At 69.1% G+C, this 45,045-nt stretch carries 47 protein-coding genes and 1 tRNA gene (1 of these 48 only partly in view); 19 read left to right on the top strand and 29 right to left on the bottom strand.

All coding sequences use genetic code 11. The annotated features are described in order from the left end of the window. Positions 1-151 precede the first annotated feature (151 nt). The 3 genes from D3P35_RS18180 to D3P35_RS18170 all read right to left on the bottom strand — a co-directional run bounded on the left by D3P35_RS18180 (position 152) and on the right by D3P35_RS18170 (position 3,394). Positions 152-868, bottom strand: coding sequence for a hypothetical protein (locus D3P35_RS18180; RefSeq protein ID WP_118136419.1), 717 nt, complete (start codon positions 866-868; stop codon positions 152-154). Between the two features lie 137 nt (positions 869-1,005). Then, positions 1,006-1,281, bottom strand: coding sequence for a hypothetical protein (locus D3P35_RS18175; protein WP_118136417.1), 276 nt, complete (start codon positions 1,279-1,281; stop codon positions 1,006-1,008). A 493-nt stretch (positions 1,282-1,774) separates the two neighbouring features. Beyond that, the gene (locus D3P35_RS18170; RefSeq protein WP_198670683.1) at positions 1,775-3,394 is read right to left on the bottom strand and encodes a winged helix-turn-helix domain-containing protein; all 1,620 of its coding nucleotides are present in this window, start codon (positions 3,392-3,394) and stop codon (positions 1,775-1,777) included. Between the two features lie 204 nt (positions 3,395-3,598). Between D3P35_RS18170 and D3P35_RS18165 the strand changes: the two genes are divergently transcribed. Beyond that, positions 3,599-4,831 (top strand): NAD(P)/FAD-dependent oxidoreductase, encoded by a 1,233-nt coding sequence (locus tag D3P35_RS18165; protein ID WP_118136414.1) that lies wholly within the window; start codon positions 3,599-3,601, stop codon positions 4,829-4,831. A 62-nt stretch (positions 4,832-4,893) separates the two neighbouring features. Continuing rightward, on the top strand, positions 4,894-5,811 hold the full coding sequence (locus tag D3P35_RS18160; RefSeq protein ID WP_118136412.1) for an MBL fold metallo-hydrolase: 918 nt from the start codon (positions 4,894-4,896) through the stop codon (positions 5,809-5,811). A gap of 332 nt (positions 5,812-6,143) precedes the next feature. On the opposite strand, the gene D3P35_RS18155 is transcribed toward D3P35_RS18160, so the two are convergent. From D3P35_RS18155 to D3P35_RS18130, 6 genes are all read right to left on the bottom strand, one after another. After that, positions 6,144-6,776, bottom strand: a complete 633-nt coding sequence (locus tag D3P35_RS18155; protein WP_118136410.1) for a hypothetical protein — start codon at positions 6,774-6,776, stop codon at positions 6,144-6,146. Next, entirely contained in the window at positions 6,776-7,492 is a 717-nt protein-coding gene (locus tag D3P35_RS26240; RefSeq protein ID WP_157982195.1) for a hypothetical protein, read from the bottom strand. Before D3P35_RS26240 ends, D3P35_RS18155 begins: the two co-directional genes overlap by 1 nt. Further along, entirely contained in the window at positions 7,489-8,091 is a 603-nt protein-coding gene (locus tag D3P35_RS18145; protein ID WP_157982194.1) for a hypothetical protein, read from the bottom strand. The genes D3P35_RS26240 and D3P35_RS18145 overlap by 4 nt, the downstream gene beginning before the upstream one ends. Before the next feature lie 145 nt (positions 8,092-8,236). Further along, a complete protein-coding gene (locus tag D3P35_RS18140; protein WP_118136404.1) occupies positions 8,237-8,869 on the bottom strand; it encodes a DUF1376 domain-containing protein in 633 nt (210 codons plus the stop codon). After that, positions 8,862-9,287, bottom strand: a complete 426-nt coding sequence (locus D3P35_RS18135) for a hypothetical protein (RefSeq protein WP_118136402.1) — start codon at positions 9,285-9,287, stop codon at positions 8,862-8,864. Before D3P35_RS18135 ends, D3P35_RS18140 begins: the two co-directional genes overlap by 8 nt. Positions 9,288-9,429: 142 nt before the next feature. After that, entirely contained in the window at positions 9,430-9,921 is a 492-nt protein-coding gene (locus tag D3P35_RS18130; protein ID WP_118136400.1) for a hypothetical protein, read from the bottom strand. Between the two features lie 412 nt (positions 9,922-10,333). Between D3P35_RS18130 and D3P35_RS18125 the strand changes: the two genes are divergently transcribed. From D3P35_RS18125 to D3P35_RS18095, 7 genes are all read left to right on the top strand, one after another. After that, entirely contained in the window at positions 10,334-10,729 is a 396-nt protein-coding gene (locus D3P35_RS18125; RefSeq protein ID WP_118136398.1) for a helix-turn-helix domain-containing protein, read from the top strand. A gap of 423 nt (positions 10,730-11,152) precedes the next feature. Further along, the gene (locus D3P35_RS18120; protein WP_118136395.1) at positions 11,153-11,371 is read left to right on the top strand and encodes a hypothetical protein; all 219 of its coding nucleotides are present in this window, start codon (positions 11,153-11,155) and stop codon (positions 11,369-11,371) included. Then, entirely contained in the window at positions 11,371-11,556 is a 186-nt protein-coding gene (locus D3P35_RS18115) for a hypothetical protein (protein WP_118136393.1), read from the top strand. Before D3P35_RS18120 ends, D3P35_RS18115 begins: the two co-directional genes overlap by 1 nt. Further along, positions 11,553-12,179 (top strand): hypothetical protein, encoded by a 627-nt coding sequence (locus tag D3P35_RS18110; protein ID WP_198670682.1) that lies wholly within the window; start codon positions 11,553-11,555, stop codon positions 12,177-12,179. The genes D3P35_RS18115 and D3P35_RS18110 overlap by 4 nt, the downstream gene beginning before the upstream one ends. Further along, complete coding sequence (locus tag D3P35_RS18105; protein WP_118136389.1) at positions 12,176-12,415, top strand: hypothetical protein; 240 nt, start codon at positions 12,176-12,178, stop codon at positions 12,413-12,415. Before D3P35_RS18110 ends, D3P35_RS18105 begins: the two co-directional genes overlap by 4 nt. Further along, positions 12,412-12,615 carry a hypothetical protein gene (locus tag D3P35_RS18100; RefSeq protein ID WP_118136387.1) on the top strand — a complete coding sequence of 68 codons (204 nt, stop codon included), beginning with the start codon at positions 12,412-12,414 and terminating at the stop codon, positions 12,613-12,615. The genes D3P35_RS18105 and D3P35_RS18100 overlap by 4 nt, the downstream gene beginning before the upstream one ends. 1 nt (position 12,616) lies before the next feature. Then, on the top strand, positions 12,617-13,684 hold the full coding sequence (locus D3P35_RS18095; RefSeq protein ID WP_157982193.1) for a site-specific integrase: 1,068 nt from the start codon (positions 12,617-12,619) through the stop codon (positions 13,682-13,684). Positions 13,685-13,774: 90 nt separating this feature from the next. Here the strand turns inward: D3P35_RS18095 and D3P35_RS18090 are convergent. Next, a tRNA-Arg gene (locus D3P35_RS18090) sits at positions 13,775-13,851 on the bottom strand. Positions 13,852-13,993: 142 nt separating this feature from the next. Between D3P35_RS18090 and surE the strand changes: the two genes are divergently transcribed. Further along, positions 13,994-14,779, top strand: a complete 786-nt coding sequence (surE, locus tag D3P35_RS18085; protein ID WP_118136383.1) for a 5'/3'-nucleotidase SurE — start codon at positions 13,994-13,996, stop codon at positions 14,777-14,779. Between the two features lie 4 nt (positions 14,780-14,783). Beyond that, the gene (locus tag D3P35_RS18080) at positions 14,784-15,161 is read left to right on the top strand and encodes an ester cyclase (RefSeq protein WP_118136381.1); all 378 of its coding nucleotides are present in this window, start codon (positions 14,784-14,786) and stop codon (positions 15,159-15,161) included. Between the two features lie 143 nt (positions 15,162-15,304). On the opposite strand, the gene D3P35_RS18075 is transcribed toward D3P35_RS18080, so the two are convergent. Genes D3P35_RS18075 through D3P35_RS18040 form a run of 8 tightly spaced genes read right to left on the bottom strand, consistent with a single transcriptional unit; the run spans position 15,305 to position 23,667 of the window. Then, the gene (locus tag D3P35_RS18075) at positions 15,305-16,024 is read right to left on the bottom strand and encodes an SDR family NAD(P)-dependent oxidoreductase (RefSeq protein WP_118136379.1); all 720 of its coding nucleotides are present in this window, start codon (positions 16,022-16,024) and stop codon (positions 15,305-15,307) included. Then, a complete protein-coding gene (locus D3P35_RS18070) occupies positions 16,021-16,806 on the bottom strand; it encodes a cyclase family protein (RefSeq protein ID WP_118136377.1) in 786 nt (261 codons plus the stop codon). Before D3P35_RS18070 ends, D3P35_RS18075 begins: the two co-directional genes overlap by 4 nt. Further along, a complete protein-coding gene (locus D3P35_RS18065) occupies positions 16,803-18,047 on the bottom strand; it encodes an SDR family NAD(P)-dependent oxidoreductase (protein ID WP_118136375.1) in 1,245 nt (414 codons plus the stop codon). The genes D3P35_RS18070 and D3P35_RS18065 overlap by 4 nt, the downstream gene beginning before the upstream one ends. Beyond that, positions 18,044-19,216 (bottom strand): thiolase family protein, encoded by a 1,173-nt coding sequence (locus D3P35_RS18060; protein ID WP_118136373.1) that lies wholly within the window; start codon positions 19,214-19,216, stop codon positions 18,044-18,046. The genes D3P35_RS18065 and D3P35_RS18060 overlap by 4 nt, the downstream gene beginning before the upstream one ends. Further along, positions 19,213-20,847, bottom strand: a complete 1,635-nt coding sequence (locus D3P35_RS18055) for an AMP-binding protein (protein WP_118136371.1) — start codon at positions 20,845-20,847, stop codon at positions 19,213-19,215. The genes D3P35_RS18060 and D3P35_RS18055 overlap by 4 nt, the downstream gene beginning before the upstream one ends. 11 nt (positions 20,848-20,858) lie before the next feature. Further along, the gene (locus D3P35_RS18050) at positions 20,859-21,371 is read right to left on the bottom strand and encodes an aromatic-ring-hydroxylating dioxygenase subunit beta (protein ID WP_118136368.1); all 513 of its coding nucleotides are present in this window, start codon (positions 21,369-21,371) and stop codon (positions 20,859-20,861) included. Then, positions 21,368-22,714 carry an aromatic ring-hydroxylating dioxygenase subunit alpha gene (locus D3P35_RS18045; protein WP_118136366.1) on the bottom strand — a complete coding sequence of 449 codons (1,347 nt, stop codon included), beginning with the start codon at positions 22,712-22,714 and terminating at the stop codon, positions 21,368-21,370. The genes D3P35_RS18050 and D3P35_RS18045 overlap by 4 nt, the downstream gene beginning before the upstream one ends. A 14-nt stretch (positions 22,715-22,728) precedes the next feature. Continuing rightward, positions 22,729-23,667, bottom strand: a complete 939-nt coding sequence (locus tag D3P35_RS18040; RefSeq protein WP_118136364.1) for a PDR/VanB family oxidoreductase — start codon at positions 23,665-23,667, stop codon at positions 22,729-22,731. Positions 23,668-23,801: 134 nt separating this feature from the next. Here D3P35_RS18040 and D3P35_RS18035 point away from each other — a divergent pair, with 134 nt between their 5' ends. Next, complete coding sequence (locus D3P35_RS18035; RefSeq protein WP_232830545.1) at positions 23,802-24,311, top strand: MarR family winged helix-turn-helix transcriptional regulator; 510 nt, start codon at positions 23,802-23,804, stop codon at positions 24,309-24,311. A gap of 30 nt (positions 24,312-24,341) precedes the next feature. Here the strand turns inward: D3P35_RS18035 and D3P35_RS18030 are convergent, their stop codons facing one another. From D3P35_RS18030 to D3P35_RS18010, 5 genes are read right to left on the bottom strand one after another with little or no spacing between them, the layout of a single operon-like run. After that, positions 24,342-25,892 carry an indolepyruvate oxidoreductase subunit beta family protein gene (locus D3P35_RS18030; RefSeq protein WP_118136362.1) on the bottom strand — a complete coding sequence of 517 codons (1,551 nt, stop codon included), beginning with the start codon at positions 25,890-25,892 and terminating at the stop codon, positions 24,342-24,344. Positions 25,893-25,895: 3 nt separating this feature from the next. After that, positions 25,896-28,046, bottom strand: a complete 2,151-nt coding sequence (locus D3P35_RS18025; RefSeq protein ID WP_118136360.1) for an indolepyruvate ferredoxin oxidoreductase subunit alpha — start codon at positions 28,044-28,046, stop codon at positions 25,896-25,898. A gap of 48 nt (positions 28,047-28,094) precedes the next feature. Next, positions 28,095-28,568, bottom strand: coding sequence for a MarR family winged helix-turn-helix transcriptional regulator (locus tag D3P35_RS18020; RefSeq protein WP_118136358.1), 474 nt, complete (start codon positions 28,566-28,568; stop codon positions 28,095-28,097). After that, positions 28,565-30,163: an NAD(P)/FAD-dependent oxidoreductase gene (locus tag D3P35_RS18015; RefSeq protein WP_118136356.1), complete on the bottom strand. Its 1,599-nt coding sequence runs from the start codon at positions 30,161-30,163 to the stop codon at positions 28,565-28,567. Before D3P35_RS18015 ends, D3P35_RS18020 begins: the two co-directional genes overlap by 4 nt. Before the next feature lie 8 nt (positions 30,164-30,171). Beyond that, positions 30,172-30,957: a cyclase family protein gene (locus D3P35_RS18010; protein WP_118136354.1), complete on the bottom strand. Its 786-nt coding sequence runs from the start codon at positions 30,955-30,957 to the stop codon at positions 30,172-30,174. Positions 30,958-31,104: 147 nt separating this feature from the next. Between D3P35_RS18010 and D3P35_RS18005 the strand changes: the two genes are divergently transcribed. The 7 genes from D3P35_RS18005 (at position 31,105) to D3P35_RS17975 (ending at position 39,361) form a co-directional block, all read left to right on the top strand. Further along, complete coding sequence (locus D3P35_RS18005; RefSeq protein ID WP_118136352.1) at positions 31,105-32,664, top strand: NAD(P)/FAD-dependent oxidoreductase; 1,560 nt, start codon at positions 31,105-31,107, stop codon at positions 32,662-32,664. 107 nt (positions 32,665-32,771) lie between these two features. Further along, positions 32,772-34,313 (top strand): ABC transporter substrate-binding protein, encoded by a 1,542-nt coding sequence (locus D3P35_RS18000; RefSeq protein ID WP_118136350.1) that lies wholly within the window; start codon positions 32,772-32,774, stop codon positions 34,311-34,313. A gap of 89 nt (positions 34,314-34,402) precedes the next feature. Further along, entirely contained in the window at positions 34,403-35,410 is a 1,008-nt protein-coding gene (locus tag D3P35_RS17995) for an ABC transporter permease (RefSeq protein ID WP_118136438.1), read from the top strand. 783 nt (positions 35,411-36,193) lie between these two features. After that, on the top strand, positions 36,194-37,045 hold the full coding sequence (locus tag D3P35_RS17990) for an ABC transporter permease (protein WP_118136348.1): 852 nt from the start codon (positions 36,194-36,196) through the stop codon (positions 37,043-37,045). Further along, positions 37,042-37,920, top strand: coding sequence for an ABC transporter ATP-binding protein (locus tag D3P35_RS17985; RefSeq protein WP_118136346.1), 879 nt, complete (start codon positions 37,042-37,044; stop codon positions 37,918-37,920). Before D3P35_RS17990 ends, D3P35_RS17985 begins: the two co-directional genes overlap by 4 nt. Then, positions 37,913-38,734, top strand: a complete 822-nt coding sequence (locus D3P35_RS17980) for an ABC transporter ATP-binding protein (protein WP_118136344.1) — start codon at positions 37,913-37,915, stop codon at positions 38,732-38,734. Before D3P35_RS17985 ends, D3P35_RS17980 begins: the two co-directional genes overlap by 8 nt. A 141-nt stretch (positions 38,735-38,875) precedes the next feature. Next, positions 38,876-39,361: a MarR family winged helix-turn-helix transcriptional regulator gene (locus D3P35_RS17975; RefSeq protein WP_232830544.1), complete on the top strand. Its 486-nt coding sequence runs from the start codon at positions 38,876-38,878 to the stop codon at positions 39,359-39,361. Between the two features lie 51 nt (positions 39,362-39,412). Here D3P35_RS17975 and D3P35_RS26235 read toward each other — a convergent pair whose 3' ends face one another. The 6 genes from D3P35_RS26235 to ilvD all read right to left on the bottom strand — a co-directional run. Continuing rightward, a complete protein-coding gene (locus D3P35_RS26235) occupies positions 39,413-39,988 on the bottom strand; it encodes a hypothetical protein (protein ID WP_157982192.1) in 576 nt (191 codons plus the stop codon). 103 nt (positions 39,989-40,091) lie between these two features. Further along, positions 40,092-41,126 (bottom strand): TRAP transporter substrate-binding protein, encoded by a 1,035-nt coding sequence (locus D3P35_RS17970; protein ID WP_118136342.1) that lies wholly within the window; start codon positions 41,124-41,126, stop codon positions 40,092-40,094. 51 nt (positions 41,127-41,177) lie between these two features. Continuing rightward, positions 41,178-42,467 carry a TRAP transporter large permease gene (locus D3P35_RS17965; RefSeq protein ID WP_118136340.1) on the bottom strand — a complete coding sequence of 430 codons (1,290 nt, stop codon included), beginning with the start codon at positions 42,465-42,467 and terminating at the stop codon, positions 41,178-41,180. Then, positions 42,460-42,990, bottom strand: coding sequence for a TRAP transporter small permease (locus tag D3P35_RS17960; RefSeq protein ID WP_157982191.1), 531 nt, complete (start codon positions 42,988-42,990; stop codon positions 42,460-42,462). The genes D3P35_RS17965 and D3P35_RS17960 overlap by 8 nt, the downstream gene beginning before the upstream one ends. A 142-nt stretch (positions 42,991-43,132) precedes the next feature. After that, positions 43,133-44,008 carry an NAD(P)-dependent oxidoreductase gene (locus D3P35_RS17955; RefSeq protein WP_118136335.1) on the bottom strand — a complete coding sequence of 292 codons (876 nt, stop codon included), beginning with the start codon at positions 44,006-44,008 and terminating at the stop codon, positions 43,133-43,135. Beyond that, positions 44,005-45,045, bottom strand: partial view of a dihydroxy-acid dehydratase gene (ilvD, locus tag D3P35_RS17950; RefSeq protein ID WP_118136333.1) — the 3' portion only. Its footprint extends 681 nt past the window's final position; 1,041 of the gene's 1,722 nt are visible here — the last part of the coding sequence; its start codon lies beyond the right edge, outside the window; its stop codon occupies positions 44,005-44,007. Before ilvD ends, D3P35_RS17955 begins: the two co-directional genes overlap by 4 nt.

Raw genomic sequence — 45,045 nt, 5'->3', positions numbered from 1 at the left:
GCCTCGTCGAGATCGAAGGGCTCAGTCATGGGCGGGGCTCTGCAACAACAACAACAACCTCATCATCAACCCCGGGCCGACCCGGGACACCTCGAAGCACCGGGGCGCGAATAACCCCCGAGGCCGGGATCTGCGGGAAGGACCCGAGGGCTCAGCGGCTGCGCTTCAGGGTCCGGGCCAGTGCCCGCTCGAAGGCCTCGGGCGCGGCGGCCGCGGCGACGTCGCGGGCGCGCTCCTCCATCGGGAAGCGCGGGGTGTAGCCCGGCATGTGATCGGAGAACGCGAGCACCTTGCGGATGCGCTTGCCGCGGCGCTCGAAGACACCGGCCGAGAGACGGCTTTCCTCCGAGGGCACGAAGTAGCCGGCGCGCCGGGCCCCTACCCGCTTGGCCGAGGCGGCGGTGGTGTTGTTCGCGGCATCCCCCTGCGCCTGCACCGCCGAGAGGATCTGCTGCGCCACCCCGGGCGAGACATTGCCGTAGCGGTTGCGACGCAGGCGCTTCGTCGGCAGCACCGCCTGGATGATCCCGCTGTACTTCAGCCGCTGCGAGAGCAGCCGCTCGAAGCCGGTCTGCCCGCGCTTGCCGCCCGTCTCCTGCGTCTCCAGGTAATGCCGCCCCCGCTGCGCCGGCTTGCGCTCCACCACCGCCGAGAGCGAGGCGGCCGTCGCCTTGCGCACCACGAAGGCGTTCAGCGTGAACGGTGTCGGCTGCTCGAACGCCTCCGCAATGAGCTTCTTGTTCTCGGCGTGCACGGCGAAGGCCATGTCGTTCAGCGCCAGCCGCGACACCTCCGGCGCATCCCGCCCGAGGGCCGCAAGCCTGCGCTGCAGCGACGCGAGATCGCGCCGGTCAAAGCCGGTGGGCATCGGGGCAACCTGTCGGGAGGGGGAAACGAAAAACCCCGCGCCGGGTCTCCGGGCGGGGCTGCTCTACTGTGCATTTAACTGCCCGATTACGTGTTCAGGTGTCAAGGGGGGAGCTTTGCGAGGAAGACGAGGGCGGTTCAGGCGCGCCAGGGGCCGATGCCATCCCACAAGCGGTTGAAGTGATAACCCGTGGCGTGGCGATCGCCGGTCTCGCGGTGGACATGCACCGAGGCATCGGCCATCGCCGCCATGCCTCCGCGCATGCAGAGCCGCGTGCCCAGGTCCCGGATCTGGTCGACGAGATCGGGGCGCACCGCGAGCACGGTCGGGAAGCTGTACTCGGTGAGCTCGCGGTAGCACGCCACGAGCGGAGCGAGAAGATCGGGGTGGTCGGGCGTGGTCGGGTTGGTCATGGCGGGCCTCCGGTTGGCATGAGGCTCGCGCGACAGGGATAAGGAAAGGTGAAGCGGAAGGCCTGCCGACACTCTTCAGGGCGAAGCGCGGCGATACGTGACAGCCTCGATGACCGGCGGGAAAGCGCAAAAGCGAACATGTATCTAGGAACATCTGGCCCGGCGTGGGCCGACGCTCTCGGCCCAAAGCCGCCATTCGACATCTTAGTGCACGCCGTCCGGTTCGAATCCCCATTGCGGCCATTGACCACCAGACTTGAGCTTCCTGAAAGCTGCCATTCGTTCGCAGGATCAGGGAAGGAGTGCGGTCAGACTTCACCTCGACGGCCGCGAAATCGAACCTTGGGACATATTTCTCGAGGACACCGATAAGGCCGATCGTCTACTGTCCGAGACGCTCTTTGCCGATGGTGCGGCGGTCGGGGTTAAGGCGTACATCCTGCCGCATCAGTCGCGGATTCCCGCGCCCATCCACATGCATGATCCCACGGCGTTAGCTGCCACCAGGCAGTCCAGCCAATCGGTCGTAGGGAAGCCCAGCCTTGGATAAACCTTCCGCAAGCAGGCAAAGATCCTGTTGTCGACGGATTGGCAGCCATTCCGAAATTTCGCGAACACAAAGCCCGGGACATAGTGTCCGGAGCTCCTTCATCGCCTTTTCAGACTTCTCAATTCGGCCCGCGAGGGCATTGGCCGCAGACAGAATCCCGACTGTCATCACGAATGACGGCAGATTTGCGTAAGCCTTCTCGGCCCAACTGCAGGCGAGGTCGAACCTGCGGGCAAACAGATGCGCCATCGCAACCCCTGCCTGCATTCGATAAAGTTCTGGATCGATCGGGCTGAGCGTCATGGCGCGGTTGAAGTATGCGATGGCGGCTTCCGGATCGCCCTGCCACATTCGCAGATAGGCGCCGAGAAACCACGCCGACGCCAGGTTGGGGTTCAGCTCGAGGGCCCTGTCGATCAGCATGACCCCGACGTCGATGTCGCCGGCGAGATGGGCAAGCGCATGTCCGCTTCTGGTCAGCGCAACCGCGTCGTCCCTGCCGAGTTCCGCAGCCCGACGCGCCAGGGCGATGCCCTCGGCCGCCTCGGTCGATCGGTCGACCGCCCAGCCGTTGACCTTACGCCAGACGTAGCACCAGGCGGCCATGGCGTGTGCCGAGGCGAAATCCGGGTCAAGACGGATGCTCCTGCAGAAGAGCGCCAACGCCTCGTCGATTGACTCACGGCTTCCCCGATGAACAAGGGCGAGACCGCGCAGGTAGAAATCGTAGGCGTTCAGGCTGTTCGTCGGTTTCTGTCTCGCGCGCTCGATTTCGGCGCGCTCGAGGTGCGGCGCAACCGCGCCGACCACGCTCGCAGCAAACTGGTCCTGTAGCGCGAAGATGTCCTCCAGCACGCCATCGAACCGCTCGGCCCAAACATGCATTCCGGTGGTCGCGTCGATGAGCTGCCCCGTGATGCGCACCCTCTCGGCAGATTTGCGGACGCTGCCCTCGAGGACATAGCGCACGCCGAGGTCCCGGCTCACCTGCCGGGCGTCGACGGAGCGGCCCTTGTAGGTGAAGCTGGAATTTCTCGCGATCACGAACAACCAGCGGCAGCGCGACAACTCCGAAATGATGTCTTCGGCGATGCCGTCGATGAAGTAGTCCTGATCTGGTTGGCCGCTGAGATTCAAGAGCGGCAGAACGGCGACCGACGGCTTGTCCGAAATGGTCCACGATCCGTCTTCAGGTGTTTCCGCCGCCGAAGACGGCGAATCGAAGTTCGTTGTCGGGTCCGCAGGCTGATCTTCCATCACTTCGCCGATGAAGCGAAACCCGCGGCGGGCCGCTGTCCGGATCAGCCGTTGATCCTTGCCGCTGTCGCCGATCGCCGTTCGCGCCCAGTTGATATGGCTGCCCAATGTCGACTCGGAGATGATCCGCCCGTTCCAGACGGCGTCGATCAGCTCATCTCTGCTCACGACCTGCGTCCGGTTCTGGACGAGGTGCAGAAGGAGATCGAACACCTTGGGGCTGACTGCCACGGCTGTGCCCAACCTAGTCAGCTCGCGCCGATCGGTGTCGAGGACGAAGTCTGTGAATAGATAGCGAATGTGCACGCTCCGCCGCCTGAGGGGCATGTTGCCGTCTAGATGGCCGATTTATCGTTAGCACGTTTGTGGGCGCCTCGCACGTGCGGTTTGCGCAATATGGGACAAGAAAACAAGATCTTCTCAAGCATTCATGGATCTCTTTGCAAAGTATTTATCTCCGATCAATGTCAGACAGCATCGCATGGACACAACAAGAGGTAGACACCTGCGATGAAACGCATCCTTATCATCGGCGCCGGGTTCGCCGGGCTCTACGCGGCGATATCCGCCGCGCGCCTCCGCCACCTTCATCACGCTTCCGCAGACGACGTCGAAATCGCGCTGATTGCGCCCGAACCTTTCCTTGCGATCCGACCGAGACTGTACGAGCCACGACCCGAAACGATGAAGGCCCCCCTCGGCGAGTTGTTCCGCGAGCTTCGCATCCGGTACATCCAGGGCGCGGTCGAAACCATCGACACAAGCTCCAGTTCGGTCAGCTTCGTCGGACCGGACGGCGGGCATGAAACGCTCGCCTATGACCGACTGATCCTGGCAGCTGGAAGCACGGGGTTCCGCCCCGGCGTTCCCGGCCTCTCCGAGCACGGCTTCGGCGTCGATCTGATGGACGAGGCGGTCAAGCTCGACCGGCATCTTCACGCTCTGGCAAGGCGACCGGCCTCGCAGGCCCGCGACACCGTTGTGGTGGCCGGTGGCGGTTTCACCGGAATCGAAACCGCAACCGAGATACCCGAGCGCCTGCGTGCAATCTTAGGCGCTGATGCCAACGTGCGCGTCATTCTCGTGGACCGAGGCGCCGTGATCGCGCCGCAGACCGGCGACAATCCGCGGCCCGTGATCGCCAAGGCGATCGCCGACGCTGGCGTCGAGATCATGCTCGACGTGGGCGTGACCGCTCTTGACGATGGCGGCGTGACGCTCTCGAACGGGCAGCGGATCGACAGCGCCACGGTGATCTGGACCGCCGGGATGCGCGCCTCGGCGCTGACCGCCCAGATCCCCGCCCCGCGCGATACGCTCGGCCGGCTCATCGTGGAGCCCGACTTGCGTGTCCCGGGCGTCACGGGCGTCTTCGCGACCGGCGACACGGCCCGGGCGGTCGCCGACGATCTGGGCAACATCGCGCCGATGACCTGCCAGTTCGCCATCCGGCTCGGCGCCTTCGCCGGCCACAACGCCGCGGCTGACCTTCTCGGTCTCCCGACTGAGCCGTATCAGCAGCCGACTTATGTCGTCTGCCTCGATCTGGGCAGCTCCGGAGCGATCTTCGCCCGTGGCTGGGATCCGCAGCTTGAGCAGACGGGCGAGACCGCGAAGGCGACGAAGCGCGAGATCAACACCGTCTGGATCTATCCCCCCGCACCCGACCGCGAGACGCTCTTCGCCATTGCGCCGGAGCAGGTCCTCGACCTGTCCGTCAGCGGAGAAGCTGCCAGCGCGTAACGCGCTCCACCGTCCACACCGCAAGCCGCTCCATTTGCGGCACAGAAAAGGAAAACCCAATCATGCAGCCCGTAACCGCCTTTAAGGGCGTGCCCGCCGGTTCAACCGAGCTCGTGCCCTCGCGCTACGCCGTCAAGATCGGCGAGATCGACGTCGTGATCGTCAGCGATGGCGTCCTGCCCCTGCCGACCGAGATGCTGGGCCACAATGTCGACGTCGGCGCGCGCTCGGCCTGGTTCGACGAGATGTTCTTGCCGCGCGACCAGTTCGACTGGGCGCTGAACCAGGTCCTTGTTCGCAGCGGCGCTCAGACGATCCTGATCGACGCCGGGCTCGGCCTCGACCCCGACCTGAACCTGCCGAGGGCCGGGCAGATGGTGCGGCGACTGGCCGACGCAGGCATTGATCTGGCTGCGGTGACCGACGTGGTGCTGACCCACATGCACATGGATCATGTCGGCGGGCTGCTTGTCGATGGCGTCCGGGAGAAGTTGCGTCCCGACCTCAGGATCCATGTCGCCGCGGCCGAGGCGGCGTTCTGGGACGCGCCCGACTTCTCTCACGTCCACATGCCGCCGGGCTTTCCCGATGCGCTCTCGGCCGCCGCGAGGCGTTTCCTCGCCCAGTACCAGACCCGGCTGCAGCTCTTCGACCAACGGCGCGAGGTGGCTCCGGGGGTCGTCGTCGAGCGGACGGGCGGCCACACGCCGGGGCACAGTGTCGTTCGGGTGGCCTCTGGCGGCGACCGATTGACGTTCGCCGGCGATGCGATCTTCGCCGTAGGGTTCGAGCACCCGGATTGGCACAATGGCTTCGAACACGATCCCGGCGAGGCGGCGCGGGTCAGGCGTCGTCTGCTGCAAGAACTGGCCGCCAGCGGCGATTATCTGGTGGCCACCCATCTACCGTTCCCCTCTGTCGGCCGCGTGGCCGTCGACGGCGACCGCTTTCGTTGGGCACCGGTGTTCTGGGACTACTGATCGCCAGTCTGTCTGGTCCGCCCTCGACGGCGCTCGGCCGAGGTTGCTTGAATGATCGTCCGGCGCAAGGCGCACCAGCCGCGCGCCGGTCTCGACCAGGGCCGATCGCGGCGGTGGGTGAGGGCGAGGCCAAGCTGATCCGTGTGGCCGCTTTCTGCGCATCGCGGTTTTTCATGCGAAGCATAGCAAACGACGGCTATCCGCCCGCTAGCCCTAATCGTGCACTGCGCAGCATGAAGCTTGGCTTCGACAAGAAGGGCTGCTTCGAGACCATGGCCGCGCTTTGGCAAGGACCTCTTCTTCATGGCGCGGAGACGGGCTCTGTCAGCCCGTCACCACATCCTCTCCCCCACGACCGACAGAGCCATCTTCAGCTCCTCCACCGCCTTGGCCACGTCGCGGTGCTGCCGCAGGAATCCATCCCGCAGGTACCGCCCCTCGCAGCACACGTGCTCGACCACCGCCCGGGCACCCTCCGGGATCTGGCGGGCGAGCCGCGCGTAACGGTCCTGCGCTTCCAGCAGGATCATCATCCTATCGTCGGGCCGGGGCGAGCTGTCCACCCGGGGCTGCGAGAGGTCGACCGTGGGCGTGCGCTGGCAGCCCTCCCAGGCATCGGCCAGGGCGAGGCCGGCCGCCCGCTGCTGCTTGTCGAGGATGCCGCGCACGAACATGTCCTCCACCGGGTGGAGAACGCGACGGCGGCGGCGGCCGTTCGCATCCTCCGGCACCGGCTCGGTGACCATGCGCAGCCGGGCCCGCGCGCCCACCTCGCGCTGTTCGGTGTCCCGGGGCTCGATGCGGGTGGCGCCGGTCACCGGGTCCCGCGTGACCTTCACCCGGCAGACGCTGCCCCGCGCCACCGGCACCGGCCGGGTCACCCCGGCGCCGAGGTCCTGGTCGGGCCCGCCGAGTTCCACCTTCGACAGCGTCGTCGCCACCTTGCGCTTGCGACCAGCCGCCATCAGACGCGCGCCCCTTTCGGGCCCATCGCATCCCGCAGCCGCGCGAACCGCTTGCCCCAGGCCACCGCCTCCTTCGACGCCTCCTCCGCCAGTGCCGCCGCGGCCAGCGCGTCCTCTTCCGCCTTACGCGCCTTCGTGCTGATCGCTGCCAGGTCGGCCTCGAGCTTCCGCGCGTCCTCGTTGACCGCCGGCCCGAACTCCTCCTCGCGGATGCGCTCCACCCAGACCACCGGCACGCCGGCGGCCGACGCCACGGTGTGATCCGTCTCCCCGCCGACATAACCGCCGCCGTCCTCCGAGTATGCCTCATCGATCGCCCGGAACACCTTCCGGCGGTCGGCCCGGCCCATCTGCGCCACGAGCGGCGTCTGGCACCCTGCCTCTGTCCGGATCTGCACCTCCTTGTCGACCACCGGCCCCGCCGTCTTGCCTACCTCTTTCATTGCCGTCTTCTCCTCGCGCTCCCGCGCCTTGATCGCCCTGAACTTCGACACGCACGCCGGACATGCCGGCTTCTTACCGGTGAGGCCGGTCCAGCCTCGGTGGATGAAGAACTTGTGCGCCTCCTCTGGCGGCGCCCGATGCCTGCCGCCGCTGGATTGCATGGTGTCGTTCTTCCGACAGTAGTGGCAGCGCGCGCGCACCACTGTTCCGCTCTGCTCGAACTCCAGCGCCGAGGGCAGCCTTCTGGACACTTTGCCGAACCTTCCGCTCACGCCCTGCCCTCCGCCGCCTCGCCGCGCACCAACTGCGTGGCCACCTTTTCGCGCCGGTCCCAGAAGCTGCGGAACCTGGCGTCGTCCTCGGCCAGAACCTGTCCCGCCGCGAGACGCTCCTCGATGATCTGCAGCCGGCGGCGCTCCTCGGCAGCCTGCGCGCGCAGCTGCTCCAGCGCGTAGTCCGAGGTCGGCGGTGGGCCCGGCTTCCTCAGCGCCGAGAGCAACGGCCCGGCCCAGCCTTCCGCCTGGGCACGACGGCCCACGGCGCAGGCCATGAAGCTGGTCACCTTGCGGTCGAAGCCCGGAGGCGGCGCGCTGATCGTGTGGGCGAGCTTCAGCACCCGCACCTCACGCGGCCAGCGGTCACCCGCCTTACCCTCGCCCATGCTCATCAGGCCCTCGGCCAGCGTGGAGAGATCGGCGCGGTCGAAGTACGCGAGCTTGGCAGCGATACGCTCGAGCTCAGCCCGGTGCGCCTCCACCGTGGTGCCGGTCGGGCGCTGGAAGCCGGCCGCGTTGAGCCGATCGATCACCAGCTCACGTACTGCGGCTGTGCCGCTGGTCGGACGTTCGGGCGTCTCGCTGTCGATGGTCATCTGCTCGGGCCTCTCTCTGCAGGATCCGGAGTTATCCACAGGCGAAGTGTTTCAGGGGGTAAGGGGGGTATTTTCCTGTCCTGTCGTGTCCTGTGGGTGCGAAACAGTTTCGCGCAACAGTTGCGCAGCACTCGCGAAACAGTTTTCAAAAGCCGCCTCCCCGCCCCACGGCACGCGGCATGTCGGCCACGCCTCCGCCGAGATCGAGGCGCATCTGCACGTCCTCCATCGCCGCCCGGACGTTGGCACTGTTCCAGCGCAGGTTGCCGCCGCGCAGCTGCGTGAGCACCGCGGTGACGAAGTCCTCGCGCTCGGTGAGCCGGGCCGAGGCGCCGGCCTCTCGCATCCGCGCCCGCAGGCGGGAGAGCAGCGCGCGCTCGGCGCCGGCCTCCGACTTCTGGCGCGACTTCTCCATCCGCGACATCGCCTCGACCACCACCTCGGTGACGGTCTGGTGGGCGAGCCGGCGGATCAGCGTGCCGTCCTGGTCGACCGCGCAGGGACGCCAGCCATAGAGCGCGCCCTCGCGCAGCCGTTCCCAGGCGGCGATGTCGCGGCCGAAACCCGCAAGGCGCGCGAGCTCTACGTCATCCTCGGGCAGCGTGCCGACCGGGTCCTGGTCGCAGGCGGCGGACCAGAGGATCACCGCAGCGAAGCCGGCCGCGTAGTCGACGGTGGCCACGAAGCGGGAGTTGAGGAAGCGGCGGAAGTGGTTCGGCACCCAATCGCCGCGCAGGCGCAGGCCCGGGGCGACCGGGTAGAGGGGGAGATCATGCATTGCGGTAGTCGCCTCTCTGCAGGGCGGCGCGCAGCTCGGTCACGCGGGCGAGGTCGAGGTTGACCAGCCGCGCGACGGTGAGCGGCAGCGCGCCGCGACGCAGTTGCTCGAGCGCCTTCCTGGAGCGCCTGTCGAGATCCTGCTCGGGTGTGAGTTTCGGCCGGGGCTTGACCTTATGCAGGGCCCGGGGCGCCGAAGGACGCTTTACCGGCTCGCGGTCGCACAGCGCGCGCAGCGCGGCCCGGTCAGGGCCGACCGCACGCACCGCCTTCACGCTCACGCCGCGCTTTATGAGCCAGGACGACAGGTAGCCACTGCCCCCCGCCTCCTCCGCCGCCTGCTTGCAGGTGGCGCCCTTGGCCACCAGGAGCACCTCGGCCTCGTAATCGTCGTAGCTGGTGGTGGCGATGCCGACCATCACGCGCTCTCCCCGACGAAAAGAGGCGCGGCGGGGCCGAAGCCCGCGCCGCGCCCAAGTCCAACAGGGAGGTTGCCGGGAAGCGCCCGGCACGCCTGCGGCCGGCTCCCCGGCCGGCCGATGCTCATTAGGAGGCGCGCGCTCATGCGGCGCCACCCCGGATCACCTGCGGCCTGAGCCGCTCGTCGATCAGTGCCAGGAGCGCGGCGCAGGCATCGATGTCCTCGACCACCAGCGGACGCATGTGCTGCGCCTCCTCCCGTGTGAGATCACCGCGCAGGCTCGACCGCGGGCCGAGCGCTTCGAGCAGCGCGACCTGCGTCTCGCCCACCCGCATCATCACCGCGCCCGCGGCCTGCGAGATGTCCCCCTCCCCGGCCACCCCGGGCATGAAGAAGCCGCCGGCCAGCGCCGCGAAATGCCGCGACAGCACCGCCGCTGCGGTCGGCGAGGTGCGGGCCAGGTGGTCGAGGTCCTTCACCGACATGCGTCGGCCGGTCTCGGTGTCGGGGTCCGTCCAGCGGCTGAGGGTGGACGGCGATTTGCCGAGCTCGGCGCAGGCCAGCTTCCGACCGGCCACATCTAGCGCGTCGGAGATCATCTCGGTGTAGGAGTTCGGGCGCTGTGGGCGCATGTCAAAACCTCCGGTGAGCTATTCCCTGTCGTCACACGGGCCGGACGGCCATGGTGACGTGGTGACAGGGGGGGTATGGTGCGGGAGAGAGCGATTCAGCCAGACGAGCGGAGGTGGGCATGGTGCCCCCGCTGCGAGTGCGATGGACATGCGCCCGAACGGAACGTTGTAGTTCGGTCCCTTGAACCATCACGCCACCTCGTCGTGGCTGTGAGCACGGCAAAGTTCCCGAGCCGACACACGTATCCCGCAATTCTCGCAGGCAGACAGAAACGCCCAGTGGTATCGTGCCGGAATCGAAGTGCGTTTGAACCAACCATGCACCGCGCCGATCTTGACGCCTACCGCTTCGGCGAGCGCTTGCCGGGACGGCCACCTGTCAATCAGGTCTCGAACGGTGGGAGTGCTGGTCATGGGCAACATGATTATGGACGATACGTCCATTTGTCAACTTGGACGCTACGTCGATAGACAAATCGTCCATCTCCGGCAGATTGACTCAATGCGCAAGGTTCTCAATCACCTCATCCCGAACGAAAGCCGTCCCGAACGAGTCGGCCCTCGTGTGACAGCTCTTCGGGAGGCTCTGGGCCTCACTAAGGCGGAGTTCGCCGATAGTATAGAACTGGATCGCAGCTCTCTGACTAAGATCGAGAACGGGAAGAAGGAACTGACTCTGCGCACAGCTGAGAACATTGCGGTTTTGTACGGAGTCGGGATGGATTTTGTTTATCGAGGCGACCTCTCAGACGCTCCTCTCGATTTGCGCTCGCGTCTTATCGACGGCCTCGCGAACAGGATGCGATAAGTTAGCCAGGTACTCAGGGGCAGCACCCTCGGCAGAATTATCACCACACACTCGCGCGCTCCGTACAAAACACCCTCCTAGCCTATCCACCGGCAAACCTTAGCCGACTCAGTCCCTTCTTGCCGTTCTTCATACGTTCTGTAAATAGACGTTTCGTCCATTTTTCTGTAGACAGTGGACGAAACGTCTATTATCCCTGTCCTCCCATTCAATGAGGGAGGCCAGAATGCCCGTAGGCTCACAAAGGCAGGACGAAGCTCGCGACATCCTCGCACTGCAACGCACCGGATCAGCATCCCTGAAAAGTCTCGCCCTCCTGGTCCTCAAACACGAAGGGGCTCTACCGGCCCTGCGCATGGTCACCGCTGCCGATGGTTCAGCGCGCTACGTCCCCGCCAGCCGCGCGACCGGGCGGGCCGCCCGATGAAGATCGGCGAGCCCTCCGCCCGGGTGGCCGGGCTGATCCATGACGGGATGATGCACGCCCACGGCGGCTTCACCGTTGCGGCCGAGGTTGTCTTCGAGACGGCAGACCGCGTTGCCCTCGAGGCCGAACACCGGCTGTCGGTCGAGCTCCGCACCATCACCCGCATGCGCGCGGAGATCGCCCGGCACCGCGCCGGGCTGAGGGAGGGCCGGTGATGACCGCGCTTCCGTGGATCTTCGCCGCCTGCGCCGGTGCTGCCGTAGGCGCGCTGCTGCTCTGGCTCGCGGTCGAGGCGCTCGGGCGCAAGCTCGCCGGCCTGCGCCCGTACCTGCTGGCCGGCGCTCTCGGCGCGCTCGGCTGGCTGCTGCTCGCCCGCCTCTGCCTCTGGGGGCTCGCATGAGGGATATGCGCGTGCTCGTCGCTTGCGAGTTCTCCGGCATCGTGCGTCGCGCCTTCGCGGAGCGCGGGCATGACGCCTGGTCCTGCGACCTGCTGCCGGCCGAGGACCGCTCCAACAAGCATATCGTGGGCGATGCTCGGAACCTGCTCGACGCCGGGTGGGATCTGCTGATTGTCGCGCACCCGCCCTGCACCCGGCTGTGCAACAGCGGCGTGCGCTGGCTCTCGAAGCCGCCGGCGGGCCGCACGCGCGCCGAGATGTGGGCGGAGCTGGACGAGGGCGCTGCGCTGTTCTCCGCCTTCTGGAATGCTCCCATCGAGCGTATCGCGGTCGAGAACCCGGTGATGCACAGGCACGCCAAGGAGCGTATCGCGAACTACGCGCCGCCGGCGCAGAGCGTGCAGCCGTGGCAATACGGGCATGGCGAGAGCAAGCGCACCTGCCTGTGGCTCAAGAACCTGCCGCTGCTGCAGCCCACCGACATCGTCGCCGGCCGCGAGGCGCGGGTGCACCGCATGCCGCCCGGGCCCGACCGCTGGCGCGAACGCTCACGGTTCTTCCCCGGCATCGCCGAGGCGATGGCCGACCAGTGGGGCGAGCACGCGATGAGGACCGCAGCATGAGCAGCAGCTTCACCATCCGGCGCGACAAGGACGGCGCGCACCACGTGTACGAGATGATCCACCACGGCCGGCACGAGACGCAGGAAGCGGCAGCCGACCAGGTGGTGCGGCTGGTGGAAGGGGCGAGGAGATCCTGCGTCCACTGCCGCGGGCGGGGCTTCGTCTCGTGGCACCCGCGCTGGGACAACGGCTGCATGCCCTGCCCGACGTGCCGGCCGGAGAAGGAAGAGCGATGATGCCCGAGGCCGCATCCAGAGGGAAGACGACCGATGCCGCGATCGCGCGGGCGATCCGGGCCGCACAGGCGTGCGGCCTCGACGTCACGCGGGTCATCACCAAGCCGGGAGGCGTGGTGGAGGTGATCACCGAGAGGATGGACGAATCGAGCCGGCGCAAGGGAAAGCTGAGGGGCTGGGATGATGTCATTGGAGAATGAGATGCGCGTAGAGCTGCCATTTCTCTTCCGGGAGCGTCGCAAGAACGGCCAGTGGCGCTACCGCTTCCGGCGACACGGCAAGACGGTGACGATCCCCGGCCAGCCAGGCAGCCCTGAATTCATGCGGGCCTACGATGCAGCCCGCGGAGGGGAGCCGTTGCCAGCGCCCGAGGCGGACACGACACTTCGCGGCTCGCTGGAATGGCTCATCGGGCGCTACCTGAAAGCGATGGAAGGCAGGCTGTCGCCCTCCACCCTCAAGCAGCGCACCGCGATCCTCTCGGGCATTGCGCTGGAACATGGCGACCGGGATGCGTTCGGGATCACATCGCGCTCCGTGCGAGCCATGTTGAACAGCCGCAGGGCGACGCCGCACGGCGCGAACAACCTGCTGAAAGCGCTCAAGGCCATGTACGCATGGACCGTCGAGGCCGGGATGGCCGACGTGAACCCGATCCGGGACGTGCCGAAAATGGAGACGTCGGGAAAGGGCTATACGCCCTGGTCTGCTGCAGAGCTGCAGCAGTTCCTGGAGCACCACAAGAGCGGCAGCCAGGCTCACCTTGCCATGATGCTGCTCATCTTCACAGCCTGCAGACGGCAGGACCTCGCCCGGCTCGGTCGGGAGCACCTGCGGGTGATCAATGGCGTGCAGGCTATCTCGTGGTTCCAGGACAAGACCGGTCACCCGGTCGACATCCCGGTGTTGCCACCGCTGGCCGCGGCGATCGACGGACCGGCAGCGAACCGCGTGTCGATCATCGGACGGGACAAGGCGCTGCGGACGCCCTTCCTCGTCACCAGCTTCGGCAGACCTTACGCAGTCGCCGGCCTGGGCAACAAGATGCAGCAATGGACGAAGGAGGCAGGGCTCAGCGGCAGGTCCGCTCATGGCGTCCGAAAATCGGCGGGCGGCCTGCTGGCGGAACTGGGATGCTCAGAGCACGAGATCATGGCCGTTCTGGGACACACGAACCCCCGGACGAGCGCGATCTATACGCGCTCCGCGAACCGTTGGGCGCTCGCCGTCTCGGCCATGGAGCGCCTACGTAACGTGAACATCGGATGATGTGAATTTCAGCCCCGAGTGCCCCACCCCCCGCACTTTGTGGAGCACTTTCCAGATTTCCAGATTTATTTCAGGCGCTTATTTTCAGGATGGCGACCCCGGCAGGGCTCGAACCTGCAACCTCGGACTTAGAAGGTCCTTGCTCTATCCAGTTGAGCTACGGGGCCGCGGAGGGAGGTGGTCTCCGGCGCTGCTTACAGGACCGGTCCGGCTTTGCAAAGTCTCTCTTTGCCCCGCCGCCGCCCGCCGGGCTGGACGGGCGCCGCCACGGCCCCTAAGACATCAGGGGCAGGCAAGCAGGAGCAGCACATGCGCATTCTCATCACCAATGACGACGGCATCTCGGCCCCCGGGCTCGCGGCGGCGGAAGCCATCGCGGCCGAGCTCGCGGGGCCCGACGGCGAGGTCTGGGTCGTGGCCCCGGCCTTCGAGCAGTCGGGCGTCGGGCATTGCGTGTCCTACATCCGCCCCATGCGGCTCGAGCCGCTGGGCCCGCGCCGCTATGCCGTGGAGGGCTCGCCGGCCGATTGCGTGATGGCCGGGCTCTACGAGGTGATGGCCGAGTGCCAGCCCGACCTGGTGCTCTCGGGCGTGAACCGCGGCCATAACGTGGCCGAGGACACCCTCTACTCCGGCACTATCGGCGGGGCGATGGAAGCCGCGCTGCAGGACCGCCGGGCCATCGCGCTGTCGCAGTATTTCGGTCCCGGCAACCGCGAGCTGGACGACCCGTTCGCCGCCGCCCGCGCCCATGGCGCCCGGGTGATCCGGCAGATCCTCGACGCGGATATCTGGGAGGAGCACCGCTACGGCGTGTTCTACAACATCAACTTCCCGCCCTGCCCGGCCGACGGGGTGAAGGGCGTCACCGCCACGCGCCAGGGCCACCGCGCCACCGCCACCTTCGGCGTGCAGCGCCAGGTGGCGCCGAACGGGCGCACCTATCTCTGGCTCACCCACGGCCAGGCGAACGACACCGCCGGCCCCGGCACCGACGCGCGCGAGGCCTACGAGGGCAACATCACCGTCACGCCCCTGCGCGCCGATCTCACCGCGCACGACCTGGTGGAGAAGCTCGCCCCCTCGCTGGGCTGAGCGGATGGAGCTCGCCCCGGCCTACCGCGCCTACATCGACTGCCTCAATGCGCGGGACTGGGCGCGGCTGGGCGATTTCGTGGCCGGCGACGTGGTGCACAACGACCGCCCCCTCGGCCTCGCCGGCTACCGCGCGATGCTGGAGGGGGATGTCGAGGCCATCCCCGACCTGCGCTTCGAGCTGGTCTCGCTGGTGAGCGGGGGCGTCGACGTGGCCGCCCGCCTCGCCTTCGACTGCCATCCGAAGGGCATGCTCTTCGGACTGCCGGTGAACGGCCGGAGGGTGCGCTTCGCCGAGCATGTATTCTACCGCTACCACGAGGGGCGCATCGCGCAGGTCTGGTCTCTGATCGACACGGCGGGGATCGCAGCACAGCTCTGAGGCCGGCCCCCGCCCCGGCGCGCATCAGTCGGCGATCCGGAACGGAACGGCAATGCTGCGCGCGGTGAGACGGGATCCGGAGCCCCCGGCGGCGCTCGGCCGCGCGCTCAGGGCTGCCCGGCCGAAGGCCCTGCCGGCCCCCCTCAGAGCGACAACCCGCCGAGGCTGCCGCCGCCGCAGACGAACAGCACCTGGCCGGTGACGAAACCCGCCGCGGGGTCGGCGAAGAACTGCACCGCGCGGGTCACGTCCTCGGTGGTGCCGAGCCGGCGGACCGGGAGTTGCTCGCCGATGCGCTTCTCGCGCTCGGAGCCCTTGTCGACGATGCCCCAGAAATTGTCGGTGAGGATCGGGCCCGGGGCGACCGTGTTCACCGTGATGCCGTCGGGCCCGAGCTCGAGCGCCCAGGTGCGCATCATGCCGTGCACGCCGGCCTTGGTGGCCGAATACGCGCTGCGGGTCGGCACGCCCATCGCGGCGCGGGAGGTGACGAAGACGATGCGGCCGAACTTCGCCGCCCGCATCTCCGGCAGCACCGCCTGGGTGAGCACAAGCGGGGCGGCGAGGTGGATCTGGGTGAGGGCAGCGAGCTCCTCGGGCTTCGCGTCCTCCACCAGGTTGGGATAGATCAGCCCGGCGTTGTGGACGACATGGCTCACGCCGCGGCCCTTCAGCCCGGCGGCGACTTCGGCCACGGCGGCGGGGTCCATCAGGTCGACGGAGATCTGGTCGAAATCGGCGTGCTCCCACTCCGCCCTGCGGCGGGCGAGGCCGATCACCTTCCAGCCCTTGTCGAGCATCTCCCGGGCCAGGCGCTCGCCGATGCCGGAGCTGGTGCCGGTGATGAGAACGGTATGGGTCATGCTGTCTTTCCGGGGATGAGGGCGAGAACGCGCAGCGGGCTGCCCGAGCCCCCCGCGATCTTGAGCGGCGGCGCGATCAGCATCGCGCCCACGGGCGGCAGGCGGTCGAGCCCGGCGAGGCATTGCAGGCCCAGCTTGCCCGCGCCGTGGAGCAGCGAATGCGCCGGGTACGGTGGCGAGAGATGCGCGCCCTGCCCTGCGTCTGTGCCCACGGTCTCGGTGCCGAAGCCGATGATGTCGCGCGCGAGCAGCGCCTCGATGGCCGAGGCGTCGGGGCCGGGGGAATGCGCGCCGGTCGCGTCGAGCCCCACGTAGGCCGGCGTGCCGGCCTTCTTCGCCCAGTCGGTGCGCATCAGCACCCAGGCGCCGGCCGGGATCTCGCCGTGCTCGGCCTCCCATGCCGCCACGTGTGCGGCGGTCATGATGAAATCGGGGTCCTCGGCCGCGGGGCCGGACATGTCGATCACGCAGACCGGGGCGACGAGCCTGTCGGGCGCCACCGCGTCCACCGTGCCGCCGGGCTGGTTGCGCCCGGTCACCCAGTGGGCGGGGGCGTCGAAATGCGTGCCGGTGTGCTCGGACATCGAGATGTTGTTCCAGTACCACGCCGGGCCGCGGGCGTCGTAGCGGCTCACCTCCTCGATGCGGAAGGGCGCGCATTGGCCGAACTCGGGCGGCAGCACGATGACCGGGAAATCCGGGGTGAGCGCATGGGTGAGGTCGACCACCTCCACCGCGCCGCTGGCCAGCGCGAGCGCGAGGTCTCCGAGAACGCCGGTCATCGCTGCAACTCCCTCTCCAGCACCTTGGGATCGGCGCTCCAGCGCGCGAAGACATCGCGGGCCACGTCGCCGGTGAAGCTTTCCTCGATGCCCTCGGCGAGGGCCTTCACCACGGCTGCCGCCACCGCCTTCGGCGCGAGCTTCGGCGGCGGCACGGCCTGGTGCCAGTCGTCCTCCACCGGGCCAATGAACACGCTCATCACCCGGATGCCGCCGTCGCGCAGCTCGGCGCGCAGGCCCTGCAGCACCGAGAGGCGGGCGGCGGCGGAGGCGGAGTGCATGCCGTAGACATTCCAGTTCGACAGTGCCGCCACCGGTGTCACGTCGAGAATGGCGACGGCGTTGTTCACCCCGTCATTCGCCCGGCCCAGCATGCCGGGGGCGAAGACCTGCGCGAGGCGCTGCAGGCCGAAGACATTGGTCTCGAAGCTCTCGCGCGCGAGGGCAACGCTCTGGCCCATCACGCCGCCGGGGCGCACATGGTCGGCCGTGTTCACGATGATGTCGGTCTTGCCGCCGATGGCGCCGGCGAGATCGACCACGGAGCGGGTGTCGGAGAGGTCGAGCGGCACGATCTCGATGCCCTCCTCGGCCGCGATGCGCTCGGCGCCCGGGAAGGGCTTCCAGGCATCGGCGACGCCGAGGAAGACCTTCGCGGCACCGGCCTTCAGCAGCGCGCGGGCGGTCTCCTGGCCGAGGGCGCTGCGCCCGTCGGTCACCAGCACGCGGCGGTGGCGCGGGTGGGCGGTGAGGCCGCGCAGGGCGGGGTCCTCGTCCATCAGGGGGGTCTCCTTCGCGGGAAGGGCCATCATCAGCGGCGTGCCGGCGAGGTCGAGCCGGGCGATCATCCGCACCCGCGCGCCGGTGGTCACGTCGCGGTGCAGGTTCGCGGTCACCACCGGGCCGCAGTCGAGCTGCACGGTGCCGACGCGCCAGGGCCCGCGGCCACGGTAGAAGAGCTCGTGCGTCACGCGGATGGTGGTCTCGGCGATCACCTCGCCGCCGGTGGGCGCGGGCGTGAAGGGGATGTCGGCCGAGAGGCATTTCGGGCAGGCATCGCGCGGCGGCCAGATGCGGGTGCCGCACTCCCCGCACTCCTGCAGGGCGAATGCGCCGCGCGCGGCATGGGCGGCGAAGAACAGCCCTGCCCGGCTCGGGCTGCCCGGCGGGCGATGCGCCAGCGGGGTGACGGCGGTGGGGTCTTTCCGCGGCGGGCGGGCAAGCGGGGTGTGTTCGCTCATGCGGCCTCCAGCACGGCAGCGGCGGTGCAGACACCGCGGTCGTAGTTCACCATGCCGAAGCCCGAGACGAGGGCGCGGCGCGCGCCTGCCACCGGCGCGGCAAGGTTCTGCCCCGTGACCTGGCGCAGCGCCTCCACGAAGCCGATGAAACCGCCGGCGGCCCCGGCCTGCCCGGCCGAGAGCTGGCCGCCGCAGGTGTTGTGCGGCAGCGTGCCCGCGTTGGTGAGGTCATGGCCGCGCAGGAACTCCGCCGCCTCGCCCTTGCCGCAGAGGCCGAGATCCTCGATCTGCATCATCACGATCACCGGGTAGTCGTCATAGGTCTGCACGAGGTCGACCGCGTCCGGCCGGCAGCCGGCGGCAGACCAGAGGTCAGCCACGTCCAACTCCCAGCCGCCGCGCATCTGCAGCGGATCTTCGGGGAAGGCATTGTGCCGCTCGATGGCGCCTGCGAGGCGGGCATAGGGCAGCCCGCGCTCCTTCGCCGTGTCCTCGTGCATCACGAGGAAGGCCTCGGCGCCTGCCACCGGCATCACGCAGTCGAAGAGATGCACCGGGTCGGCGATGGGCCGGGCGGACATGTACTCTTCGAGGCTCAGCGGCTTCTTCATGATCGCCTGCGGGTAGGTGAGCGCGTTGGCCCGCTGCGCGACGCAGATGCGGCCGAAATCCTCCCGCGTGGCGCCGTAGCGGCGCATGTAGCCGTCGGTGAGCAGCGCGAAGCTCGCGTTCGGGCCCCCGGCGCCGTAGGGGTAGGACGCCTCGAGCGCGAAGCGCGAGAAGCTGCCGAGCAGGCTGCGGAAACTGTCGATATGGTTGGTGTCGCCCGCCACGCAGGCGACGATCTCGGCATCGCCCGCCTGCACCGCCCGCGCCGCGCGCCGGGCCGCCACCACGCCCGAGGCGCCGCCCATGGGGATGTGCTCGAGAAAGCGCGGGCAGAGGCCGAGATGCTGGGTGAGCCCCACCGCCGTGTCCGGCGCGAGCGAGAAGGAGGAGACGGTGAAGCCGTCGATATCGCCGGGCGTGATGCCCGCCCCCTTCACCAACCCGCGCAGGGCGGCGGCGATCCACCAATGCGCGCTCTCCTGTGAGTAGCGCACGTAAGGCACCGATACGGGGACGGCGATGACGACATCCTCGTAGCTGCGGACCGATCTTGCCCTCATGCCGCGGCGTCGCGCTTTTTCAGCGCCCGGGTGTCATGCGCCTGCCCGCTCTCCACCAGCTCCGCCGCGAGGGTTTTCAGCACCCCGCGCTGGATCTTGGAGGTGGCGGTGAGAGGCAGCTCATCGGCGAAGGCGGTCCAGCCCGGAGCCTTGTAATAGGCGAGCCGGGTGAGGCACCAGCGGGTGATCTGCTCGGCGAGCTCCGCACTGCCCTCGTAGCCCTCGGCCGGCACGATCAGCGCCATCACCTCGTCGCCCCGCACCGCGTCGGGCACCGCCGCCACGGCGACGGAGCGGATGGCGGGATGGGCGACGAGCGCGCTCTCCACCTCCACCGCGGCGATGTTCTCGCCCGAGCGGCGGATCACGTTCTTGCGCCGGTCGACGAAGAAGAAATCCCCCTCCGCGTCGCGCCGCACGATGTCGCCGGTGTGGAACCAGCCGCCGGCCCAGGCCTCGGCCGTGGCCTCGGGGTTTTTGAGGTACTCGCGGAAGAAGCCCATGCCGGGGCGCGGGCCGGAGCGGCGGATGAGCAGCTCCCCCGGCTCGTCGACCTCGGCCTCCGAGCCGTCCTCGCGGATCACCTTCGTCTCCACCCCGTCCCAGGGGCGGCCGATGCAGGCGCGGCCGGGCACGCGGTCCGGCCGGCCATCGGTGATCGAGCCGGAGACACCGACCTCGGTCATCGCCCAGCCCTCGATGAGCGGCACGCCGAAACGCTCCTGGAACGGCGCGTGCAGGGTGGGGTCGATGCCCGCGCCGAAGCCGAAGCGCGCGCCATGCTCCGCGTCGGCCGGGTTTTCCGGCAGGCCCATGAGGATGTAGGGCATCACGCCGAGATAGTGGAAGCAGGTGGAGCGGTTGTCGCGCACGCTCTGCCACCAGGTGCGGGGATGGAACCGGTCCAGCACGGTGAGGCAGCCGCCCACGGTGATCATCGCCATCAGCGACACGGCGAGCGCGTTCATGTGGAACACCGGCAGGGGGGTGAGCATGCGCTCGGCCGGCTCCTCCCGCACGGCGGAGAGGCCGCCCACGTCGCGGTACCACTCGCCGCAGACGAGGAAATACTCGTTGGGCAGCACGCAGCCCTTGGGCTGGCCGGTGGTGCCCGAGGTGTAGAGCAGTGCGGCCTCGGTCTCGGAGCTCGGCGCGGGCGGGGCCTTCATCGCGCCGAAGGAGGGCAGCACGTCATCCGGCCCGATCACCGGCAGGGTGATGTCCATGGCGGCGGCGGCCTGCACCAGGTCCTCCTGCCGCTCGGGCACCGCCACGGCCATGCGCATCTCGGAATGAGAGATGAGGTATTCCAGCTCGGCCGCGCGCAGGTCGGGGTTGATCGGCACCATGGAGATGCCGGCCCCGTTGAGCGCGATGAAATGGAACACGAAATCCGGGCGGTTGAGCAGCAGCAGCCCCACCCGGTCCACCTGCCCGTCGCCGCCGAGGCCCGCGTCGAGATAGGCCTGCGTGAGCGCGGCCACCTTCGCGGCCGCCTCGGCATAGGTGATCTCGCCCGGCGCGATGCCGTAGACGGCGGCGGTCTCGGGCAGGACGTTGAGGAAGGGCCGGTTCGGGTGGCGGGCTGCGGTTTCCGCCAGCCTCACGGCGACGGTCTCGTCGATGCGCATGTGTCGGGGCCTCACATGAAGAGCTGGATATTGCCGAAGGGCGCGTCGAAGTTCAGCAGGTCGACCCGCTTGAGCGCGATCTTCAGCGCCCCCTCCTCCACCCGGATCTCGTGCTTCGCCCAGCCGGCGAAGAATTCCTTCTCGTCGCCCCGGGTCTCGACGTAGTGGAACGAGGTCCAGGTGCGGAACAGGTTCGCGCCCGGGTTCATCTCGTCCACCTGCGGGGCCTGCAGCAGGTGCTGGGCCCGGCTTTTCGGCTTCTGCGAGAAGGTGCGCGCGCCGGCCAGCCGCTCCACGCGGATGCGCAGCAGCAGCATGTCCTCGTACATCAGCGAGGCCTGCAGGCGCGGGTCGGTCTGCTGCCACTCGGCCGGCATCCAGTAATGCGCATCTTCCGTGTAGAGCTTCAGCCAGTCCTCGTACCGCAGCTCGTCGAGCAGGCGCGCCTCGCGGTAGATGAAGGCGGTGAGGTCGGCCTCGGTCACCGTGTCGGGGGTGAGGCGGGTCAGGGTGTCGGTGGTCATTCTGCGGCCTCCACGCGGGCGGGCTCTTCCATGTCGAGGGTCATGTAATGCACCCAGGCGGCGAACTGGTTGCGCATCTGGCGCTCGGAGGTGCCGTTGGCGATGGCGGTCTCCTCGTGGTCCTCGCCCGGCTCGTAGAGGCGCTGGACGTTGACCCATTCCAGCGCGTCGGCCGCGAGGCCCTTCTGCGCGCGCTCGTAGACCTCGAGATCGTCGTGGCCGACGATGGAGGTGGGCGCGTTGATCAGCCGGTTGTACATCAGCGTGCGCTCGAAGAGCATGTCCGGCGCGCCGACCAGGCGGAAGGTGTAGCTCTCCACCAGCGTCTTGTCCGCCGCGATGGGCTTGAACAGGCGCAGGGTCTGGATCGGGCCCTTCACCATGATGTGCGGGAAATAGACCGTGTTGTGCCGGTTCTCGCCGAGGATCTGGCGTGCGCGCTCCTCGCCGTAGGTCTCCACCATCTGGTCGAAGTAGCCCGGCACGGCCGAGTAGTCGGCGTGGATCGAGGTGGTGACCCCGGTGTGCCCGTGGCCATGCGGCCAGACCCGGATGCCCATGCCCTCGAAGAACTCGTAGGGCGCCATGAAGGGCGCGTAGACCTCGACGGCCATCGGCTTCGGCCCGCCCTTGGCCTGCTCCTTCTCCCACACCGAAACGGCGGTGCCGGCCGAGCTCTCATGCGCCACCATCGGGTGGCAGGTGTCGGTCTGGTTCTCGACCAGCATCTTCCAGTTGCAGTTGTGCATGTAGCGCAGCGGCGCGCCCTCGAGCACCAGCTTCCCCTCGGGCGAGCGGTCGATCATGTTGTCGATCGAGGACAGGCTCTCGCCGAAGAACTCCTCGAAGCTCTCGCCCGCGTCGTTGAGCCTGGCGAAGATGAAGTCGCGGTAGACCTTCACATGCGCCACCGGGGCGAGGCCCTTCACCGCCTCCGAGTTCTCCAGCCCGGTGTTCTCGTAGCCCTTCTTCAGCGGGATGGCGAGCAGGTTGCCATTGGTCTTGAACGACCAGGCGTGGTAGGGGCAGCGGAAGAATTTCCCCGTGTTCCCGCAGGCTTCCGAGGCGATCTTCACCCCCTTGTGCGGGCAGCGGTTGTAGAGCACATGCACCGACATGTCGGTGTGGCGCACCACGAGCACCGGCTGGTCGCCGATCTCGGTGGTGATGTAGTCGCCCTTCTCCGGGATCTGGCTGGCGTGGCCCACGTAGACCCAGGTGTTGGCGAAGAGATGGCGCATCTCCAGCCGGAACACCTCCGGGCTGGTGTAGACGTCGCGGTGCACCTCTTCGGGCCGCACCAGGGCGCGGATGGCGTCGGGATTGCTGGCGTATTTGCTCACGTTCTGTCTCCCTGTCAGAGGTCGAGGACCAGCCGCGCGCTCTTCGCCCGCGACACGCAGATCTGCATCACCGAATTGGACTCGCGCTCGGCCTCGGAGAGCACGACATCGCGGTGGTCCGGGATGCCCTCCAGCACGTCGACCTGGCAGATGCCGCAGTCCCCGCGCTGGCAATCATAGACGACATCGATGCCTGCGTCCTCCAGGGCCTCGATGATGCTCTGGCCCGGGTTCACGGTGATGACCGGGCCGTCGCGGCCGGCCTGCACCTCGAAGGGCGCGTCGCCCTCCTGCGCCGCCGGCTCGGCGGTGAAGATCTCGAAGCGCACCGGGGCCGCGCCGGCCGCAGCCCGCACCGCCTCGATCATCCCCTTGGGCCCGCAGACATGGATCTCGGCGCCCGAGGCCGCGGCGGCGGCGACGGTCTCGGCCAGAGGCACGGCGCCGGCATCGTCGTAATGCACGCGAAGGCGCGGCCCGCAGAGCGCGGTAAGCTCGGCGAGGAAGGCGAGATGCCCCTCGGAACGGCCGTAATAGTCGAGCACGTAGTCGCGCCCCGCCGCCTCCAGCGCCGCGGCCATGGAGAGGATGGGCGTGATGCCGATGCCCCCCGCGATGAGATGCACCGGTCCCGCGCCGAGGGGGAAGTGATTCTGCGGCGCGGTGACGGTGAGCCTGTCGCCCACCTTCAGCCCGTGCATGTGGGTGGAACCGCCGGTGCTGTTCTCCTCCAGCAGCACGCCCAGCACGTAGTGCCGGCCGTCGCGCCACTGCGGCAGGTCGACCAGCGAATAGGCCCGGTCGCCCCCGCCCGGCAGCGAGACGCGCAGATGCGCCCCGGCCTCGAACCCCGGCAGCGGTGCGTCCGCCGCGGTCTCGAGCACCACGGAGCGGATGCGCGGCGTCTCCTCGCGGATCTCGCGTACCGTCATGGTCAGGCTGGTCACTGGCATCTCTCCTGCTGGCTTTTCTTTCATGAATTTTCATGCATTCTTGACGTGGAATCCTGGTCTGTCAATCTGCTTTCGAAAAACCACGACAGGGCGCCAGCGCTTGTGTAGACAGGCCCGACACGAGGGAGACCCGCTTGACCACCGACGCCGACCAGAACGACGCCGCGCGCCTCGCCCCCGAAGCAGATGCCGCCCCCCTGCCCGCGCCGGAGCAGGAGCCGCCGCTGAGCCCGGGCTTCACCGACGACTACCTGCTCTACCTGCTCGCCGCCGCCAGCGCGCGGGCCAGCGCCGAGTTTCACACCCTTGTGGCGGCGCACGGGCTGCGGGTGCCGGAATGGCGCATCCTCGCCTGTCTCGCCTCGCGCGAGGGGCTGAAGGTGACCGAGCTCGCCCACCAGACCCTGTTCGACCAGCCCCGCCTCACCAAGACGCTGAACGTGATGGAGCGCGCGGGCCTGGTGCTGCGCCGCTCCGACCCCTCGGACCGCCGGCTGGCACTCGTCTCGCTCACGCCAGAGGGCCGCGCGCGGGTAGAGCCGCTGCTCAGCCTCGCGCGCGGGCACGAGGCGCAGGTGCTCTCGCGCTTCCCCGCCGCGGACCGGCGCCGGCTGAAGGCGTTTCTCGTCGCCCTCGCGCGCTGAGGCGCCCGGGGGCCCCGGGCGCCCCGGCCTTCAGGCAAACGAGGCCACGGTCTTGAGCGCGCCGTCGAGCTGCACGCCCTTCTCGTCCTTCAGCGCGGCCTCGCGCAGGCGGCGCAGCCAGTCGGCGGCGTCCTCGCGCCCGCGCAGCATGTCGAGCGCGCCGATCACCCGGGCGTATTTCGAATGCCCGCGCACATGGGTGTCGGAATAGCCCTTGATCAGCCGGCGGCAGTTCAGGATCTCCACCGCGAGGGCGTAGTCCGACGCCACGGTGCCGAGGGCGAGGGCGTACCATTCCTCCAGATGCGCGCGCTCCACCTTGTGGCGCAGCAGGCGGCGGCGCATCGGGCGCAGGCCGCCCACCATCCACAGCATGGCAAAGCCGCGCGCGCTGTCGGTCCGGATGCGCCGGCCCTTGTTCAGCCGCCGGTCGAGCCAGGCGAAGAGCTTCGGGCGCTTCTCGATGGCAGCGCCGAGGAAAGCCGGCATGGTGCCGCAGAACTCCTCGGCCCGGGGGTGGAAATACTCGGTGAGCTGCAGCACGTTCTCCTCGCGCACACCCACCTCCTTGCGCACCCGGGCAAAGCGGTGGGCGCGGGTCTTGAGGTCGGCCACGCGGATGATGTCGTCGTAGCACATGGCGTTGGCGAGGTGCTTGGCCGCGGCGAGCGACAGGGCGTGGCCCTGCTCCGCGCTGTCGAGCGCCACCGCGCGGTCCAGCCGGTCGAGGTACTCCGCGCCATAGGCGAGGTCCTGGAAATCGACCACCTTGCGCAGGCCGCGCAGGGCGAGGTCCTGCACCGGGGCGGGCAGCGCCTGCACCCGGGCCTCGAGCGCCTGCCATTTCTTCAGCATGCCCTCGGGGCCGCGGATGCCCGGCAGCGCGCCGGGCGCGGGCTCCTCGACCATCTCGATCACGTCGCCGCTCTCGTCGCGGCGCATGGCGCGCTCGTAGCCGGCGGTGAAGGCGCGCAGGCTCGCCTCCACGCCGCGGCCGGAGGCGCGGATGATCTCCTCGTAGCTCTCGCGCGGGAAGGGCAGCGCGCCCGAGCCCGCGAGCGCGCCGAGCAGCGAGGCGGAGATCACCGAGCCCGCCTTCACCGCCATCGTCTCCATGTCGAAGGCCACCAGGCGCTTCGCGGCCAGCGAGCAGGCGGTGAGCACCTCCTCGCTGTTGGCCCGCCCGTCACCCGGCTCGATCTTCTCCGACACCGCGGCGATGCGGTGGGCGGAGGCGATGAGCGTGGTGCGGTCGGGCGTGACGAACCCGCGCATCACCGAGCGGCCGGCCTCCATCAGCTCGGCCGAGATCAGGATGTCCACGTCCCCCTCCGAGGGGCTGAGCGAGAACACCGGCAGCCGGTCGGTGTGCTTCGTCATCTCCACGTAGTAGATCGTGGCGCCCGTGCGCTGAGCCACGCCCGCCACCGAGGTGGACTGGGCGACATAGCCGTTCGCCTCCGCCACCGCGACGATCCAGTCGGTCAGCACGCCGCCGCCCTGCCCGCCCACGGCGAGACAGGCGAGCTTGAGGATGCGGTTCGCCTCCGCGTCGGTGGGGATATCAACCTGCATGTTCATGGATCAGGCCTCCTGGAACACGAGCCGGCCGCTCTCGCGGCGGGTCTGCAGCCAGCCGATGACCCGCTTGCGGAAGCGGTCGCGGCGCCGGTCGCGCTCGTTGGGATTGTGGACGACATCGGCGCGGTAGAAGCTGGGGCAGAGCACGGCCGCATCGGCCACCTCGCCGCAGTTGCCGCAGCCGACGCAGTTCTGGTCGATGCTGGCGACGGGGTCGTCGCGCAGCGGGTCGTCGAGGGTCTTCACCGAGAGCGAGGGGCAGCCGGAGAGGCGCATGCAGGCGTGATCGCCCGTGCACACGTCCTCGTCGACACCGAAACGGGGCTTGATCACCCGCTCGCCGTCCTTGATCGCCTTGTTCATCTGCGGCTTCACCCGGCGCTGCTTGTTGAGCATGCACTCGGAGGAGGCGACGATCACCTTGGGCCCCTCCATATCGGTGGTGAGCGCCTCCTTCAGCGTGGCGCGCATCTTGCCCACGTCATAGGTGTGGTCGATCTGGCGCACCCATTTCACGCCCATGCCCTTCACCGCGGAGGTGATGGAATTCTGCGTCTGCTTGGTCTTGTTGGTGGCGCGGGAGGAGAGGATGTCCTGCCCGCCGGTGGCGGCGGAGTAGAAGTTGTCGACCACGATGATCACGCCGTCGGACTTGTTGAACACCGCGTTGCCGATGGAGGAGGTGAGGCCGTTGTGCCAGAAGCCGCCGTCGCCCACGAAGGAGATGGTGCGCCGCGCACCGTCGGCGTGGAAGGCCGAGGCGGAGGCGGGGCCGAGCCCGTAGCCCATCGTGGTCGCGCCCAGCTCGAAGGGCGGCATGGAGGAGAACAGGTGGCAGCCGATGTCGGAGGAGATGTGGTGCTTGCCCATCTCCTCCTCCACCAGCTTGGTGGCGGCGAAGATCGGCCGCTCCGGGCAGCCGACGCAGAACCCGGGCGGGCGGCCGGGGATCTTGCCGGTGAGATCGGGCACCGAGCCCGCGTCTTCCTCGCGGTTGGGCGCGCGCAGGGGGGCGGCGAGCATCTCCGGCGCATGGTCGCGCACGAAGGCGGAGATGCCGTCGAGCATCACCTTGCCGGTGTATTCGCCGCCCATGGGCAGCACGTCCTTGCCGCCCAGGTGCAGGGTGCGGCCGGCCTTGTAGAGGATATGGGCGAAGTTCTGCTCGAGGTAGTCCGGGTGGCCCTCCTCCACGATCAGCACCGCGTCCTTGCCCTCGCAGAACTCGAGGAACTCGTCCTCGACCACCGGGTAGACGCAGTTCATCACGTAGAGCGGCACGTCGGTGTCGCCCCAGGCGTTCGCGAGGCCCATGCGCTGCAGGGCGCGGATCACGCCGTTGTACATGCCGCCCTGCATCACGATGCCGATCTTGCCGGTGGCCCCGCCGAGGAACTCGTTGATCTTGTTGTCCTTGAGGAATTTGATCGCGGCGGGCTTGCGGCTCTCCAGCTTTTCCTTCTCGTGCAGGAAGGAGGCGGGGGGCAGCACGATGCGCGCGGTGTCGCGGCGCGGGTTCTCCATCGCGTCGCGCACCGAGAACTCGGGCTTGCGGTTGTCCGAGGCGATGAAGGAGCCGTGCACGTGGCAGCAGCGGATGCGCACCTGCATCATCACCGGGGTGTTGGAGACCTCGGAGAGCGCGAACCCGTCGCCCACGCATTTCACGATGGAGGGCACGTTGGGGCGCGGATCGAGCAGCCAGACCTGGCTCTTCATCGCGAAGGCGTGGCTGCGCTCCTGCATGATGGAGGAGCCTTCGCCGTAATCCTCGCCGCAGATGATGAGCGCACCGCCCGTGACCCCGCCCGAGGCGAGGTTGGCCAGCGCGTCGGAGGCCACGTTGGTGCCCACCACCGACTTGTAGGTGACGGCGCCGCGCACCGGGTAATGCACCGAGGCCGAGAGCATGGCGGTGGCCGTCGCCTCCGAGGCCGAGGCCTCGAAATGCACGCCCAGCTCGCCCAGGATCTCCTGCGCGTCGGAGAGCACGTCCATCAGGTGGCTGATCGGCGCGCCCTGGTAGCCGCCCACATAGCCCACGCCGTTTTCCAGCAGGGCCTTGGTGATGGCGAGGATGCCCTCACCGGAGAATTCCTCTCCGGCGCCCATCCGGAGCTTCTGCACTTCCTTGGCGAATGATCTCTCTGCCATACTGGGTCTCCCTGCCTGAGCGTCCTGCCTGGGGTGTGGCGGACCGGGTCAGATCTCGTGTTGCCTGATGTTTCGCAAAATCTTCTGCAGCGTGGCGACGAAGGCCGCCCGCTCGTCAGCGCCCACGCCGTCGAACATCGCGGAATAGACCGCGTGCATCGCCGGCCAGGCGTTCTCGAAGGTGCGCCGCCCCTCGTCCGTCACGTGGATGAGGCGCACGCGGCTGTCGGTCTCGGAGGCCTCGCGGCGCACGAAACCCGCCGCCTCCATCGCGTCGAGCGTCCGGCTCATGGTCGACTGTTCGAAGACCGAGAGCACCGAGAGCTCGTTGATCGTCACCGGCCCGATCGACACCAGCGTGGCGAGCGCGCGCATCTGCGCCGTGGTGAGACCGTTGGCCTTCAGCCCGCCGCGCAGCGTGTCGTTGTAGCGCCCCATGATGCGGTTCATCAGGTAGGGCGCGAAATGGTTGAGGCCGATCTCGCCGAGGGTTTCGGTGCGGCCGTCGATGTCCTCGATCATGCGAGCCTCCGTCCGAGCAGGTAGCCCGAACCGCCGCCGAGACCGGGGCCGGGATGGGTGGAGGCGCCGATGTGCCAGAGGTTGCGCACCACGGTCTCGTGGTTGACGCTGCCCTTGAACGGCCGCCAGAGGAAGAACTGGTCGATGGTGCAGGCCCCGCCGTAGGGATCGCCCCCCACGAGGTTGACGTTCATCGCCTCGAGGTCGGCCGGGGAATAGGCCTTCCGGGCGATGACACTGTCCCCGAAGCCCTCGATGTGGCTCTCGAGGATCGCCTGCACGCGGTCGGCATAGGCCTCGCGCAGGGCCTCGGTCCAGGTGCCGTCGGCGGGGGTGTCGATCTCGCCGGCCGCATCGCCCTTCACCTGGCGCGGTGCCTCGGGGAGCTGGAGCCAGAGCGTGGCCTGCCCCTCCGGCGCGCGGGAGGGGTCGAGCGCGGTGGGCTGGCCCACGCAGATGGTGGGCACCGCCGGCAAGAGCCCGCGCTCGGCCTCGTTCGAGGCTTTCGACACACCGTCGAGCCCGGGGGTGAGGTGGAGCAGCGCCACGCCCCCCAGCCCCTCCGTGCGCCATTTCGGCGGGGTGTTCAGCGCGTAATGGAGCTGGAAATTGCCCTTGCCGTAGCGGTATTCGGCGCGCTCGCGCTCGGCGCCGCCGGGCAGCAGCCGGCCGTAGAGCTGGTCAGGCGTGACGGAGGCGATGACGCCGATCTCGGCGCGCAGCTCCCGGCCGCCGGCCAGCATCACGCCGCGGGCCCGCGCCGTGCCGCTGTTCACCCCGCCCGCGCCGGTGGTGACGCGGATCTCCGCCACGTCGGCCCCGGTGCGGATCTCGCCGCCCTGCTCCTCGATCAGCCGGCGGAAGGCGGCGGTGAGATTGGCCGCCCCGCCCTTCACGATCGGCGCGCCCGCCGCCTCCAGCGCGAAGGCGATGATCCGGCCCATCTGGCCGGAGAAGGCCGCCTCGGGGCCCAGCCCCGCATGCAGCCCCCAGGGCGCCCAGAGCGCGCGGGTGAGCTCGGAGCGATACGAGCTTTCCAGCCAGGAGCGCATCGGCGTCATCGCGCCCCCCAGCACGGCGGCGAGGCCGCGCGGGCCGCGCTTCAGCGCCTCGCGGGCCAGCAACGTGAGGGTCTGGCGGGTCCAGAGCCCGCCGCCCAGCAGGCCGAAGAGCAGGCCCGCATCCGCCTCCGTGGCCGAAACCTGGGCGCCATGGGTGTCCCCGTCGCCCGCGGCCGCGGCGTTGAAGGCGGCGATGTTGGCTGCCCGGTCGGTCCGGAAGGTGAGCGACGATCCGTCGGGGCGCAGCACGCCGGTGGGCGTGTCGGTCCCCGCGAACTCGAGCCCGTGCCGCGCGAGGTCCTTGCCGAGGGCCGCATAGGCCGGCGAGGTCACGAACAGCACGAAGGTCGTCGCCATCACGTCATGCACGAAGCCGGGGGCGGTGATCTCGGCGGTCTTCATGCAGCCGCCGATCTCGCCCTCGCGCTCGCGCTCGAGCACCAGCACCCGCCGGCCCGCCTTGCCCAGCAGGGCAGCACAGACCAGCGCGTTGATGCCGGAGCCGACGATGATGTAATCCGGATTGCCGGGCATGCCTCGCCTCAGCCCTTCGCGACCAGCGCCAGCGCGCGCACGGGCGAGCCGGTGCCGTTCTCGATCTTCAGCGGCGTGACGATGAGCACCGCGCCCTTCGCCGGCAGCTTGTCGAGGTTGCACAGGCTGGCGAGCCCGTACTTGTTGGCCTTGTGCAGCAGGTTGTGCGCGGGGAACGGCGGCTCGAAGCCACCCGCGGCGCCCGCGTCGGTGCCGATGCACTCGTTGCCCCAGCCGATCACGCCCTTGGAGAGGATGTACTCGATGCAATCCACCGAGGGGCCGGGCGAATGCGGGCCGTTCTCGTCGGTGTTGAGGAAGGTCTCCTCGGAGCCGTTGCGCTTGTACCAGTCGGAGCGCATCACCACCCACTCGCCGGCGCCGATCTCGCCGTGCTCGGCCTCCCAGGCCTTCACGCCATCGGCGGTGAGCAGGAAGTCGGGGTTGGCGGCCACCTCGGCCGAGCAGTCGATCACGTTCACCGGGGCGACGAAATTCTTCACCGGGATCGTGTCGGTATAGCCGTCGGCGAAGTCCTTGCCGGTGATCCAGTGGTGCGGCGCGTCGAAATGCGTGCCGGAATGCTCGCCGAGCTTGAGCCAGTTCCAGGCCCAGAACGGCCCGTCCTTGTCATACTCGGAGATGCGGTGGATCTCGATCTGCGGGGTGTCGACGGCAAGCTCCGGCGGCAGCTTCAGCAGCGGGGTCGAGGGCCCGAGCGTGGCGGCGAGGTCGATCACCTCCACCGAACCGTCGAGCAGACCGGCGGCGAGAGCAGATACAGCGTTGGTCATGGTCCATCCTTCCTGTCGGCAGCCACCCTTCCGGTGGCATCCCTTGCGACACACCCCGCCCGAGCGGGGGATCCGAAAGAAAGGCTAGACAGACAAATATGCAAATGCAAACATATTTCACACCGATGACAGGGATGGTGAGAAAACATGCAATATGACGCGATCCTGGTGGGCGCGGGGGTCAATTCATTGGCAGCGGCGGCGCATCTCGCGGCAAGCGGCTGGCGTGTGGGCCTGTTCGAGAAGGCCGCCACGCCCGGTGGCGCGGTGAAAACCGAGGCGCTCACCCTGCCCGGCTACCGGCATGACGTGGCGGCGATGAACCTCTCGATGTTCGCCGGCTCAGCCTTCCATGCGAAATATGCGGATGAATTGAAATCCCACGGCTTCGCCCTGGCGCCCGCCGCGCATCCCTTCGCCTCCGCCTTCCCCGATGGCAGCTTCTTCGGCGTGAGCGCCGACCTCGACACCACCCTGGGCCGATTCGCCGATTCGCGCGATGCCGATACCTGGCGCGAGATGGTCGCCGCCTTCCCCGCCCGCGCTGCCTCGGTGGGCGGGTTGCTGGGCGCGCCGATGACCCCGCGCTCGCTCGCCGGCCAGGCCTGGCGCGCCTGGCGGGCGCATGGCGCGGGCGGCACCGCCGACCTGATGCGCCTGCTCGCAGCCTCGCCCCGCGCCTGGCTCACCGAGACGTTCCGTGACCCGAAGGTGCAGGCCACGCTCGGCGCCTGGGGCATGCATCTCGACTTCGCGCCCGACATCGCCGGCGGCGCGGTGTTCCCCTATCTCGAGGCGATGGCCAACCAGTGCTTCGGCATGGTGATCGGCGCGGGCGGCGCCGGCACGCTCACCGACGCGCTCTGCGCCATGATCCGCGCCCGCGGCGGCGAGATCCATTGCGCCACGGAGGTCACCGAGATCTGCGTGGAGAACGGCCGGGCGGTGGGCGTGCGGCTCGATGACGGCACGGTGACCCGGGCGGCTAAGGCGGTGCTGGCGAACGTCGCGCCGCGCGGCCTCGCCCGCCTGCTGAAGCAGGGCAGCGGCGACGCGCGCTACGACGCCGGCCTCGCCCGTTTCCGCCACGGGCCGGGCACGATGATGATCCATCTCGCGCTCGACGCCCTGCCGCCCTGGCGCGCCGCCGGGCTGCAGCGCTTCGCCTACGTGCACATCGCCCCCTCGCTGGATTACATGGCCTCGGTCTACACGGAAGCCATGGCCGGCCTGCTGCCGCGCGCGCCGATCCTCGTCGTCGGCCAGCCCACGGTGGTCGACCCGTCGCGCGCGCCGGAGGGGCGGCACACGCTCTGGGTGCAGGTCCGCGCCCTGCCCGCCGACATCCGCGGCGACGCCGCCGGCGAGATCACCGGCACCGACTGGGCGGAGCTGCGCGAGGCCTATGCCGACCGCGCCATGGCGCTGCTGGAGCAATATGCCCCCGGCCTCGGCGCCCATGTGCTCGCCCGCACGGTGGAGAGCCCGGCCGACCTCGAGGCCCGCAACCCCAACCTCGTGGGGGGAGACCAGGTCTGCGGCTCGCACCATCTCGACCAGAACTTCCTCTACCGCCCCGTGCGCGGCCACGCCGACTGGAGCACCCCGGTGAAGGCCCTGCACCTGATCGGTGCCGCGAGCTGGCCCGGCGCCGGCACCGGGGCTGCCTCCGGCTTCATGGCGGCCAGCCGCATTGCCGGGAAATGAGCCCTCCACGATCCCTTCAGGTTTGATCTTTCAAACATGAAGGAATCGCGCCAGACTGCCCCAAAGGCCCCGTGAGAGGCCGGACCGACCCAACAGGAAACCAGCACATGACCCAGACACGACGCGCATTTCTGCAAACCGGTATCGGCCTCGGCGTGGGGCTCTCGGCGCTCGGCAAGCTCGGCCTCTCGGCGGCCGTGGCGCAGGAGAGCGGCGACCTCACCATCGCCTACAACGTGAACCTGCCCTCCTGGGACCCCACCACCGGCCCCTCGGCGGTCAACCCCACCATCCAGGGCATCTACCAGTCGGTGTTCGACCAGTTCATCCTGCAGAAGCCCGACCTCACCTTCGACGCCGGCCTGCTCACCGAGTGGGGCTGGAACGAGGACAAGACGCAGGTCTTCATGGTGGTGCGCGAGGGTGTCACCTGGCATGATGGCTCGCCCTTCTCGGCCGAGGACGTGGTGTTCTCGCTCGAGCGCGCGGCAAAGCCCGAAACCGGCAGCCCCATGCAGTTCGTCTGGTCGAAGATCGGCAATTTCACCATCGAGGGCAATCGCATCACCGGCGACGTGATCGAGTATGACCCGACGATCTTCAAGTGGATGAGCTTCCTCACCGGCTACGTGCTGCCCAAGGCCTATTACGAGGAGGTGGGCCCGGAGGGCTTCGAGGCCGCCCCCATCGGCACCGGCCCCTACAAGGTCGACCGCTTCGAGCGCAACGCCTACCTGCGGCTGGTGGCAAACCCCGACTACTGGGGCGGCGCACCGGCCTTCGAGACCGTGACCATCAAGTTCGTCACCGATGCCGCGAGCCGCGTGGCGGAGGTGGAATCGGGCAATTCCCTCGTCACGCTCGAGATCCCCTACGAGGAGTATGACCGGCTGGTGGAGAAGGAGGGCCTCACCGGCGAGGCGCACCCGGTCTCCGACATCGGGATGATCTTCCTCAACGACATCGACGTGATGCTGGACAAGAACGTCCGCCTCGCCGCGCATCACGCCATCGACAAGCAGCTCATCATCGACCGGCTGCTGCGCGGCTACGGCGTGCCGCTCGCCACGCTGGAGACACCGGAATACGCCGCCTACGACCCCTCCATCACCTTCGAGCACGACCCGGAGAAGGCGAAGGAGCTGCTCGCGGCCTCGGGCTATTCCACCGACAACCCGGTGCGCTTCACCATCCAGACCACCCGCGGCTTCAAGCCCAAGGATTACGAGATGATCCAGGCCATCGTGGGCATGTGGCGCAAGGTGGGCATCGAGGCCGAGATCGAGGTCTACGAGATCGCGAAGCACTACGAGCTGCGCGCCGCCGACCAGCTCGCCCCCGCCGCCTTCTACAACTGGGGCAACTCGGTGGGCGACCCCACCACCTCGACGGGCTTTGCCATGTTCGGCCCCTCGCCGCATTCCGTCTGGGACAGCGAGGACCTGGTGGCGAAGATCGCCCCGCTCTGGGCCGAGCAGGACGAGGAGAAGCGCATCCAGGGCTGGAAGGACGTGAGCCGCTACATCGCCGAGGAATGCTACGTGATCCCGCTGCTGCAGTACGTGCAGCCCATCGTGCATGACGCGGGCATCTCGGTGGTGCCGCATGCCTCAGGCGCGCTGCTGCCGGCGCTGATGACCCCGGCCTGAGGCCTTTCCCGGGGGGCCGCCCCCCTAGCGCCCGCCCCGGGCGGGAGGCCCCCCGGTGCCTCCCGCCGCTTCCGCCCGTGAAGGCCCAGATGCTGCTCAAGACCCTCCTCGCCCGCCTCGCCTCCATGGTGATCACGCTGTTCGGCGTGGCCGTGGTGGTGTTCGTGATCATCCGCGTCGCCCCGGGCGACCCGATCGCGATGATGCTGCCCCCCGGCGCCTCGGATGCCGACGTGGAGCGGCTGCGCGCCCTCTACGGGCTCGACCGCTCGATGCCCGAGCAGTTCCTCATCTGGCTCGGCGGCGTGCTGCAAGGGGACTTCGGCACCTCCATCTCGCTGCGCCAGCCGGTGGCGGGGCTGGTGCTGGGCCGGCTGCCGGCCACGCTGGAGCTGAGCGCGCTGGCGCTCGTCATCGCGCTGGTGCTGGGCGGCTTCCTCGCCATCTTCGGCGCCCGCCACCGCGCGACACCGCTGGAAGCGGGGGTGGACCTCACCAATGGCGCCGCGCTCTCGGTGCCGGATTTCCTCTGGGGGCTCGTGCTCATCCTGCTCTTCGGCGTGCTCTGGCCGGTGCTGGAGATCTCGGGGCGGGTCTCGCCCCGGCTCGACCTGCCCTTCGCCACGCAGTTCTACCTCGTGGAGAGCATCCTGCGGCTGCGCTTCGACCTCACGGCCGACCTGCTGAGCCACATGATCATGCCCGCGCTCGCCCTCGCCCTGCCGCTGGCCGCGATCATCGCGCAGCTCCTGAAGCAGAGCCTGAAGGAAGTGCTGAACCTCGACTACGTCACCCTCGCCCGGGTGCGCGGCTATTCCGAGCTGCGGGTGATCCTGCGCGAGGGCCTGCGCAACGCCGCCCTGCCCACGCTCACGCTGGTGGGCGTGCAGTTCACCTTCCTCATCGGCGGCACGGTGATCGTGGAGCGGCTGTTCTCCTACGAGGGGCTGGGCAACATGGCCATCGACGCGGTGATCAACCGCGACCTGCCGCTGATCCAGGGCATCGTGCTGCTCTTCGCGGTGATCTTCATCCTGGTCAACCTCGCCGTGGACCTCACCTATTCCCTGCTGAACCCGAGGCTGCGCCATGGCTGATGCTCTCCCCTCCGCCCCGAGCCGCAGAGCGAAGAGCAAGGCCTCCCCGGCCCGGCCTGCGCGCAATACTCCGCGCCACCCCGGCCGGCGTGCCTGCGGAGGCGGGGCAGAAGCGCCCTCCCGGGGGGAGGGTCGGGCGCTGCCCGGCGTGCCGCCGGGCGGAAGCCCGGAGCGAGGCGCCCTGCCTTGCTTGCAGCCGCGAGCGATTGGTCGATTTCGGCGGAGAACTGGCGTGCCGCATGGCAATCGCTTCGCTCTCACTTTCGCAGTCCCCTTCACCCCGCCCGAACCGCAGGGCGAAGGGCAGCGCCCGATCCTGGGTGGGCGCTGCCCCGGCACGGCCTGCGTGCCGCGCATCAGGCCGCCCCGGCCGGCGTGCCCGCGGAGGCGTTGCAGAAGCGCCCTCCCGGGGGGAGGGTCGGGCGCTGCCCGGCGTGCCGCCGGGCGGAGGCCCGGAGCGAGGCGCCCTGCCCTGCTTGCAGCCGCGAGCGGTTGGTCAGGCTTGGCGGAGAGCTGGCGTGCCGCGAGGCAGTCGCTTCGCTCTCGCTTTCTTAGTCCGTCTCACTCCGCCCGAACCGCGGGGCGAAGGGCAGCGCCCGACCCTGGGATGGCGCTGCCCCGGCCTGGCCTGCTCGCAGCACGTCGCGCCACCCCGGCCGGCGTGCCTGCGGAGGCGTCGCAGCAGCGCCCTCCCGGGGGGAGGGTTGGGCGCTGCCCGGCCTGCCGCCGGGCGGAAGTTCGGAGCGAGGCACCCTGCCCTGACCGCGCCCCGGAGGCCACCCGATGAGCGCCGACACCCGCGCACAGCGCCGCCGCGCCGGGGTGCGGCTCTGGCTGCCGGGCCTCTGGCTCGGGCTGCTCTGCCTCGCCGCCCTCGCCGCCCCCTGGATCGCCCCGCATGACCCGCTGGCACAGGACCTGATGCTCGAGCGCCTGCCGCCCGCCTGGGTGGGCGGGGCCGAGCCGGGCTACTGGCTGGGCACCGACAGCCTCGGCCGCGACGTGCTTTCGCGCATCGTCTGGGGCGCGCGCATCGCCCTCGTCGTGGCGCTCATCGCGGCCAGTGCGGCCTGCCTGCTCGGCTCGGCGCTTGGCCTCGTCGCCGGATACTTCGGCGGCTGGCCGGACCGTGTCGTCTCCCGGCTCGTCGATGTCTGGATGGCCTTCCCGCCGGTGCTCTTCGCCATCCTGCTGGTGGCGGTGCTGGGCGCGGGGCTGCACTCGGTCATCCTCGCCATCGCCATCATCGACTGGACCCGCTTCGCCCGGGTCATCCGCGCCGAGGCCATGGTGCAGGCGCGCATGGACTACGTGCACTCCGCCCGCATCGGCGGCGCCGGGCGCATCGGCACGCTGCTCACCGAGGTGCTGCCCAACGTGCTGCCCTCCGTCATCGCCCTGCTCGCGCTCGAGATGGGCGTGGCCGTGATCGTGGAGGCGATCCTGAGCTTCGTGAACCTGTCGATCTCCACCGACGACCCCACCTGGGGCTCGATGATCGCGGAGGGCCGCGCCTCCATCCACTTCGCCTGGTGGGTGCTCGTGTTCCCGCTTGTCGCCCTGTTCCTCACCGTCCTCTCCTTCAGCCAGTTCGGCGAGGGGCTGAAGGACCGTTTCGACCCGGTGCTGCGATGACCGCCTGTCTCGAGATCCTCGGCCTCGACGCCGCCATCCGCCGCGGGCCCCGCCTGCTGCGCAACGTCTCGCTCAGCGTGGCCCCCGGCGAGGTGCGCGCCCTGGTGGGCGAGAGCGGCGCCGGCAAGAGCATGATCGGGAAGGCGGTGCTCGGCGTGCTGCCGCGCGGCATCGAGGTCACCTCCGGCGACATCCTGCTGGAGGGCCAGAACCTCGGCGCCCTCAGCCCGGGCCTCCGCCGCCGCACCGTGGGGGCCGCGGCCGCGCTCATCCCGCAGGACCCGCTCACCGCGCTCAACCCCTCGCGGCGCATCGGCCCGCAGATCACCGACAAGCTGGTGCACCTGCTGGGCTGGATCCGGGCACGGGCCGACGCGCGGGCGCGCGAGCTGCTCGACGAGGTGCGCATCCGCGCGCCGGAGCGGGTGATGGCCTCCTACCCGCACGAGCTCTCGGGCGGCATGCGCCAGCGCGTGCTCATCGCCGCCGCCTTCGCCTCCGAGCCGCGGCTCATCGTGGCAGACGAGCCCACCACCGCGCTCGACGTGACGGTGCAGAAGCAGATCCTGCGCCTGATCGCCGAGCTGCAGGCCCGCCACAACACCGCGGTGCTCTTCGTCACCCATGACCTCGGCGTGGTGGCGAAGGTGAGCCAGTCGGTGAGCGTGCTCTTCGCCGGCAAGGTGGTGGAGGCGGGGCCGACGGAGGCGCTCTTCCGCGCCCCCGCCCACCCCTACACCCGCGCGCTGATGGCCGCGACGCCGCGCTACACCGACCCCTTCGCCTCGCTGCAGCCGGTGCCCGAGGCGGTGCTCGCCGGCCTGCGCGCCGAGGTTGCGGCCGAGGATGCCGCCCGGGAGGCCCGCAATGGCTGATCTCTTCGAGGTGACCGACCTCCACCTCTCCCTGCCGGACATGACCGCGAAGCCGCTCATCGGCGCCGCCCCGCGCATCGAGATCCTCAAGGGGCTGAGCTTCACCCTGCCCGAGGGAAAGGTGACCGGCATCGTGGGCGAGAGCGGCTCGGGCAAGAGCACGCTGGGCCGCGCGCTGGTGCGGCTGCTCGAACCCACGGGCGGCAGCATCCGCTTCGCCGGGCAGGACATCACCCACCTGCCCGAGCCCGCCCTCGCCCCCCTGCGCCGCGACCTGCAGATGATCTTCCAGGACCCGATGTCCTCGCTCAACCCGCGCCACACGGTGGGGCGCATCGTCGCCATGCCGATGAAGCGCTTCGGGCGCGGCGGCAGCCGGGCCGAGGTGGCCGCGGCGCTGGAGCGCGTGGGCCTGCCGGCGGGCTTTGCCGCGCGCTACCCGCACGAGCTCTCCGGCGGCCAGCGCCAGCGGGTGGGCATCGCCCGGGCCATCGCGCTCTCGCCGCGCTTCATCCTTGCCGACGAGATCGTCTCCGGCCTCGATGTCTCCTCGCAGGCGCAGGTGCTCACCCTGCTGGAGCGGCTGGCGGCGGAGATGGGCCTCACCATCGCCTTCATCAGCCACGACCTCTCGGTGATCCGCCGGCTCTGCGCGCAGGTGATCGTGCTGCAGCACGGCCGCATCGTGGAGGCCGGCCCCTGCGAGCGCCTCTTCGACGCGCCGCGCTCCGACTATACCCGTGCGCTCATCGATGCGATCCCCCTGCCGGAAATCGACCCCGGCTGGCTGGGGCGCGAAGTGGTTCAGACCTGAACATTCAGGGTTGAATCAATCCTGCCGCTTGTCCACTCTGGGTAGATAGCCCGCGGCGGACGAAGAGCGCCCGCCGGAACACACGAAGGCCGCAACCTGCTGAGACAAAGAACAAAAACCATTCACACGAGGAGGACGGGCTTGCCCCAGACGAAAGAACTCGGGATCGGGACCGCCCCGGACCCCGCCGGACGCGCCCTGGCCAAGACCCGCCTGCGCCTCTGGCTGCGGCTGCTGCGCGCCACCCGCCGGGTGGAGGGCGACCTGCGCGAGCGGTTGCGCCTGCACCACAACACCACCCTGCCGCGCTTCGACGTGATGGCCGCGCTCTACCGCGCCCGCGACGGGCTGAAGATGAGCGACCTCTCGCGCATGCTGATGGTCTCGAACGGCAACGTGACCGGCATCGTCGACCGGCTGGTGACCGACGGCCTGGTGATCCGCGTGGCGATGGAGGGCGACCGGCGCGCCGCCCTCGTGCGCCTCACCGCCCGGGGCGAGGCCGAGTTTGCCGACATGGCCACCGCGCACGAGGCCTGGCTGGCCGACATCTTCTCCGTGCTCGACGAAGACGAGATCGCCGCCCTCTTCCCCCCGCTCGAGAAACTCGGCGAAGCCCGGGCCTGAGCGCGGGCCCCGACGCCGGGGGCCGCTGTTCAGCCAGTCTGTGACCATCGCCTACCGCATCGGATATGATGCGATTTGGCGATGCGCTTCGCCATGCGTGATGACACGATCGAAATGCCGCGCAGCCCGTGCGAGATCCGTGCCGGTTCCACAGAAGAGGACGGTAATAAAATCTTCATGCGGAAGCAGCCCTTTGCGAGGCCTTCGATCTGCTTGAAAGCACTCCGCTCGCGGTCGATAGGCTTCAGCCTGGCCCAAGCTGAATACTTCAGCGTCCCGCTTCATTTCGACGTGAACTGCGAGCGTCCGCCCGCTGGGGGCGCGCAAAAAGAACATCGCATCAATTTCCATCGAGACGGAATCGTTCGACCGGCATGTGCACCCTGGGCAGGGTTCGTACCAGTAGTTCGACCAGAATGGACATTTCATGCTGTTAGCAGGGTCTCTTCGCAGCCATTGCTCCTGCCATAGCGGTAACGCCTCCGCATATTCGGCAAAGAAGGGTGTGCCGAGCAACAGAAAGGGAATAACGGCCCGGTCATCACGCACTGCCAACGCAATGGCGCCCAGAAACGGCTGCGCCCGAGCTTGATACCTGCAATTCCCATCCGAGTAGTCCTCAGGCACGCCGGCCTCCCATCTCCGCAGAACTTCTGGTGGCATATGCTTTCGAACAAAAGACCCCGGACGCGGGGTCCGGGGCCTGTCTATCACGGAACGCGGGAACGGATCAGTCTTCCGCTTCCGGGTTTTCCTCGTAGTAGGCGATGCGCTCGAGGAAGTAGTCGTAGGCCGCCTTGCGGTCGATGTCGCCGTTGCCGGCGTCGAGCCAGGCCTCGGTGTAGGGCTCGAGTTTCGCGTGGATCGCCTCGAGCATCTCGCCGGAGGCGGTGGTGAACTTGGTTCCGGCCTTGGTAAGCTCTTCCTCGCCCAGGGCGTCCTGGGTGTCCCACATCGTGGCGGCGAGCGCGGCGAGGTGCTTGCCGGAGACCGAGTTGATCGCTTCCTTGTCCTCGTCGGAGAGACCGTCCCAGACGCCCTCGTTCATGATGATGCCCTGCACGGAGCGGTAGAGCCCGCCCGGCACCTTCAGCGCGTACTTGATCGCCGGGCCGATCTTGAAGTTGTAGACACTCTCGGTGGGGAAGAGGATGCCGTCGGCGACACCCTTCGAGATCACCTCGTAGCTCTGGCTGGAAGGCGCGAAGAACGGCACCACGCCCAGCCCCTCGCCGGCGTTCTTCGACATGCCGCCCGCGACGCGGATCTTCATGCCCGAGAGATCGTCGAGCGAGGTGATCTCCTTCGAGCCGGTGAAGAGATGCGCCGGGCCGTGGCCCCAGGCGCCCAGCAGGTGCACGCCGCGGTGCTCATGCGCCCCCTCGATGAACTTCTCGTACGTGTCCCAGAAGGCGAGAGAGGCGGTGCGGCTGTCGGGCGCCACGAAGGGCAGCTCGCCCAGCTCCATCAGCGGGAAGCGGTCGGAGGTGTAGGAATGCACGATGAAGGTGATGTCGGCGATGCCGTTGAGCGCGATGTCGAGATGCGCCGGCGGCGCGCCGAGCGGGCTGACGAACTCGATCTTGATCCGCCCGTCGGTAGCTTCCTCCACCTCCTTGGCCCAGGGGACCATCACGTCGGAGGAGAGCGGGTGCGTCATCGGCACCCAGTTGGAGAAGCGGAGCACCGTCTCGGCGTTGGCCACGCCGGCGGTCAGGGTGGCCAGGGCCGCGAGCCCGCCCAGGAGACTGCGTCTCGTGAACATGGAGTTACCTTTCTGTTGGATGTCGACGTTTCTTTTTGAATTGGCCCCCGCTCACATGAGCGAGGGCAGGAACAGCGTGACCCAGGGCACCAGCACCAGGAGGGCAAGGCGCAGGATATCCGCCAGGATGAACGGCGCCAGCCCCCGGAAGATGGTCTGGATCGGAATGTCCGGCAGCGTGGCGCGCAGCACGAAGGCGTTCATGCCGATGGGCGGGGTGATGAGCGAGATCTCGATCACGATCACCACGATGATGCCGAACCACACCGGATCGAAGCCGAGTTGCTGGATGATCGGGAAGAAGATCGGCACCGTGAGCAGCATCATCGACAGGCTCTCCAGCACGCAGCCGAGGGCGATGTAGATCGCGAGGATGATCACCAGGATCACCAGCGGCGGCGCCTCGGTGCCGGCGATCAGCGCCGAGAGCTCGCGCGGCAGGCCGGCCACGTTGATGAAGTTGGAGAACAGGATCGCCCCGATCAGCAGCACGAACATCATCGTGGAGGTGATCGCCGTCTCCACCAGCACCTCGTAGAGCTTGCGCAAGGTCAGCCCGCCGCGCAGCAGCGCGAAGAGGAAGGCGCCGCCCGCGCCGATGCCGGCAGCCTCGGTGGGGGTGAAGATGCCGAAATAGATGCCGCCCATCACCAGCGCGAACAGCACCGCCACGCCCCAGATGCGCGAGAAGGCGGTGAGCCGCTCGGGCCAGCCGGCCCGCGCGCCGCGCGGGCCGCTCTCCGGGTTCAGCCGCGTCGCCACCTGCACGGCGCCGATGTAGAACAGCATGCCCACGATGCCCGGCAGCACGCCGGCCACGAAGAGCGTGCCGATATCGGTGGAGGTGAGCGTGCCGTAGAGCACCAGGATCACCGAGGGCGGGATGAGGATGCCGAGCGTGCCCCCCGCCGCGATGGAGCCGGCGGCCAGCGAATCCGCGTAGTTGAACCGCCGCATGGAGGGGATGGCCACCTTCGACATCGTCGCCGAGGTCGCCATGGACGAGCCGGAGACCGCCGCGAACCCGCCGCAGGCCACCACGGTCGCCATGGCGAGCCCGCCGCGGTGATGGCCGAGGAAGGCGTTGGCGAAGTCGAACAGCGCGCGGGAGAGGCCGGCGCGGGTGATCAGGTTGCCCATCAGGATGAACAGCGGCACCACCGAGAGCGAGTCGCTCATCGTGGTCTCGTAGGCGATCTGGCCGAGCATCGCGAGCGAGGGGTTCACCCCCACGATGAGCGCGAAGCCGCCGAAGCCCACCAGCGCCATGCCGAAGGCGATGGGCGCGCCGAGCATCAGCAGGCCGAAGACGACGAGGAAGCCGTAGAGGGTCTCAAGCATTGCGGCCTCCGAGGCGCAGCACGATCTGCACGAGCAGCGCGATCACGGCAAGGCCGGCCATCACGCTCATGAACCAGGCGAAGGGCGCGAGCGGCACGCCCAGGAAGATCGAGGTGTCGGAGTAGCGGGCGAGCGCGTTGCCCTTCACCCAGAGCTGCCAGGCCATCAGCCCGAGCCCGGCCAGCGAGGTGATCAGCATCACCACGCTCTGCAGCGTCTGCGCCTTCACGCCCACGATGATGTCGAGCAGGTCGATGCTCACGTGCTCGCGCCGCGCCGTGACCAGCGGCAGGCCGCCGAAGATCAGCAGGCCCATGCCGAACTGGGTGAGCTCGGAGGCGCCCGCCACGGGGCTGTTGAAGAAATAGCGCCCGGTCACGTCCACGCAGGTGAGCACCGCGAGGAACAGGACCACGAGGGCCACGAACAGTTTCAGCACGATGGCGACGGGGCCGAGACCGGGCTCCGCGCCCAGGTGCACCGGGGCGAGGCCGTCATCGTCCGGATCAGGGTTTCCGCTCAACGTCAGACACCTCCTTGTGGGACCCCGCGGCGCGCTGGCCGCGGACAGGTATTGTTGCAGGCCTTCCAGCCCGGCGTGCGCCCCGCGCGGGGCGCCTTCGTGGCCGGCCCGGGGGCCGGCTCCCCCGGGCGCGCCCGGGGCCTCAGCCCGCCTTCGGGCCGGCAAACACCTCGATCAGCGCCGAGATGTCGCGATCGAGCCCGTCGCGCAGGCCGGTGGCGCGCAGCAGCTCGGCGGCGGTCGAGGTCATCGGCAGCAGCGCACCGGCGGATTTCGCCGCCTCGCGCACCGTGTCGAGGTCCTTGAGCATCATGCGCGAGGTGCCGTAGACCGGCTCGTGCACCCGGGCGGCCATGCGCGGCCCGAAGATCTGGAAGGGCTTCGAATCCGCGAAACCGCCCTGCAGGGCGGGCGCGAGGCGCGTCGCGTCGATGCCGTTCGCCTCGGCGAAGGCCACGGCCTCGGCCACGATGGCCATGGTGCAGCCGGCGATGATCTGGTTGGCGAGCTTGGTCGCCTGCCCCGCGCCCACCGGGCCCATCAGCGTCGCCCGGGCCGAAACCGCCTCGAGCGCCGGCCGTGCCGCGGCAAAGCCGGCCTCCGTGCCGCCGGCCATGATGGTGAGCGTACCGGCTTCGGCCGCCGGCACGCCGCCGGAGACCGGCGCGTCGATCCACTCTCCCCCGGTCTCCTCCGCCCAGCGGGCGGCGAGTGCGCGGGTCTTCTCCGGGTCGACGGAGGAGAAATCCACCAGCGTGAGGCCGCGTGCCGCACCGGCGAGGCCGCCCTCGCCGAAGGCCACCGCCTCCACCGCCTTCGCGTCGGTCATGCACAGGCAGAGCAGCTCCGCCCCTTCCGCCGCGGCGGCCGGGGTGTCGGCCACCCGCGCGCCGGCTTCGGCCAGCGGCGCGGCCTTGCCCGCCGATCGGTTCCACACCGAGAGCGCGTGCCCCGCCTGCACGAGGTTCAGCGCCATCGGGGCACCCATCAGCCCCAGTCCGAGAAAGGCGATCCTCATGCGTCGGGCACCTCGAGCGGCCATTCGGCGTCGCCGTCATGGGTCACGGCGCCGAGATGGGCCGAGCCCACCTGGGCGGCGTATTTCTGCATGGCCCCCGAGAGCCGGTAGGGCCGCGGCAGCGGGGTGAAGGCCGCCTTGCGCGCCGCGATCTCTTCCTCGGGCAGCAGCAGCTCCATGGTGCGCGCGTTGCAATCGACCCGGATCGGGTCGCCCTCGCGCACGAGGCCCAGCGGGCCGCCCACCGCGGCCTCCGGGCTCACGTAGCCGATGCACATGCCGCGCGAGGCGCCGGAGAAGCGACCGTCGGTGATCAGTGCCACCTTCTCGCCCATGCCCTGCCCGTAGATCACGGCGGTGGGCCCGAGCATCTCGCGCATGCCGGGGCCGCCCTTCGGGCCCTCGTTGCGGATGATGATCACGTCGCCCTCCTTGTAGGCGCGGGCGCGGATGGCCTTCATCGCGGCCTCCTCGCTCTCGAACACCCGGGCCGGGCCCTCGTGGGTGAGCACGCGCAGGCCGGCCACCTTGATGAGCGCGCCGTCGGGGGCGAGGTTGCCCTTGAGCACGATCACCCCGCCCCAGGGCGAGATCGGGTTATCGACGGAGCGCACCACATCGCCGTCGGGCGCCGGGGCGTCGGCCACTTCCTCGGCCAGCGTGCGGCCGGTGACGGTGATGGTCGAGCCGTCGATCACGCCGCCGCGGATCAGCTCCTTCACGATCACGGCGGTGCCGCCGATGCGGTGGACGTGCTGGGCGAAATACTTGCCGCCGGGCTGCAGGTTGCCGATCAGCGGCGTGCGCTCGAACACCGCCGCGGCGTCTTCCAGCGTGAAGCGGATGCCGGCCTCGTTGGCGATGGCGGGCAGGTGCAGCGCCGCGTTGGTCGAGCCGCCGGTGGCGGCCACGATGGCGCAGGCGTTCTCCAGGCTCGCGCGGGTGATGCACTCGCGCGGCAGCGGCCCGCCGCCCTGCACGATATCGGCCACCAGCCGGCCGGCGCGGCGCGCGAGGCCGCGGCGGTCGGGGTGGAC

Source organism: Oceanicella sp. SM1341, from assembly GCF_003448965.1.
In the GTDB taxonomy this organism is placed as follows: Bacteria; Pseudomonadota; Alphaproteobacteria; order Rhodobacterales; family Rhodobacteraceae; genus Paroceanicella.
The sequence above is the reverse complement of the archived record's forward strand: the minus strand, read 5'-3'. Positions and strand labels throughout refer to the sequence as shown.

Coding starts and splice junctions, on each gene's coding strand:
- D3P35_RS17970 (WP_118136342.1), bottom strand. CDS start 41,126: ATGTTCACGAGACGCAGTCTCCTGGGCGGGCTCGCGGCCCTGGCCACC.
- D3P35_RS18145 (WP_157982194.1), bottom strand. CDS start 8,091: ATGACCATCGACAGCGAGACGCCCGAACGTCCGACCAGCGGCACAGCC.
- D3P35_RS17995 (WP_118136438.1), top strand. CDS start 34,403: ATGCTGCTCAAGACCCTCCTCGCCCGCCTCGCCTCCATGGTGATCACG.
- D3P35_RS18055 (WP_118136371.1), bottom strand. CDS start 20,847: ATGCGCATCGACGAGACCGTCGCCGTGAGGCTGGCGGAAACCGCAGCC.
- D3P35_RS18130 (WP_118136400.1), bottom strand. CDS start 9,921: ATGCGCCCACAGCGCCCGAACTCCTACACCGAGATGATCTCCGACGCG.
- D3P35_RS18140 (WP_118136404.1), bottom strand. CDS start 8,869: ATGCATGATCTCCCCCTCTACCCGGTCGCCCCGGGCCTGCGCCTGCGC.
- D3P35_RS18160 (WP_118136412.1), top strand. CDS start 4,894: ATGCAGCCCGTAACCGCCTTTAAGGGCGTGCCCGCCGGTTCAACCGAG.
- D3P35_RS18060 (WP_118136373.1), bottom strand. CDS start 19,216: ATGAGGGCAAGATCGGTCCGCAGCTACGAGGATGTCGTCATCGCCGTC.
- D3P35_RS18175 (WP_118136417.1), bottom strand. CDS start 1,281: ATGACCAACCCGACCACGCCCGACCACCCCGATCTTCTCGCTCCGCTC.
- D3P35_RS17990 (WP_118136348.1), top strand. CDS start 36,194: ATGAGCGCCGACACCCGCGCACAGCGCCGCCGCGCCGGGGTGCGGCTC.
- D3P35_RS18065 (WP_118136375.1), bottom strand. CDS start 18,047: ATGAGCGAACACACCCCGCTTGCCCGCCCGCCGCGGAAAGACCCCACC.
- D3P35_RS18115 (WP_118136393.1), top strand. CDS start 11,371: ATGACCGCGCTTCCGTGGATCTTCGCCGCCTGCGCCGGTGCTGCCGTA.
- D3P35_RS18120 (WP_118136395.1), top strand. CDS start 11,153: ATGAAGATCGGCGAGCCCTCCGCCCGGGTGGCCGGGCTGATCCATGAC.
- D3P35_RS17980 (WP_118136344.1), top strand. CDS start 37,913: ATGGCTGATCTCTTCGAGGTGACCGACCTCCACCTCTCCCTGCCGGAC.
- D3P35_RS18030 (WP_118136362.1), bottom strand. CDS start 25,892: ATGAACATGCAGGTTGATATCCCCACCGACGCGGAGGCGAACCGCATC.
- D3P35_RS18050 (WP_118136368.1), bottom strand. CDS start 21,371: ATGACCACCGACACCCTGACCCGCCTCACCCCCGACACGGTGACCGAG.
- D3P35_RS17985 (WP_118136346.1), top strand. CDS start 37,042: ATGACCGCCTGTCTCGAGATCCTCGGCCTCGACGCCGCCATCCGCCGC.
- D3P35_RS18095 (WP_157982193.1), top strand. CDS start 12,617: ATGCGCGTAGAGCTGCCATTTCTCTTCCGGGAGCGTCGCAAGAACGGC.
- D3P35_RS18010 (WP_118136354.1), bottom strand. CDS start 30,957: ATGACCAACGCTGTATCTGCTCTCGCCGCCGGTCTGCTCGACGGTTCG.
- D3P35_RS18125 (WP_118136398.1), top strand. CDS start 10,334: ATGGGCAACATGATTATGGACGATACGTCCATTTGTCAACTTGGACGC.
- surE (WP_118136383.1), top strand. CDS start 13,994: ATGCGCATTCTCATCACCAATGACGACGGCATCTCGGCCCCCGGGCTC.
- D3P35_RS18165 (WP_118136414.1), top strand. CDS start 3,599: ATGAAACGCATCCTTATCATCGGCGCCGGGTTCGCCGGGCTCTACGCG.
- D3P35_RS18135 (WP_118136402.1), bottom strand. CDS start 9,287: ATGGTCGGCATCGCCACCACCAGCTACGACGATTACGAGGCCGAGGTG.
- D3P35_RS18075 (WP_118136379.1), bottom strand. CDS start 16,024: ATGACCCATACCGTTCTCATCACCGGCACCAGCTCCGGCATCGGCGAG.
- D3P35_RS18110 (WP_198670682.1), top strand. CDS start 11,553: ATGAGGGATATGCGCGTGCTCGTCGCTTGCGAGTTCTCCGGCATCGTG.
- D3P35_RS18100 (WP_118136387.1), top strand. CDS start 12,412: ATGATGCCCGAGGCCGCATCCAGAGGGAAGACGACCGATGCCGCGATC.
- D3P35_RS18025 (WP_118136360.1), bottom strand. CDS start 28,046: ATGGCAGAGAGATCATTCGCCAAGGAAGTGCAGAAGCTCCGGATGGGC.
- D3P35_RS18105 (WP_118136389.1), top strand. CDS start 12,176: ATGAGCAGCAGCTTCACCATCCGGCGCGACAAGGACGGCGCGCACCAC.
- D3P35_RS18180 (WP_118136419.1), bottom strand. CDS start 868: ATGCCCACCGGCTTTGACCGGCGCGATCTCGCGTCGCTGCAGCGCAGG.
- D3P35_RS18020 (WP_118136358.1), bottom strand. CDS start 28,568: ATGATCGAGGACATCGACGGCCGCACCGAAACCCTCGGCGAGATCGGC.
- D3P35_RS18000 (WP_118136350.1), top strand. CDS start 32,772: ATGACCCAGACACGACGCGCATTTCTGCAAACCGGTATCGGCCTCGGC.
- D3P35_RS18015 (WP_118136356.1), bottom strand. CDS start 30,163: ATGCCCGGCAATCCGGATTACATCATCGTCGGCTCCGGCATCAACGCG.
- D3P35_RS18155 (WP_118136410.1), bottom strand. CDS start 6,776: ATGGCGGCTGGTCGCAAGCGCAAGGTGGCGACGACGCTGTCGAAGGTG.
- D3P35_RS18080 (WP_118136381.1), top strand. CDS start 14,784: ATGGAGCTCGCCCCGGCCTACCGCGCCTACATCGACTGCCTCAATGCG.
- D3P35_RS18070 (WP_118136377.1), bottom strand. CDS start 16,806: ATGACCGGCGTTCTCGGAGACCTCGCGCTCGCGCTGGCCAGCGGCGCG.
- D3P35_RS17965 (WP_118136340.1), bottom strand. CDS start 42,467: ATGCTTGAGACCCTCTACGGCTTCCTCGTCGTCTTCGGCCTGCTGATG.
- D3P35_RS18040 (WP_118136364.1), bottom strand. CDS start 23,667: ATGCCAGTGACCAGCCTGACCATGACGGTACGCGAGATCCGCGAGGAG.
- D3P35_RS18005 (WP_118136352.1), top strand. CDS start 31,105: ATGCAATATGACGCGATCCTGGTGGGCGCGGGGGTCAATTCATTGGCA.
- D3P35_RS17955 (WP_118136335.1), bottom strand. CDS start 44,008: ATGAGGATCGCCTTTCTCGGACTGGGGCTGATGGGTGCCCCGATGGCG.